The organism is Streptomyces xingningensis, from assembly GCF_054957865.1.
In genome coordinates this window covers 55,344-104,920 of the sequence record NZ_JBDJPF010000018.1, presented here as the reverse complement: position 1 = coordinate 104,920, position 49,577 = coordinate 55,344, and the positions used below count along the sequence as shown (strand labels likewise).

General features: G+C 69.9%; 45 protein-coding genes and 2 pseudogenes (1 of these 47 only partly in view). 15 read left to right on the top strand and 32 right to left on the bottom strand.

Features of this window, described 5'->3' with window-relative positions; translation table 11 throughout:
• Positions 1–36: 36 nt before the first annotated feature.
• The 5 genes and pseudogenes from ABCR83_RS12485 to ABCR83_RS12465 form a co-directional block, all read right to left on the bottom strand.
• A complete protein-coding gene (locus tag ABCR83_RS12485; protein WP_462694991.1) occupies positions 37–843 on the bottom strand; it encodes a cupin domain-containing protein in 807 nt (268 codons plus the stop codon).
• Positions 844–1,287: 444 nt separating this feature from the next.
• Positions 1,288–2,030, bottom strand: a pseudogene (locus tag ABCR83_RS12480) (winged helix-turn-helix domain-containing protein).
• Between the two features lie 148 nt (positions 2,031–2,178).
• Entirely contained in the window at positions 2,179–2,370 is a 192-nt protein-coding gene (locus tag ABCR83_RS12475; protein ID WP_462694990.1) for a hypothetical protein, read from the bottom strand.
• Between the two features lie 354 nt (positions 2,371–2,724).
• Positions 2,725–2,889, bottom strand: coding sequence for a hypothetical protein (locus tag ABCR83_RS12470; RefSeq protein WP_462694989.1), 165 nt, complete (start codon positions 2,887–2,889; stop codon positions 2,725–2,727).
• Between the two features lie 259 nt (positions 2,890–3,148).
• The gene (locus tag ABCR83_RS12465) at positions 3,149–6,082 is read right to left on the bottom strand and encodes an AfsR/SARP family transcriptional regulator (protein WP_462694988.1); all 2,934 of its coding nucleotides are present in this window, start codon (positions 6,080–6,082) and stop codon (positions 3,149–3,151) included.
• Between the two features lie 155 nt (positions 6,083–6,237).
• Here ABCR83_RS12465 and ABCR83_RS12460 point away from each other — a divergent pair, with 155 nt between their 5' ends.
• From ABCR83_RS12460 to ABCR83_RS12450, 3 genes are all read left to right on the top strand, one after another.
• On the top strand, positions 6,238–7,464 hold the full coding sequence (locus ABCR83_RS12460) for an amidohydrolase family protein (RefSeq protein ID WP_462694987.1): 1,227 nt from the start codon (positions 6,238–6,240) through the stop codon (positions 7,462–7,464).
• A gap of 74 nt (positions 7,465–7,538) precedes the next feature.
• Complete coding sequence (locus ABCR83_RS12455) at positions 7,539–8,666, top strand: LLM class flavin-dependent oxidoreductase (protein WP_462694986.1); 1,128 nt, start codon at positions 7,539–7,541, stop codon at positions 8,664–8,666.
• Positions 8,667–8,765: 99 nt separating this feature from the next.
• Positions 8,766–10,511 carry an N-acyl-D-amino-acid deacylase family protein gene (locus tag ABCR83_RS12450; protein ID WP_462694985.1) on the top strand — a complete coding sequence of 582 codons (1,746 nt, stop codon included), beginning with the start codon at positions 8,766–8,768 and terminating at the stop codon, positions 10,509–10,511.
• A 213-nt stretch (positions 10,512–10,724) separates the two neighbouring features.
• On the opposite strand, the gene ABCR83_RS12445 is transcribed toward ABCR83_RS12450, so the two are convergent.
• From ABCR83_RS12445 to ABCR83_RS12435, 3 genes are all read right to left on the bottom strand, one after another.
• Entirely contained in the window at positions 10,725–10,862 is a 138-nt protein-coding gene (locus ABCR83_RS12445) for a hypothetical protein (RefSeq protein WP_462694984.1), read from the bottom strand.
• Between the two features lie 291 nt (positions 10,863–11,153).
• A complete protein-coding gene (locus tag ABCR83_RS12440; protein WP_462694983.1) occupies positions 11,154–11,984 on the bottom strand; it encodes a hypothetical protein in 831 nt (276 codons plus the stop codon).
• 37 nt (positions 11,985–12,021) lie between these two features.
• Complete coding sequence (locus ABCR83_RS12435; protein WP_462694982.1) at positions 12,022–13,065, bottom strand: hypothetical protein; 1,044 nt, start codon at positions 13,063–13,065, stop codon at positions 12,022–12,024.
• Between the two features lie 141 nt (positions 13,066–13,206).
• On the opposite strand from ABCR83_RS12435, the gene ABCR83_RS12430 reads away from it, so the two are divergent.
• Positions 13,207–13,614 carry a nuclear transport factor 2 family protein gene (locus ABCR83_RS12430; protein ID WP_462694981.1) on the top strand — a complete coding sequence of 136 codons (408 nt, stop codon included), beginning with the start codon at positions 13,207–13,209 and terminating at the stop codon, positions 13,612–13,614.
• Positions 13,615–13,655: 41 nt separating this feature from the next.
• On the top strand, positions 13,656–14,825 hold the full coding sequence (locus ABCR83_RS12425) for a multicopper oxidase domain-containing protein (RefSeq protein WP_462694980.1): 1,170 nt from the start codon (positions 13,656–13,658) through the stop codon (positions 14,823–14,825).
• Between the two features lie 56 nt (positions 14,826–14,881).
• Here the strand turns inward: ABCR83_RS12425 and ABCR83_RS12420 are convergent, their stop codons facing one another.
• From ABCR83_RS12420 to ABCR83_RS12390, 7 genes and pseudogenes are all read right to left on the bottom strand, one after another.
• A complete protein-coding gene (locus ABCR83_RS12420; RefSeq protein WP_462694979.1) occupies positions 14,882–15,349 on the bottom strand; it encodes a MarR family winged helix-turn-helix transcriptional regulator in 468 nt (155 codons plus the stop codon).
• Positions 15,350–15,414: 65 nt separating this feature from the next.
• Entirely contained in the window at positions 15,415–16,521 is a 1,107-nt protein-coding gene (locus tag ABCR83_RS12415) for a methyltransferase domain-containing protein (RefSeq protein WP_462694978.1), read from the bottom strand.
• 161 nt (positions 16,522–16,682) lie between these two features.
• Positions 16,683–17,078, bottom strand: coding sequence for a DUF6415 family natural product biosynthesis protein (locus ABCR83_RS12410; protein ID WP_462694977.1), 396 nt, complete (start codon positions 17,076–17,078; stop codon positions 16,683–16,685).
• Between the two features lie 110 nt (positions 17,079–17,188).
• Positions 17,189–17,821 (bottom strand): Scr1 family TA system antitoxin-like transcriptional regulator, encoded by a 633-nt coding sequence (locus ABCR83_RS12405; RefSeq protein WP_462694998.1) that lies wholly within the window; start codon positions 17,819–17,821, stop codon positions 17,189–17,191.
• Between the two features lie 12 nt (positions 17,822–17,833).
• Positions 17,834–18,037: pseudogene (locus tag ABCR83_RS12400) on the bottom strand (helix-turn-helix domain-containing protein); the annotation flags it as partial.
• 27 nt (positions 18,038–18,064) lie between these two features.
• Complete coding sequence (locus ABCR83_RS12395; protein WP_462694976.1) at positions 18,065–18,592, bottom strand: DUF6879 family protein; 528 nt, start codon at positions 18,590–18,592, stop codon at positions 18,065–18,067.
• Complete coding sequence (locus ABCR83_RS12390) at positions 18,561–18,806, bottom strand: hypothetical protein (protein WP_462694975.1); 246 nt, start codon at positions 18,804–18,806, stop codon at positions 18,561–18,563. Before ABCR83_RS12390 ends, ABCR83_RS12395 begins: the two co-directional genes overlap by 32 nt.
• 371 nt (positions 18,807–19,177) lie before the next feature.
• On the opposite strand from ABCR83_RS12390, the gene ABCR83_RS12385 reads away from it, so the two are divergent.
• Complete coding sequence (locus ABCR83_RS12385) at positions 19,178–20,035, top strand: helix-turn-helix domain-containing protein (protein WP_462694974.1); 858 nt, start codon at positions 19,178–19,180, stop codon at positions 20,033–20,035.
• A gap of 62 nt (positions 20,036–20,097) precedes the next feature.
• On the opposite strand, the gene ABCR83_RS12380 is transcribed toward ABCR83_RS12385, so the two are convergent.
• Both ABCR83_RS12380 and ABCR83_RS12375 read right to left on the bottom strand, forming a co-directional pair.
• Positions 20,098–21,243 (bottom strand): epoxide hydrolase family protein, encoded by a 1,146-nt coding sequence (locus tag ABCR83_RS12380; RefSeq protein ID WP_462694973.1) that lies wholly within the window; start codon positions 21,241–21,243, stop codon positions 20,098–20,100.
• 137 nt (positions 21,244–21,380) lie between these two features.
• A complete protein-coding gene (locus ABCR83_RS12375; protein WP_462694972.1) occupies positions 21,381–22,874 on the bottom strand; it encodes a CehA/McbA family metallohydrolase in 1,494 nt (497 codons plus the stop codon).
• Positions 22,875–23,045: 171 nt separating this feature from the next.
• Between ABCR83_RS12375 and ABCR83_RS12370 the strand changes: the two genes are divergently transcribed.
• From ABCR83_RS12370 to ABCR83_RS12360, 3 genes are all read left to right on the top strand, one after another.
• Positions 23,046–23,903 carry a TIGR03619 family F420-dependent LLM class oxidoreductase gene (locus tag ABCR83_RS12370; protein WP_462694971.1) on the top strand — a complete coding sequence of 286 codons (858 nt, stop codon included), beginning with the start codon at positions 23,046–23,048 and terminating at the stop codon, positions 23,901–23,903.
• 88 nt (positions 23,904–23,991) lie between these two features.
• Positions 23,992–26,589, top strand: a complete 2,598-nt coding sequence (locus tag ABCR83_RS12365) for a bifunctional FO biosynthesis protein CofGH (protein WP_462694970.1) — start codon at positions 23,992–23,994, stop codon at positions 26,587–26,589.
• A gap of 109 nt (positions 26,590–26,698) precedes the next feature.
• A complete protein-coding gene (locus ABCR83_RS12360; protein ID WP_462694969.1) occupies positions 26,699–27,823 on the top strand; it encodes an ADP-ribosylglycohydrolase family protein in 1,125 nt (374 codons plus the stop codon).
• Positions 27,824–28,078: 255 nt separating this feature from the next.
• Here the strand turns inward: ABCR83_RS12360 and ABCR83_RS12355 are convergent, their stop codons facing one another.
• The 3 genes from ABCR83_RS12355 to ABCR83_RS12345 all read right to left on the bottom strand — a co-directional run bounded on the left by ABCR83_RS12355 (position 28,079) and on the right by ABCR83_RS12345 (position 30,418).
• Complete coding sequence (locus ABCR83_RS12355) at positions 28,079–28,267, bottom strand: DUF397 domain-containing protein (protein WP_462694968.1); 189 nt, start codon at positions 28,265–28,267, stop codon at positions 28,079–28,081.
• Between the two features lie 265 nt (positions 28,268–28,532).
• Positions 28,533–29,390: a helix-turn-helix domain-containing protein gene (locus tag ABCR83_RS12350; RefSeq protein WP_462694997.1), complete on the bottom strand. Its 858-nt coding sequence runs from the start codon at positions 29,388–29,390 to the stop codon at positions 28,533–28,535.
• Positions 29,391–29,638: 248 nt separating this feature from the next.
• Entirely contained in the window at positions 29,639–30,418 is a 780-nt protein-coding gene (locus ABCR83_RS12345; RefSeq protein WP_462694967.1) for a GOLPH3/VPS74 family protein, read from the bottom strand.
• Positions 30,419–30,672: 254 nt separating this feature from the next.
• On the opposite strand from ABCR83_RS12345, the gene ABCR83_RS12340 reads away from it, so the two are divergent.
• From ABCR83_RS12340 to ABCR83_RS12325, 4 genes are all read left to right on the top strand, one after another.
• Positions 30,673–32,940 (top strand): D-alanyl-D-alanine carboxypeptidase family protein, encoded by a 2,268-nt coding sequence (locus ABCR83_RS12340; RefSeq protein WP_462694966.1) that lies wholly within the window; start codon positions 30,673–30,675, stop codon positions 32,938–32,940.
• Positions 32,941–33,125: 185 nt separating this feature from the next.
• Entirely contained in the window at positions 33,126–34,985 is a 1,860-nt protein-coding gene (locus ABCR83_RS12335) for an MFS transporter (protein WP_462694965.1), read from the top strand.
• A gap of 159 nt (positions 34,986–35,144) precedes the next feature.
• The gene (locus tag ABCR83_RS12330; protein ID WP_462694964.1) at positions 35,145–35,723 is read left to right on the top strand and encodes a hypothetical protein; all 579 of its coding nucleotides are present in this window, start codon (positions 35,145–35,147) and stop codon (positions 35,721–35,723) included.
• A 106-nt stretch (positions 35,724–35,829) separates the two neighbouring features.
• Positions 35,830–36,603: a class F sortase gene (locus ABCR83_RS12325; protein ID WP_462694963.1), complete on the top strand. Its 774-nt coding sequence runs from the start codon at positions 35,830–35,832 to the stop codon at positions 36,601–36,603.
• On the opposite strand, the gene ABCR83_RS12320 is transcribed toward ABCR83_RS12325, so the two are convergent.
• A complete protein-coding gene (locus tag ABCR83_RS12320; RefSeq protein ID WP_462694962.1) occupies positions 36,488–37,015 on the bottom strand; it encodes a MarR family winged helix-turn-helix transcriptional regulator in 528 nt (175 codons plus the stop codon). The two genes, ABCR83_RS12325 and ABCR83_RS12320, sit on opposite strands and share 116 nt — an antisense overlap.
• A 63-nt stretch (positions 37,016–37,078) precedes the next feature.
• Here ABCR83_RS12320 and ABCR83_RS12315 point away from each other — a divergent pair, with 63 nt between their 5' ends.
• Positions 37,079–38,182, top strand: coding sequence for a questin oxidase family protein (locus tag ABCR83_RS12315; RefSeq protein ID WP_462694961.1), 1,104 nt, complete (start codon positions 37,079–37,081; stop codon positions 38,180–38,182).
• Here the strand turns inward: ABCR83_RS12315 and recQ are convergent.
• Entirely contained in the window at positions 38,154–40,025 is a 1,872-nt protein-coding gene (gene recQ / locus ABCR83_RS12310) for a DNA helicase RecQ (RefSeq protein WP_462694960.1), read from the bottom strand. The genes ABCR83_RS12315 and recQ overlap by 29 nt on opposite strands.
• Positions 40,026–40,083: 58 nt before the next feature.
• Entirely contained in the window at positions 40,084–40,470 is a 387-nt protein-coding gene (locus ABCR83_RS12305; protein ID WP_462694959.1) for a YybH family protein, read from the bottom strand.
• Positions 40,471–40,558: 88 nt separating this feature from the next.
• Here ABCR83_RS12305 and ABCR83_RS12300 point away from each other — a divergent pair, with 88 nt between their 5' ends.
• The gene (locus ABCR83_RS12300) at positions 40,559–40,927 is read left to right on the top strand and encodes a winged helix-turn-helix transcriptional regulator (RefSeq protein ID WP_462694958.1); all 369 of its coding nucleotides are present in this window, start codon (positions 40,559–40,561) and stop codon (positions 40,925–40,927) included.
• Positions 40,928–40,941: 14 nt separating this feature from the next.
• Here the strand turns inward: ABCR83_RS12300 and ABCR83_RS12295 are convergent, their stop codons facing one another.
• From ABCR83_RS12295 to ABCR83_RS12255, 9 genes are all read right to left on the bottom strand, one after another.
• On the bottom strand, positions 40,942–42,975 hold the full coding sequence (locus ABCR83_RS12295) for a restriction endonuclease (RefSeq protein ID WP_462694957.1): 2,034 nt from the start codon (positions 42,973–42,975) through the stop codon (positions 40,942–40,944).
• Positions 42,976–43,180: 205 nt separating this feature from the next.
• Positions 43,181–44,401, bottom strand: coding sequence for a cytochrome P450 family protein (locus ABCR83_RS12290; protein WP_462694956.1), 1,221 nt, complete (start codon positions 44,399–44,401; stop codon positions 43,181–43,183).
• Entirely contained in the window at positions 44,359–45,657 is a 1,299-nt protein-coding gene (locus ABCR83_RS12285) for a cytochrome P450 (RefSeq protein WP_462694955.1), read from the bottom strand. Before ABCR83_RS12285 ends, ABCR83_RS12290 begins: the two co-directional genes overlap by 43 nt.
• A complete protein-coding gene (locus ABCR83_RS12280) occupies positions 45,654–46,265 on the bottom strand; it encodes a GTP-binding protein (RefSeq protein ID WP_462694954.1) in 612 nt (203 codons plus the stop codon). Before ABCR83_RS12280 ends, ABCR83_RS12285 begins: the two co-directional genes overlap by 4 nt.
• Positions 46,246–46,608, bottom strand: coding sequence for a DUF742 domain-containing protein (locus ABCR83_RS12275; protein WP_462694953.1), 363 nt, complete (start codon positions 46,606–46,608; stop codon positions 46,246–46,248). Before ABCR83_RS12275 ends, ABCR83_RS12280 begins: the two co-directional genes overlap by 20 nt.
• Positions 46,605–47,009 (bottom strand): roadblock/LC7 domain-containing protein, encoded by a 405-nt coding sequence (locus ABCR83_RS12270; protein ID WP_462694952.1) that lies wholly within the window; start codon positions 47,007–47,009, stop codon positions 46,605–46,607. Before ABCR83_RS12270 ends, ABCR83_RS12275 begins: the two co-directional genes overlap by 4 nt.
• Positions 47,006–48,364, bottom strand: coding sequence for a sensor histidine kinase (locus ABCR83_RS12265; protein WP_462694951.1), 1,359 nt, complete (start codon positions 48,362–48,364; stop codon positions 47,006–47,008). Before ABCR83_RS12265 ends, ABCR83_RS12270 begins: the two co-directional genes overlap by 4 nt.
• A gap of 343 nt (positions 48,365–48,707) precedes the next feature.
• Positions 48,708–49,463, bottom strand: coding sequence for an SDR family oxidoreductase (locus tag ABCR83_RS12260; RefSeq protein WP_462694950.1), 756 nt, complete (start codon positions 49,461–49,463; stop codon positions 48,708–48,710).
• A gap of 97 nt (positions 49,464–49,560) precedes the next feature.
• Positions 49,561–49,577: the final stretch of an LCP family protein gene (locus tag ABCR83_RS12255; protein ID WP_462694949.1), read on the bottom strand. Its footprint extends 1,564 nt past the window's final position; 17 of the gene's 1,581 nt are visible here — the last part of the coding sequence; its start codon lies beyond the right edge, outside the window; it ends in the stop codon at positions 49,561–49,563.

Here is a 49,577-nt window from a genome sequence, read left to right as displayed (position 1 = left end):
GTCGCCGCCGTTCACGCCCTCGAGATCGCCTGGCGATCAGGATGAGAAACCCTCAGTGAACGCTGCTTCGGCTCGCCTTTGATGTTCCTCCCCGTGGAGAAAACCGACGGGCAGGCTACGGCGGAAACGGACGTCATCGATGAACAGGTCGCGTAGCGCGCTCTCGATCACGGTCCGGTACAACACAGGGTGGGCCCTAATGGTCAAGTGGACCGAAGTCGTGTGGTTGGCAGTTGCCGAGTGAATGGTTCCACGTGGCAGGTAAAGCAGATCGCCGCACTGCAGATCGACTTCCTGTACCGGATCGGGAAGTGGCTTGGACTTGTCCCAGTACTGGTGCTGCAACGGCAGTTGGGTCTCCGAACCGTACAGCCTCCATCGCTTGCTGCCATGGACCTGGGCGACAAACACATCGTAGATGTCGTGGTGGGCGAGGAAACCCTGGTTTCCAGCTGGCGTTACATAGACGTTGATGACGATCCGGGCGCTGAGTGAGTTTCCTAGGGTACGGGCCAGTTGCTTCAGTGGGGCCCAGCGTTCCTGCAGGTTGTTGATCGCCAGCGTCGCACCGTCGCGGTAGTGCTGGTACAGCGTCTCCAATGCGTTGGCGAGTCCGACCGCAGACCCGTCGGTGAGCTTACCGAGGGGAACTTCATTGCCGTTCTTGACTACCCGTATATCCTGGGCGCGGACGCTGGACAGAGAGAGGATACGGTCGACATCTCGCAGGCTGAGCAGACCGTCGAAGTGGCCGGAGTTAGCGCGGTGTACGTGGAGAGGCTGCTTTTCCCAGTATTCCTGGGTGAATGTGTCCAGCGCGATGGGTTGAATGAGGCGGGACACGTCGAATGAGGCCGGGTCCGTGGCATCCCGAACCTCCTGAACGGCACAGATGATCTTCTCTCCTCACAGGCGCTTGATATCTCTCTGCTGAGCAGTGAGTTTCTGGTCGACCTTGCGTGTGTCGCCCCTGGGCTCAGGCGCCTCCGGCGCGACGGGTTGGACACAGCCCCCGGCCTCGACCGAAGGCTGTGTCCGGGCGGGGCCAGGCCTAGACGTTGTCGCCGACGAAGGGAATAACGTCGTCCAAGACGTCGTCGCGGTGATCCTCGTTCACGAAAGTAGCGTTGTCGTCCAGAACATCATCCCTGAAGTCTTCCATCCTCAACTCCTCCTTCTGGATTGGGAGTTACGATGGTCTCATCAACCTCCCAACTATCAAGAGAGCTAACGGGAGTTCGTCAGGTTGGCTACTGGGCCTGAACCTCGTTTTGTCGCAGCGTGTTATCAGGGGTGGAGGATCAGTCTGGTCTCGGCGAGGCAACCGTTGAGGAGCTCGGGGCGGTACTGGATCTTGCGCAGGCCGTGCCGCGCGGTGCGGATGAGATGATCCGCGTTGGTGAAGGCGACGTTCGGGGTGAAGCCGCGTCGCAGGAGCGACCAGATCCCTTCGACCGGGTCGAAGTACAGCAGATGCGGCCGGTGCCCGGGACGGAAGCGCAGCGCGCCGACCATAGACACCCACCCCGGTTCGCACCCCGCACCCACACCACCGGAGTGCACCCACGTGGTGCCCAGGTGTGTCTCTTCGGCGGCCTCGGCCCCTGGCCTGCCTCGTCCTCGAAGCAGACGTAGGCGCCCAGGTCCGCCGCGGTCCTTTTAACCTCGGCCACACCTCGTCCTTCCACACCTCGACCGCCGCGTCGTCACGTTCGACGGCCCGGTGCGCGGGAACCTGCGCGGACCAGCCGTGCCGCAGTAGCAGCTTCCACACCCCTTGCACGGTGTACCCGACGTGGAACGTCCGGTCGATGAGCGTCTTGATCCGCACCAGGGTCCAGCCCTGGCCCTTGGTCCAGCCGTGTACCAAGGGGCCACGGGCGAGCCCCTGTAACTCCGCGGCGATGTCTGCGGTCTTCTCGCCCCGTGCGAACCGCGCATCCGCGTCCAACTGGACACGTTCTTTGACCAGTTGCTGCCTTGGTCGGCCCACCACCCTGCGCGTACCTCGTGTACCGGGCATACCGCAAGGATCAAGAACCGTCACGACCAGCCGCTATCACCAGTTCAACCTCAGTAACTTGGCTTGGTGGCCGCAGCGTAGAGAGCAAGTGAGGAGCGGCCTCCCCGGAAGAACTCTCAGGAAGACCGCTCCAAGCGGACGGAGCCGCCACTCAGTCAGCTCTCGGCGGTCCCGCCGTGCTCGTCCTGAGATATTGCGTTGCTGCCGGATACCTGGGAGATGGCGGGCTTGTGGCCGTTCCCGTGCTCATCGGCTGAAGCCGCCACGGTGCCGAGGGCCGTTGCCGCTCCGGCCAGGGTGAGTACGGCGAGTGTCTTCTTGGTGCGCAACAGTATGGAGCGGGTCATTGCGACTCCTATTGCTCGGGGGTGTAGTGCACATTTCGGTGTACGTATCCGGCGGGTGTTGCTGATCGCGATGCTCAGGCCGGGACTGAGCGGGTACCTTGGCCTGGACTGTGATGTAGCTCCAGGCCAAGGAGCGGACAGCCGGAAGGGCCGACTTCGACGGCTCCCCCTCCGTGCCGTCGATGTCGGCCCCATACCTGGCAGGGCGAGCCCCCGTGGTCTTCCCCTTGGCTCCCCCGTGCCCAAGGGTTTTCGCTGCCCTACGGCTTCAATCAGGTCGGGAGTTCGGCTTGGTCGATTGGAACTCCCGACCGACTGCATTTGACGAGTCTGTCTGAGGCCCGCCTAGTTCATTCAGGCCGGCTCGGAACCCGAGTGGTCGTCCTGTGGAACGAGAGGGGTGCCCTTCCCCTTGTCGGCCTTCGGCGGCAGCGGGGACGCGGCGAGCCCGGTGGTTCCGCCGGAGTGGTCGTCCGCGGGCGTGGGCACGATGGGCTTGAGGGTGTTTTCGTCGCTCATGTTCATCAACTCCGTTGGTCAGTGCGAGTCGTATGGTACGGCGGGGATTGCAGAGCCCATCCGGCGACTCCCCCGAAGATCGCCGGATGGGCATGTTTCAGGGCTGGTCCCCTGAAGTGAGGCTTCAATCGCCTCACCACGACCCGCCTGCCCCCCGACGCGACGGATCGCTGTACTTAAGAGTGGCGGTCGGCGATAAACGATCGATGAACGGGCACGTGACGGGGCTGATGCGGCGCTTTCGAGGTGCGGCGGTGGGTCAGACGGCAGCCATCTCGAGCAGGCCACGGACGTCCGTGGCCTCTTTCGAGTAGCCCAGCTGCTCGAAGACGGACAGGGCCTCCGACCAGCAGGCACGGGCTCGCCCTTGTTGTCCTAGTGCGTTCAGGCAGCGCCCGAGCACGGTGAGGACACTGCCTCGTCGCCAGTCCCCGCTGATGCCGCGCATCTGTGCCAGGGCATGCTCCGCATGGGCCGCTCCCTGGGCGTGGTCCTCGGCGGCGAGGTAGAGCCCTGCCATGCGGTGCAGAGTCCAGGCCTCCCACATGCGCTGGCGGTTGGCGCGGAATATCGGGAGTGCCTCGTTGAACTGAGCGAGGGCTTCCTCGTACCGTCCGGCTCCGGTGAGGGCCAGTCCATACGAGTACAGTCCGTTGGCCAGTCGCCAAGAGACCTTGACTTCCCGGTAGATGGCAACACTCTGCTCGGCCAGTCGTACTGCGGACCGAGGCCGTCCGGTGTCGGTGTGGACATTTGCGAGGTTACTCAAGGCGCTGGCCTCACCTGGGCGGTTGCCGTCCTTGCGGAACCAGCCGAGGGCTTGGTTGATGTATGTCTCGGCGTCGTCGTAGCGATGTTGATAGGTGGCGGTGATTCCCCGGATGTTCGAGGCATGGCAGCAGGGGATCGGATCCTGGCTTTCTTGACCGAGGCCAACTGCGTGTGTGGCGTGCTCGTCCGCTTTGACGAATCGCCCGGACAGCATGTATACGTGCGCCAGAACGGTGTGTGCACGCCCTTCGGCCCGGGCGTCGCCCGCTGCCTGGGTGGCGGTCAGGAGCGCCGTCGCAGCTTGCTCGTACAGCCTGGAGTAGGCACCCGACTCCGTCAGGTCCTTGGCCGCCCGAAGGAGATCTACCGCCCGCCGCAAAGTATCGCCCGATGCGCTGGCGTGCTGCAGTACGCACGCCAGCAGGCAGCCGGCTTCGGCGTAGAGCCAGTCGCCGGCGGCACCGCGGTCCGTGAAGACGAGTCCTGGGTGGGCCGTAGGCGTCAGGTGCTTGAGCAGTTGCTGCCCCGGCCGCTCCAGCACGTACACCCCGGCGGCGGTGGCGAGGTAGAAGTCCAGCAGCCGCGACATCGCGGCCTCCCGTTCGGCCGGCGGCTGTTCGTCGCGCTCCGCGCAGGAACGCGCGTAGAGCCGTAGGAGGTCGTGGTAGCGGTAGCGGCCCGGTGCGGCGGATTCCAGGAGGGAGGTGTCCACCAGGGACTCCAGGAGTTCCTCCGTGGCCTCCAGGTCCAGGTCGAGGACGGCGGCCGCGGCGGCCAGGGAGAAGTCGGGGCCGTCGGGCAGGCCCAGGAGGCGGAAGGCGCGGGCCTGGGCGGGTTCGAGTTGGCCGTAGCCGAGTTCGAAGGAGGCCTTGACGGCGAGGTCGCCGGCGCGGAGTTCGTCGAGGCGGCGGCGTTCGTCGCCGAGTTTGCGGGCCAGGACGGAGACGGTCCAGGTGCGGCGGGCGGCCAGCCGGGAGGCGGCGATGCGGATGGCCAGCGGGAGGAAGCCGCAGGCGGCGACCACGTCCATGGCCGCGTTGCGTTCCGCGCCGACGCGTTCGTCGCCGACGATGCGGGTGAAGAAGGCCAGGGCCTCGTCGGGGCTCATCACATCGAGGTCGACGAGGTGGGCGCCGGCCAGGTCGAGCATGCGGGTGCGGCTGGTGACCAGGGCGGCGCAGCCCTCGTTGCCGGGGAGGAGCGGGCGGACCTGGGCGGCGTCGCGGGCGTTGTCGAGTAGGGTCAGCACGCGGCGGCCGTCGAGGGTGGAGCGGAAGAGGGCGGAGCGTTCCTGGAGGCCCTCGGGGATGGCCGAGTCGGGGATGCCGAGGGCGCGCAGGAAGGCGCCCAGGACCGCTTCGGGTTCGGCGACGACGGGGCCGGTGCCCTGGAGGTCGACATAGAGCTGGCCGTCGGGGAAGTGCCGGCGGGCGGCGTGGGCGACGTGTACGGCGAGGGTGGTCTTGCCGACGCCGCCGATTCCGGCGACCGCGGAGACGGCCATGACGCGGCCCTCGGCGGTGGCGAGTTGGTGGCTCAGCTCGTCGACGAAGGACGCCCGGCCGGTGAAGTCGGAGACCGTGGCGGGGAGCTGGGCGGGGCGGATGAAGGCGGGTCCGGCCAGGGAGCGGTCGGTGCTGGTGAAGTGGACGGTGAGGTCGGCGTCGCCCTGGAGGATGCGCTGCTGGAGTTCGGAGAGTTCGGGGCAGGGGTCGACGCCCAGCTCGTCGGCCAGCAGGCGGCGGGTGTCGGTGTAGACGGCCAGGGCCTCGGCCTGGCGGCCGCTGCGGTAGAGGGCCAGCATTAACAGTTCGCGCAGTCGCTCTCGCAAAGGGTGGGCGGCGGTGAGCGCGGTGAGTTCGGAGACGGCCTCGGCGTGACAGCCGACCTCGAGGTCCAGGTCGAGACGGGTCTCCAGGAGGGTGAGGCGCCACTCCTCGAGGCGGGTGCGCTGGGTGTCGACGAACGGTCCGGACAGCCCGGCGAGGGGTTCGCCGTCCCAGACGTCCAGCGCCTCGTTGATCAGCTCGCGGGCGTGGTTGCGGTTGCCCGCGGCGCGGGCCTTGTCGGCCTCGGCGGCCAGCCGCTCGGCGGTGTCGGTGTCCAGGCGGTCCACGCCCACCCGCATCGCATAGCCGCCGGCCTCGCTGACCAGGGCGTCGGCGTCGGGGCCGAAGGCCTTGCGCAGCCGGGAGGCATAGGTGCGCAGTGCGGCGAGCGCGGCGTGCGGGGGTTCCTCGCCCCAGAGGGCGTCCACCAGCTCGGCCGCGGTGGCGGTGCGTCCGCCGCGCAGCAGCAGGGCGGCGAGCAGCGCCCGCTGCTGTGGTGAGCCGGTCTGGAGCGGCTCGTCGCCGCGCCAGGCACGGACGGGCCCGAGCACGGTGAAGCGCAGCAGCTGCCCGTGCCCTGTGTCGCCGGCCATGGTGACCCCCTGCTTGTCCTGCTCGGTGGCACCGGTCAGTCTGCCTTGTCCTGGGCCTCTGCGTCAGCACCGGTCCGGCCTCTCCACAAGGCCTCCCAAGGGCCGGCGCCCCCAAGTTGCTGACGGGTCATCAGCTCGGCAGTAACGTGTCCGGCATGGAGAGCTTCCCCAAGATAATCTCGGTGGACGACCATACGGTCGAGCCCCCCGGCGTCTGGCGGGACAGGCTACCGGCGAAATTTCGCGACATCGGACCGCGCACCGTACGGGCCCCGGTGCGGGAAATGACCTTTGTGGGCGGCAGGTTCGCGCCGGAGATGGGTGACCCCGGCGAGGACGGTCCGCCGGCGGACTGGTGGATCTATGAGGATTTGCGCCGTCCGCTCACTCGGCTGGATACCGCCGTCGGATTCTCCAGGGAAGAGGTGACGCTGACCGGGATCACCTATGAGGAGATGCGGCCGGGCTCCTACAGTGTGCCCGACCGGCTGGCCGACATGGACGTCAACCATGTTCAGTCGGCGCTCTGTTTCCCGACATTTCCGCGTTTCTGCGGACAGACCTTTACCGAAGCCACCGACCGTGAACTGGCGTTGCTGTGTGTACGTGCCTACAACGACTGGATGGTCGAGGAGTGGTGCGGCCGCGCGCACGGCCGTCTCATCCCGCTGACCCTCATCCCGCTGTGGGACGCCGAGCTCGCCGCCACGGAGGTGCGGCGCAACGCGGAGCGGGGCGTGCGGGCCGTCTGTTTCTCCGAGATCCCGCCGCATCTGGGCCTGCCGTCGGTGCACACCGACGCCTGGGACCCGTTCCTGCACGCCTGTGCCGAGACCGGGACCGTCATCGCCATGCACATCGGCTCCTCCTCCCGGATGCCCTCCACCTCGCCGGACGCGCCACCCGCGGTCGGTTCGGCCATCACCTTCGCAAATTGTTGCTTCTCGATGGCCGACTGGCTGCTGTCGGGGAAGTTCGACCGGTTCCCCCGGCTGAGGGTGATGTACGCGGAGGGGCAGATCGGCTGGATTCCCTACCTCCTGGAGCGCGCGGATGCGGTCTGGGCGGAGAACCGGGCCTGGGGCGGGGTGGCCGGGAAGGTGCTGCGCCCGCCGTCCGAGCTGTTCGCCGGGCATGTGTACGGCTGCTTCTTCGATGACGCCTTCGGGGTGCGCAGCCTCGATGCAATCGGTGCCGGGCAGGTCCTGTACGAGACGGACTACCCGCACTCCGACTCCACTTGGCCCAGGTCCCGGGAGGTGGCCGAGGAGCAGTTGGCGCACCTGGCCCCGGAGGTGATCGAGCGCGTGGTGCGCGGCAATGCGATCGAGCTGCTGGGGCTCACGCCGGACGGGCTCTGGGAGGGGGCCGCGGCTTCTTGACGCCTCTGGGCGGCGGTGCCACAGTCACAGCTGAATCTGACGGTTAGTCAGAACGCTGGGGACGGTGAACCACCGTGGAATTCGGGATCTTTGTGCAGGGCTATGTGCCGGCGAGCCGCTCGGCGGCCGACCCCCTGGCGGAACACCACGCACTGCTGGAGGAGGCCGAGTACGTCGTCGAGGCCGACAGGTCGGGGTTCAAATACGCCTGGGCGACCGAACATCACTTCCTGGACGAGTACTCACACCTCTCCGCCAACGATGTCTTCCTGGGCTACCTCGCCCGGGCCACCGAGCGCATCCACCTGGGCTCCGGCATCTTCAACCCCCTGCCACAGGTCAACCACCCCGCCAAGGTCGCCGAGAAGGCCGCCATGCTCGACCATCTGACCGGCGGCCGCTTCGAGTTCGGCACCGGGCGGGGCGCGGGAAGCCATGAGATCCTGGCATTCCTCCCGGATGTGGACGGGATGGACCGCACCCGGGGGATCTGGGAGGAGACCATCGCCGAGTTCCCCCGGATGTGGCTGCAGGACGAATACCGGGGCTTCCAGGGGAAGTACTGGTCGCTGCCCGCCCGCAAGGTGCTGCCCAAACCGTACGGCCCCGCCCACCCGGCCATGTGGTACGCCGCCGGATCGCCCTCCTCGTACGCCATGGCGGCGCGGAAGGGGCTCGGGGTCCTCGGATTCAGCGTGCAGAAGGTATCCGACATGGAATGGGTCGTCGACTCCTATAAGTCGGCCATCGGGGAGGCCGAGCCCATCGGCGCCTTCGTCAACGACAACATCATGGTCACCACCACCGCGATCTGCGCCGAGACCTCGCAGCAGGCGCGCCGGGTCGCGGCCGCCGGCGGGCTCAACCACCTCCAGTCGCTGCTCTTCCGCTACCACGACACCTTCCCCCGGCCCGAGGGCATCCCGCGCTGGCCCGAGCTGCTGCCCGAGTACACCGAGGAGGTCATCGAACTCCTGGTGTCCGAGGAGCTGTTGGTCTGCGGTGACCCCGACGAGGTGCTCGCCCAGTGCAAGCGATGGGAGCAGGCGGGGGCGGACCAGCTGGCGTTCGGGCTGCCGATCGGGGTGCCCTACGAGGACACCATGAAAACCATCCGGCTGATCGGGGAGCACGTGATTCCGAAGATCGACACGGATCCGGTGCACCGGACGACGCGGTTGCGGCGGGCCGCCGGTTCCTGACCCGGGATGCACGCTCCCTGACCCGGGATGCACGCTCCCTGACCCGGGATGCACGCTCCCTGATCCGGGACGCACGCTCCCTACGAGAGGACTCCCGCCATGCTCGACCACCTCATCCGCCGAGCCACCGTCGTCGACGGCACGGGAGCCCCCTCGTACGTCGCCGACGTCGGCATCCGCGAGGGCCGCATCGCCGTCATCGACACCCGCACGGTGAAGACCGGCCGGGTGGCCGAACGGGCGCGCACCGAGGAGAACGCACACGGCCTGGTCCTCGCCCCCGGCTTCATCGACCCGCACACCCACTACGACGCACAGCTCTTCTGGGACCCGTACGCCACCCCGTCCATGACCCATGGCGTCACCACCGTCGTCGGCGGCAACTGCGGCTTCACCCTGGCCCCGCTGCACCCGGCCGACGCCGACTACACCCGGCGCATGATGAGCAAGGTCGAGGGCATGTCGCTCGCCGCGCTGGAACAGGGCCCGCCCTGGGACTGGGCGTCCTTCGCCGACTACCTCGACGCGCTGGACGGGCGGATCGCCGTCAACGCCGGCTTTATGGTCGGCCATTGCGCACTGCGCCGCCGGGCGATGGGCCCGGCCGCCGTGGGCGGCACGCCCGACGAGCGGCAGACCCGGCGGATGCTCACCCTGCTGCACGAGGCGATGGACGCCGGTGCCTGGGGGCTCTCCACCACCCGGTCGACCACCCACACCGACGGCGACGGCAACCCGGTGGCCTCCCGCCACGCGCTCCCCGGCGAACTGCTGGCGCTCTCCCGGGCGGTGGGAGAACACCCGGGCACCCAGCTGGAGGCCATCGTGACCGGCTGCCTGGACCGGTTCACGGACGAGGAGATCGCCTTGCTGACGGCGCTGACCGCCGCCGCCGGACGCCCGCTGAACTGGAATGTGCTCACCATCGACGCCACCGTCCCCGACCGGGTGCCCCGCCAGCTCGCCGCGAGCGAACGGGCCCGCGCGGCCGGCGGCCGGATCGTCGCACTCACCATGCCGGTCCTCACCCCCATGAACATGTCGCTGGGCACCTTCTGCGCCCTGAACCTCATCCCCGGCTGGGGCGACACCCTCTCCCTGCCCGTGCCCCGGCGCATCGACCGGCTGCGGCAGGCGGACGTCCAGGCGGAGCTGCTGCGCCTTGCGCACGGTGAAGCGGCCGGTGTCTTCCGGCGGTTGACCGATTTCCCGCACTATGTCATCGGCGACACCTATGCCAAGGAGAACGAGGGCCTGACCGGCCGGGTGGTGGCCGACATCGCGGCCGAGCGCGGTCTGGACCCGTTCGCCTGCCTGGTGGAGATCTGCGCCGCCGACGAGCTGCGCACCGTCCTGTGGCCGATGCCCACCGACGACGACCCGGCCAGCTGGGCGCTGCGGCGGCGCACCTGGGACCACCCGGACGTACTGCTGGGCGGCTCGGACGCGGGGGCGCACCTGGACCGGATGTGCGGGGCCCCGTACCCCACCCGCTTCCTCGGGGACTGCCTGCGGGGACGGCGGCTGGTGCCGCTGGAGCGGGCGGTGCGGATGCTGACCGACGACCCCGCGCGGCTCTTCGGGCTGCGCGAGCGCGGGCGGATCGCCGAGGGCTGGCGCGCGGACCTGGTGCTCTTCGACCCGCGCCGGGTCGACGCGGGGGCGGCAACCCTGGTGCACGACCTGCCGGGCGCGGCCGCCCGGCTGGACTCCCGGGCGGTGGGGGTGGTGAGTGTACGGGTCAACGGTGTGGAGACGGTGCGGCACGATGTGGTGACGGGGACGCTGCCGGGGGCGGTGCTGCGGTCGGGGCGGGACACGGAGACGGTGGGGACGGAGGAATGACGGCAATGGGTCGATCGCGGGCGGCCGGGCCGGTACGGTAGTCCCGACCGCATGCTCACCCGGCAGGGCAGCTGGGCGCTTGCACCAGCCAGGTGCGAGAGGAGCATGGGGAAACCCACCGCCGAGGGCACGGCGGCGGGTTCCGTAAGAAGGTTCATGATGACCGGGTGTCCCCCCACCAAGTTTTCTGGTGGGGGTCCACCGGTTCGGACATCATGGGCGGTGCCGCGTCTCCAGCCACGACCGGACGGCCGCTACGATGACCGCCCCCAGCATGGGGGCGGTCCAGCGGTACAGCCGGTACGAGCGGGCCCTGAAACGGGACCAGTCCTTCTTCTTGCGATGGTGCACTTCCGCGCCTTTCTGCCGGGTGGGCAGTCGCCCGCCAGTGGTCAGACCCTCCGGACGGAGGGCCCGGCCATGGGCGCGGCCGTTCCCGGCGCAGCCGCGACAGCCGCGCCCCAGTCAGGCCCTCCCCCAGGGGAATGGCTGACCGGTGCGGGTGCCCCGGACAGGCGGACACATCAGTGCATCATCGAGTCGGAGCATAGCGCGCACATCCCAACACCCATGCGGGGAACGCGGGTTGCCGATCACAACTGATCGGAGGATTACGGGTCTGCCCGTTTGGGCGGCGCCGACTCAGGACTTGAGCTTGGGCATGCTCGTCTTGGCCGTCGCCTCCACCCACTTGGTGCCGTCCTCGACCGTGGGCGGTGTCCGGTCCTTGATCGTGGAGATGTATGAGTACCAACTCACCTGGTAGGTCAGCGCCCCGTCGCGCACCCCCAGGGTCACCGAACGCCAGCCACCGGTGGTGTTGAAGTTGTCCTCCGTGGTCAGATACGCCTCGTCGCCATAACCGTCGACCTTGGTCACCTTGATCTTGGAGTCGCGCTGTGCGGCCGTCTGCCAGGTCGCCGCGAACTCCGGTGCCGGGTCGGACTTCTTGTGGATGGAGGCCTGCACCGTCACCGTGGCATCGGCATAGTTCGAACCGGTGACCTCAAGGCCCTGACTGCAGTACATGACGTCCAGCGCGTCGCTCTTGGCCGTGTACTTGGTGGTGCCCGTCGGCCTGGAGTCGGTTTGCGGATAGTGCTCCTTGAACGAGGAGATATCGGTCGCGGCACAGGCGTCGGACTGCACCTGGTAGCCACGGGTGTCGACCTTGGCGTCGTCGTCCTTCTTGTCGAGCAGGAACGCCCAGCCGGCCCAGGCGGCGGACGCCACCACCGCACCGACCACCGCCCAGAGCGCGGCCTTGCCCGCGCGGCCCCCGCCTCCGCCGCCACCCCCGCCACCGGTCGGCGGGACCGTCGGTACCGGCGGCACGGGCCCGCCGAAGCCGGGCGTCGGCTGTGCATAGGGGTTGCCCTGGGGTGGCACGGGCTGGCCATAACCACCTACGGAACCGGGATGCGGGTACGCGTAGTTGGTGCTGGGCTGGTCGGAGGCAGGCGGCGTGGACATGTCGAGGAGGGTACTGGGCGGGTGGAAGATTGCGCATCTATTGGACGCAGTGCTGATGCGGATGGGCCGGGTCGGCGGGGCAGGCGAAGACGCACATGGTGCTCCACCGCCCGACGACCACCTCGGTGGGCGTACTGCAGCCATGGGTCCACCCGGCCGCCCGCTCCTCCATGGGCACCCAGCTGCAGTCGCGGCCCTTCCGCTCGCCGGAGTCGATGGTGAGGAGGGGCGCCATCTCCTGCCCGCATGCGCACACCAGGTGCGCGGGACCGGTCACGTTCCAGTGGGTGTAGCCGCCCACCTTCCAGCCGGGTGCGACCGAGAAGTCGCTGTCGTAGTCGAGCGGCTCGGCTCCCTCGCCCGATTCGCTCTCGGCCTGCTCGGCCAGGCGCTCTTCCCACTCCTCGATGCGCTCCTGGAGATCCTCGGGGAGCAGCTCGACATATTCGTGTTCCACGACCTGTTCGGGGTGGAGCACGCAGGGCTCGGCCACATAGCCGCGAAATCCGACGACGGGCGGCTCCGGCTGGTCCGCCAGGATCTCGGTGACCTCCTCGGAGCGGCGCCACCGCAGGTGGAGGGCCATCTCATAGCCGCTGCCATGGGCGTCGAACGGGCACCAGAGGATCTGCAGCAGATCGGTGTCCGCCGGGCCGGCCGGGAGGCCGGGTATGTCCCGTCGGTGGAGCTGGGCCAGGGCCAGCATCGGGATCGGGTCGGTGTCGGCCAGCCAGGGGGCATGGCGGCCCTCGCACAGTGACTGCAGGAGCTCGCGCTCCTCGTCCGTGGGCCCGGCGGTTTCGCCGGGTGCGGGGGTGCGCGTCCAGGCTTCGGCCAGGATCCGGCGTTCCCGGTGGACGTCCGCCATCCGGTGGCCGTGGGCCCGGTCGTGTGGTTCGGTACACATCGGCCAGGGCTCGTCACGGGGCCAGAGCAGGGGCCCGCCGATCGAGCTGTCCCGGGGGCCGGGGTTTCCGGGGCGTGGGTGCAGCCGGGTGGTGGTCCGCCGGTATGCGGCGAGTTCGGGGAAGATCCGCTCAATGTCCAGCGGGCGGGTGGGGGTTGTCCGGGTCCGGGGCATGGGCGGCCTTTCCTGTGAGGATTGATCGGGATTTGTGATGACCGGGTTCGCCGATCACATCTTGGTCGGGGTCGTGCGGACGGGTTGACTTGGGGTTGTCGGGCGGACGGGCCGCCCGGCAGGACGGAAGGGCGGCACCCCATGAACATCAGCACCGAGCCCAAGGACGTTGTGCGGCGCTACTTCGACGCGCTGGTGGGTGGCGACCAGCAGGTGATCTGGGACTCCTGGGCCGAGGACGGCAGCTGCTGGTACGCGGGCGAGCTGCCGATCTCGGGGACCTGGCAGGGCCGGGACCAGGTGATCAACGGGTTCCTGGCGACCGCCTTCGCCCACCTCGACCCGGAGCGGGAGGTGGGGGTGAAGGTCACCAATATCTTCGGCGAGGGCGAGCAGGTCTTTGTCGAGTGGGACTCCTGGGCGACCGGCAAGACCGGCCGGCCGTACGACCAGAAGAACAGCGGTGTCTTCACCGTCCGGGACGGGAAGATCGTCAGCATGCGCGAGTACGCCGACACCCAGCACTGGGAGCGGGCGCTGGTGGCGTAGTCCGCCGTGCGGGGCGCGGGGTGATGACCTACGGTCAATACATGATCGCTCATGGTGACCATTCCCGCCGTAGCTTCATAGGCTGGGCGGCCGCCCTCGGTGGTGGGGCGGTTGCGGCCGCTTCGCCCGCGTCCGCGCTGGAGCGGATCGGCCGGGGCCGGCCGGTCACCCGCGTGTACTACATCGCCGCGGATACCGTGACCTGGGACTACGCCCCGCAGGACCGTAACCTCGTCACCGGGAAGGCCTTCACGGAGGCCGAGAAGGACTTCACCCGGCCGGGACGCAATCGGCTGGGCGCGGTCTTCGAGAAGTCGGTCTATCGCGAGTACACCGACTCGACCTTCAAGAAATTGGTCCACCGTCCGCAGCGCGACGCATATATGGGACTCCTGGGTCCGGTGATCCGGGCCGAGGTCGGGGACACGATCAAGGTGGTGTTCAGGAACAACACCCCGTTCCCCACCTCCATGCATCCGCATGGCGTCTTCTACACCAAGGCGAATGAGGGGTCACCGGGCAACGACGGAAGCCCGGACGGTGACAAGACCGACCTCTATGTGTATCCCGGGGATACCTACACCTATATCTGGCAGGTCCCCGAGCGGGCGGGACCGGCGCCCGGCGACCCTTCGTCCATCGGGTGGCTCTATCACGATCACAGCGTCGACATGGGAGTGCCCGGCACGCATGCCGGGCTGGTCGGCCCGATCGTGGTGACCCGGCGAGGGAAGGGCGGTCGTGACGGTTCGCCGCTCGATGTCGACCGTGAAGTGTTCGCGGTATTCACCGAGTTCGACGAGAATCTCAGCTCCTACCGGAAGCGCAATATCGACCGCTTCGGTGACCGGGACACCGACTCGTCGTCCAGGGAATTCAGATTCGGCAACCGGAAGTCATGCGTCAATGGCTATGTGTTCGCCAATGGCCCGCGCGGCACGTCCAGCGCCCACCCCGCCCTGACCATCGACAGGGGCAGGCTGGTCCGCTGGTATGTCATCGGCCTCGGCGGACAGGAGGACGCCCACAGCCCGCACTGGCACGGCAATACCGTGGTGTGGCGCGGTCATCGCGCGGATGTGGTGAGCGTGTTCCCCGCGACGGTGGTGACCGCCGATATGCGTCCCGACAACCCGGGCACCTGGCTCTTCCACTGCCATGTGGACGAGCACATGATGAACGGCATGATCACCCGCTATCAGGTGCGGTAGCGGCTGATCCGGAGGCGTTGGCGATCCGTGAACGGGACCGCCTCCGGCCGCCGTTCTCACACCAGTTCGCTGCCCACGTTCCGCATCATGCGCTGCAGCACCCTGAGCGTCGTTGCGTAGTCCGCTTCGTCGATGCCCTCGTGGATCTGCTCGCGCCACTCGGGCGCGTGCGACTGGAGATCCGCGCGGGCCGCGTCGCCGGTCTCGGTGATCCACAGCTGTCCGTCGCCGTCCCGGGTGATCCAGCCCCGGGCCAGCAATGTCGCGGTCTCCGCGGCCAGATCGTCCTCGGGCCGCAGGAACGTCTCCATGGCGTCGGCCAGTTCCGGGACGGTCATGCCGTGCCCGTCCACCGAGATGTCGTTCTTCGACAGATGCCGGAGTATCCAGAACTGCGGCTGGGTGAACCCTTGCCCGGCCTGCTGCCGCCGGATGAAACCGATGACCTCTTCGTAGGCCAGCCTGGTCCAGTATGCGACCGGCTGGGCAATCAGCTCTTCCGGCGAGTATTCCTTGATTTCCACGGCAGCGCTCCCTCTTCGAACGATCACTTGTTGAGATCACGCTAGAACCTCAAGCGCGCTTGTGGTCAATGTCTGCCTCTGACGACATTGCGTGGGTCGTCCAGCCACACGCGTTGTCCGTTGCCATCCACGGTCAGGCCGAATCTGGATCGTTCCGGTTTCCCGAGTTCGTGCCAGCGGAGGAATACCGTTCGGACCTCTTCCCAGAGCGAGCGAGTGCCGTACTGCTCCACCTCGTATGTCTCCTGGCCGGGGGCGTAGCCGACAGTTGCCCAGGATTTGCCGTCGTCGGCGATGAACCACAGGGTGGCCTCCGCACCATTGTCGGCCTCGCACCAGCGGTACCACACATCGGTGAGGACGAGACCGGTGAAGAATGCGGGATCATCCTGGATGACGTTCTGCGGTTCGATGTCGGTCGTGCCCTTCACCCCCTCTTCTCCGGGGCGGAAGTTCCGGAGACTTCTGGTGCCGGGCCGCTGGGTGCGATCCCACATGAAGGCCGGGTCGCCGGAGAAGGAGCCCTGAGCCTTCCCGTCCACCACGTCCAGCGTGGCGAAAGAGCCGGTGAAGAAGCTGCTGCCCCAGGGGGTGACGATGCGGCCGTTGGGGCACTGTTCCAACCACGCTCGTGGCACCTCCCGCACGGTGCACGTACAGATGATGCGGTCGTAGGGTGCGCCGGGGTGATGTCCGTCTCTGCCGTTGCCGAGCACGGTGGTTGGGCGGTAGCCGGCTCTCTTGAGATTGTCCACGGCTATGGACAGAAGGCCTGCATCGATCTCCACGGTAGTCACGTTGGCGTCACCCAGCCGGTGGGAGAGCCAGGCGGCGTTGTAGCCGGTCCCGGTTCCGATTTCCAGCACTTTCTGTCCCTCGCGCACGGCGAGCAGGCCCAGCATCTCCAGCATGATCGACGGCATCGAGGATGATGAGGTGGCCAGCCTGAACTCTCGGTTCTCGATGGGATTTCCGTCGTTCACCTGCGTCACGAGTGGTACGTCGGAGTAGACGGACTCGAGCCAACGGGCGGGGTTGGCAGTGTGGTTGTGTCCGTCGGTGATCTCGGGGATGAACTGAGCGCGGTCCACGGACGCGACGGCGTCCCGCCAGGCCGGGGTGACGGCCCCGATGCCTTCCAGGTGCTGAAGAAGCTGTTCCCTCGTGCTCATTGGCCTCACTTCTTCGGGGGCTCGTATGGCTTGGTCGGACCCGGCGGCTTGTCGCGGTGGCCGTCGCTGTCGGATGTGTCCGGCCTGCCGGAGTGATCTCCGCCCTTCTTGGCCATGGATTTTCTCGCTTTCTGTGTCCGTGAGAGTCAGGCGATTGTCTGCTACTCGTCCAGGCAGTCCGCGAGGCGGCGGGCGGTGCGGCCGAGGTCGTTCATATGTTCTGCAGTCGCCTGTGTGGTGGGGTGGCTTACGCGGTGGATGTCGTCCTGGGCGCGGTTGATGAGCGCGGTCCACCGGATCCAGGGGTCGGTGCCGCGTTCGAGTTGATCGGTGCGGTTGCGCGCCTCGTGGAGCATGCGCTGGATGTGTCCGCGCAGCGTGTCGGTGATCTCGTGGATCTCCCTGATGCGGGGAGGGCGCAGGCGTTCCTGCAGGGCGCGGCGGATGGTGGCGCGGATCGTGACCAGATCGAGGGGATCGGTCTCGCCGGTCATCATCGGGGTGATTGAGGGATGTTGATGCGTGGTGGGGTAGTCGTTGTCGTTGGTCTGAGGCATGAGCGATCGGCAACTTCCGTTCTGGTGGCGCAGGTTTCCCCTGCCGTGCTGCCGAAGCTAGGGAAGGGACGCGTCTGTGCACCATGAGATTGCAGACGATTGCAGTCAGGTCACCCGAGCGAGTTGATCGCCGTGACGATCAGCGTCCGAGCATCGTTCCCGTACACTGCCATCTTGGACAGCGCGGCGAATGCGCGGGCATAGGTGGCTATTTCGCTGGGCTCTGTGACAGTAACTTTCGCTGTCAGCAGTTCCACGTGCACTCGCTGATCGTCGAACATCGTGAAGGTCTCCTGCCCCCACATGCGACGCAGCGACTCGCGTGGAATGACGCCGAGCGAGAGATTTGGTAGTGGCATGACAGCCAGCAGGTAGGCGAGTTGGGCCGCCAGGACATCGGCATTACCGAATTGGTAGTAGAGGACATCCTCCTCGACCAGCAGCGCAAAGCTGTGACCTCCCTGCCGGATGACCTGGGAGCGCGAGGCGCGAGCCGAGGCGGCTTCTGTTGTGTCGTCAGGCAATCGGCGGAACTCTGCGATGACTGTCAACAACGCCTTTGCGTAGCACTCAGTTTGCAGCACCCCGGGCATGACTCTTGATGAGTAGACGCGAAAGTGGCGTGTCCGCTCGTACAGCGGGATGTATGACTCCTGAAGCCTCCGGAGCCCTGTGCGCTGCAACCTCCGCCATTGGACGTACATGGATTCGGCTGTGCGGTTCGTCGCAATCAGGTCATCCATCTGATCCGAGGCACCACACGCCCGACACCAGGCTCGCAGGTCATCGTCCGAGGGTGCGGTCCGAGCGTTCTCCAGACGAGAGGACTTCGCAGGATGCCATCCGCATGCCGCAGCCACATCCCGACCAGTCAGCCCTGCATCGAGCCTCAACTCCCGTAAGCGCGCGGCGAGAAGCTCGCGGGCAGCTTGAGCGCTCGATGAGGGTGACGTGGACACGAGTTGCTGATCCTGTGGTGCTGCGGCTCAGACCTTGTACTGCTCATGCGGGACGGCTCGATCCCACACTGTTTCGAAGGCGGCGGTACATAGGGCCACCACCGCAGGATCAACTCTGATCTCCGGTCCGGCGGAGGCGCCGTTGCCGGTGAAGTGGTTGAACCTGATGACCTGGTTGTCGAAGAGCCAGAAGTCGTTTCCAGGCAGCGCGATGTCCGATGCGTGTTGCCGGGGAAGCCAACGAACTGATTCCCCAGCCTCGATATTCAGCGGAGTTCCGGCATGCTCGAATCGGATGTACTCGGACACCGGCTCGGAAATGATGCGGGCCCGACGTACGTTCACGCCACGGGCGACCGTCTCGGATACGAGGTCGAGCCAATCTCGCCTACGGCCCGTACGGTCGTGCCGACTGCTGTCATCCCCGGCTTTCCATGCCTCGAACTCTGCCGCCTCGGCTGCGATGCCGTAGGAGTCGCGCATCTCCAAGTGAACGGCTGACTGATGACAGTCGGCGATCATCTCAGAGAAGCTTGGCGTGCTGTTCTGCGGCATCGCATGCCTTCCTCACCAGGGGGACCATTCGGGCCGGAATCCTGACTACTGCCTCACTGTCAGGGATGTGGCCGGCCTCAAGACATTTCTTTTGAGTGCTCTCGTCCGCCTTCCACCCCTGAAAAACCATGTCAGCGTTTTCGTCATCGACCCAAACCGTTGGGCACTCATCGCCATCGGTGTTGGGATCTTTCCCGAAGAACTGTAGTGCCATGACCAACTCCTTCATGGGGGTCACGCTTGGCGTGACGAGCGTCACTTGGCCGAGGAGGTGAGTCAAGGGTGCATGGGAGCACGATGGCCGAGCGTTGCAGGTGGCTCGCTGGCTCTGCTGGCGAAGTGCCGGATCGAGGGTGGCAGGACCCGGCGTGCCGCGAACCGGCCCAGCTGGACGCCTAGTTAAAGAATGTGGGGAAAAACCAAACCCCACCAACCAGCCTGCGTCACTCCATCAGGTGACTTGGTGGCAGGCGCCGGGAACGGCGCGGTACGGTCGCGGCACAACCCCACACACGACGACGGCCCCCGACCGGGACGGGCATCCCAACCGAGGGCCTGATCATCGAGGAAGAGAGAAGCTTCCCTATGACTGACGCGCATTCTAGCGCCCGTCCCTCCGCGCGCACTGGGCAACCACCCGCCGGGGTGACCCATATCCGGCACCGCCATGACACGCACTTCACCGTCGTCGGCAACCACCTCGCCCAGCACCCCGACCTCTCGGCCGTCGCGATCGGTATCGGCGTGTACATCCAGTCGCTGCCCGATGGGGCCACCGTGGGCATCAAGGACCTCACCCGCCGCTTCGACGAGGGCGAGATCACCATCGCTCGCGCGCTCAAGCAGCTGGAGAAGGCCGGATATTTGGAGCGCAAGCGCGTCCGCACCGACGAGGGCCGCATGGTGACCGTCACACGCTGGTACGAGCGCCCGGGTGCCGTGCCGCGTGAGCGAGTCGACCTGGTGAAGCGGCGCCCCGCGCCCGTCGTGGCGCCCGTGCGGGAAGCCCCGCCGCTGCCCGGGCGGGAGCGTCCCGCCGAGCCCCCGCTGCCGCCCGTCGACGAGCCTGCCGCCGAGCTGCTGGCGGGGTTGCGCCGCCGTGATCCGAGGCTGCTGTTGTCGGAGAAGGACGTGCGGCGCCTTGCACCCGATGTCCGGGCCTGGCTCGACCGGCGGATCGGCCCCGCGCAGATCACCCGCACCCTGACCGCCGATCTGCCGGTCGGTGCCATCACCTGGCCCGCCCGGCTGCTGGCCTACCGGCTGGCGAACTGGCTGCCGCCCGCGCTCCCCGCCGGCCCGGTCGAGCCACGGCCGGAAGCGCCCGCCAGGCCGCTGCCGTTCCAGACCTGCGACGGCTGTGAGCGCGCCTTCCGGGCCGACCGGCCCGGCCTTTGCCGGGACTGCCGCCAGGGCGGGACAGCGGTGGACGAGGCGGCGTAGGGGGATCAAACCTCCTTGAGGCGACCGGAGTTGGCCATCGCTGCCATCGGCCCGGCCGGACCTCAGCGCAGCGCGCGGAAGAAGGCCCGGATGTCCTCGACGAGCAGCTCGGGCGCCTCCATGGCGGCGAAGTGGCCGCCCCGGTCGAATTCCGACCAGTGCACGACCTTGTGCTCGCGTTCGGCGATCCGCCGGACGCCCGGATCGCCGGGGAAGACGGCGACGCCGTGCGGCAGCGCCGAGTACTCGGCGGCGGCGCCCCATGCTTTCGCCGTCTCCTTGTACAGGCGGGCCGACGATGCGGCGGTCCCGGTGAACCAGTAGATGCTGATGTCGGTGAGCAACTGGTCGACGTCCACCGCGTCTTCGGGCAGTTCCCGCGCCGGGTCGGTCCACTCCTTGAACTTCTCGGCGATCCACGCCAGCTGCGCGGCGGGCGAGTCGTGCAGGCCGAACGCCAGGGTCTGCGGCCGGGTCGCCTGGATCATCGCATAGCCTGCGCGGTCCTGGTCCTGGTACTGGCCGAGTCGGGCGAGTTCGACTTCGGTGAGCCCCTCGAACTCGGCCGGGTCGCCGGTGGGGAAGCCGAGGGCGCCGTTGACATGCACGCCCACGACATGCGCGGTGTCGGCGCGGCCGAGCATCGGTGAGATGACCGCGCCGCTGTCGCCGCCCTGCGCGCCGTAGCGCTGGTAGCCGAGGCGACGCATCAGCTCGGCCCACGTCCGGGCGACCCGGTTCAGATCCCAGCCGGGCTCGGTGGTCGGCCCGGAGAAGCCGAATCCGGGGATCGACGGGGCGATGACATGGAACGCGTCGGCCGGATCGCCGCCGTGCGCGGCCGGGTCGGTGAGCGGCCCGATGACCTTCATGAACTCCGCGACCGAGCCGGGCCAGCCGTGCGTAATGATCAGCGGGAGCGCATCCGGCTCGGGCGAGCGGACGTGCAGGAAGTGGATGTTCTGCCCGTCGATACGGGTCGTGAACTGCGGGAAGGCGTTCAACCGTGCCTCGGCGGCGCGCCAGTCGAATTCGGTGCGCCAGTACTCGGCCAGCCGTTGCGCATAGCCGGTCGGCACGCCGTAGGACCAGTCCACCCCGGGCAGTTCGTCCGGCCAGCGGGTCGCGGCGAGCCGGTCGCCCAGGTCGTCAAGCTGCGCCTGGGGGATGTCGATACGGAACGGGCGGATCTGCGGGTCGTCGTTCATGTTTCTCATGATAGGAGTCGATTAGGACGGAGGCGGTCCTAGATGGCCGCCACGTCGGAGACGTCGGCACTGCTGCTGCGGCTGCTGTCGCCACGGCAGACGCCGGGGTACTGGCCGGGCACGGAGCTTGCCGTAGGTCAATCCCCGCCCAGGAACACCGGGTTGGTCATCGCCGCCATCGCCCCCGGCAGGGCGTCCGACGCGGCCGGGTGGCGGACCTCGGCGCGTACGTATGCCGCATACGACGGAGTGGTGCGCCACTCGATCGTCCCGGCTCCGTTCGCCGGGACGGGCGCGGTGTGGAGCGTTCCCTGGTCGGTGACGAAGGAGGCCGTGCAGCCGGGTGCGCCCGACACCTCCAGCCGGACCGCGACCTCCACATCGTGCGCGACTCGCAGCCGTTCGCCGATGCCCGCGCGTGCGCCATGGCCGTCCATGGCTGCGAAGGACAGGTCGATCTTCGAGGACTCGGCGATCCAACTGCGGCCCGCGCGAAGGGCGTCCAGCAGGGCCGGGCGGGAGAGGTCGTCGGCCAGGACGACGGTCTGCGGGAGGCCGACGACCTGGGGCTCGCGGTGGGCGTCGCTGTTGCCCATGGCGGGGAGCCAGCGGTGGTCGCCGCGGACCGCGGCGACCAGGGTGTTGTCCCATTCGGCGAGGGTGATTTCGTCGTCCGGGGTGTAGGGGCCGTTCCAGACCTCGACGACGTCGGCCTCGGCCAGGCCGAACTTCCAGTTGCAGCCGATGCAGGTGGCGTGCGGATGGGCGGGGACGACCAGGCCGCCCGCGCGGTGGATGGCTCGGGCGAAGCGGCCGAAGACGTGGTCGCGGGCGCGGTAGCGCCAGTCGGTGAAGGCGCCGGGGCCGGTGCCCAGGGCGAGGACATGGCCGTTGCGGGTGGTCACCTCCTCGCCGGTGAGGATGAGCAGGTCGTCTCCCCACAGGCCCTGCCAGGCGCCGTGCGAGGAGGTGGTGTTGTGCTCGGTGGTGGTGATCCAGTCCAGCCCGGCCGCCCGGGCCGCCGCCGCGATCTCGGCAGGGGTGCGCTTGCCGTCGGAGTGGACGCTGTGCAGGTGATTGTCGCCCCGGTACCAGGCCCGGCCCCGGCCCCTGGCCCGTTGCGGCGGGTACGCCGGGCGCGGGGTGGCGCCCTGGCGGCCGTACCGCAGGGTGATCCGCACCTGGTAGGCCAGGCCCTGCGGGGCCACCGTGTACGGGCCGAGGACGACATGCCAGGTGCCGGGGCGGACCGGGCCGGCCAGGTAGCCGGGGGTGGCCTGCTCGGCGCTGATCGAGAACTCCGTGCGGGCGCCGCCCGACCAGCCGCGAAACCCGGCGCCGCCCAGGGCGGTGCCGCGCTCGTCGAAGATGCCGATGTCACAGGCGTTGCCCTGGGTGCCGGGTGGTACGGACGGTCTGTCGTAGCCGTAGGAGACGGCGATCTCGCGGACGCCGCGCGGCACTTCAACGGGGAGGTAGACGTAGTCGGGCGCACCGGCCGGGAGCCGGCCGGTCACGACCCGGGTCTCGTCGGCGGATCCGCCGGCGTGGGCGAACGTCACGCCGTCGAGCGTAAGCGCACTCGCCGCCCCGGCGACAGCCGTCAGTTTCAGGACATTGCGTCGGTCCATCGGGCCCTCCCCGCCCCGGAAGCCTGGTGCCGACTCCGTTGTACGCCCGGGTGGCGGGCAGCGGAACGGTATGGCGGTTGACTGTTGTGTGTCGGCTGTCCGACATCGGGGCTCCGGCAGCCCGCCAGGGCTTACCGTGGGTGACCCCGCGACAGACGGAGGTGCCGAAGCATGCGGATCGCCACCACGATCTTCCTCACCGAAGAGACGATCACCCCGGTCCGGCTCGCGCGCGAGCTCGAGCAGCGCGGCTTCGCCGGGCTCTATCTGCCCCAGCACACCCACATCCCGGTCAGCCGGGACACCCCGGCGCCGATGGGCGGGCCGCTGCCGCCCGAGTACGGGCGGGCCCTCGACCCCTTTGTCGCGCTTGCCCAGGCCGCCGCCGTCACCCACCGGGTGGAAATCGGGACCGGGGTGGCGCTGGTCGCCCAGCACGACCCGGTGACCCTCGCCAAGCAGGTGGCCACGCTCGATCACCTCAGCGGCGGCAGATTCACCCTGGGCATCGGCTTCGGCTGGAATGTGGAGGAGGCCGCCGACCACGGGGTGGAGTGGGCGACGCGGCGCCGTCTGGTGCGCGACCGGATGGCGCTGATGCGCGCGCTGTGGGCCGAGGAACCGACCGCCTACCGGGGCGAGTTCGGGTCGGTGCAGGCCAGCTGGGCACACCCCAAGCCGCTGCTGCCACCGCGCGAGCGCGCGGGAGCGGACCCGCTGACCGGGCCGCGCACGCTGATCGGCGGTGGGGCCGGGCCCCGGCTGTTCGCCCAGGTCGCCGAGTACGCGGACGGCTGGATGCCGGTGGGCGGCAGCGGGCTGCGGGAGTCGCTGCCCCGGCTGCGCGAGGTCTGGGCGAAGGCGGGACGGCCCGGAGAGCCGGAGGTCGTGCCGTATGCCGTGCGGCCCTCGACGGGCAAGCTCGCCCACTTCGCCGAGCTCGGCATCGAGGAGGTCGTGGTCGGGCTGCCGGCGGGGACGGAGGGCGAGGTGCTGCGGGCGCTGGATGCGCACGCCGAGTTCCTGTGACGGTGCCGGGGCGGCCGAGGCTGCTTCTGGCGGGGCCAGGAGCTCGGTCACCTCTGACGCCCCGGGACCTCGCTCGTATGCTCGGACAATGACCTCGAGCGCACCGCGATCCACCCCGGCAGCACCCACCTCGAACGCCATGCGCCGGGCCCTCAAACGCGCCCGGGACGGGGTCGCGCTGGACGTGGGTGAGGCGGCCGTGCTGCTGCAGGCCCGCGGCGCCGACCTCGAGGACCTCTGTGCGTCGGCCGCCCGGGTGCGGGACGCCGGGCTCGAGGCGGCGGGCCGGCCCGGGGTCATCACCTACTCGCGCAGCGTCTTTATCCCGCTCACCCGCCTTTGCCGCGACAAGTGCCACTACTGCACCTTTGCCACCGTGCCCGGCAAGCTGCGCCGCGCGGGCCACGGGATGTTCATGTCCCCGGACGAGGTGCTGGCCATCGCCCGGCGCGGGGCCGAACTGGGCTGCAAGGAGGCCCTGATCACGCTGGGGGACCGGCCCGAGGACCGCTGGCCGCAGGCCCGCGAGTGGCTGGCGGCCGAGGGCTACGACGACACCATCGCCTATGTCCGGGCGATGTCGATCCGCATCCTGGAGGAGACCGGGCTGCTGCCCCACCTCAACCCCGGCGCCCTGTCCTGGACGGATATCCAGCGGCTCAAGCCGGTGGCCCCGTCCATGGGCATGATGCTGGAGACCACGGCCGAGCGGCTGTGGAGCGAGCCCGGCGGCCCGCACCACGGCTCCCCGGACAAGGAACCGGCCGTGCGGCTGCGGGTCCTGGAGGACGCCGGGCGCAGCTCCGTCCCGTTCACCAGCGGGTTGCTGCTGGGGATCGGGGAGACGCCCGAGGAGCGTGCGGAGTCGGTCTTCGCGCTGCGCCGGATCTCCCGTGCGTATCACGGCATCCAGGAAGTCATCCTGCAGAACTTCCGCGCCAAGCCGGACACGGCGATGCGCGGCATGCCGGACGCGGAGCTGGACGACCTGGTCGCCACGGTCGCGGTCGCCCGGCACATCCTGGGCCCCGCCGCCTGTCTCCAGGCGCCGCCGAACCTGGTGGACGAGGAGTTCGGGCGGCTCATCCGGGCCGGCATCGACGACTGGGGCGGGGTCTCCCCGGTCACTCCGGACCATGTCAACCCCGAGCGCCCCTGGCCGCAGATCGAGGCGCTTGCCGAGCGGTCCGCCGCCGAGGGCTTTGCACTGCGCGAACGGCTGGCCGTCTACCCGGAGTTCGTCCAGCGCGGCGAGCCCTGGCTGGACCCGCGGCTGCTCCCGCACGTCAGGGCGCTCGCGGACCCCGGGACGGGCCTGGCGAACGAGGACGCCGTGGTGCAGGGCCACCCCTGGCAGGAGCCCGAGGAGGTGTTCGTCTCCGCCGGGCGCACGGATCTGCACCGCGCCATCGACACCGAGGGCCGTACCGCCGACCGGCGCACCGACTTCGACGAGGTGTACGGCGACTGGGAGGCGCTGCGCGAGGCCGCGGCGCCGGGGATGGTGCCGGAGCGGATCGACGGCGATGTGCGCCGGGCGCTGCGGCAGGCGGCCGACGACCCGACCCGGCTGACCGACTCCGAGGCGCTGGCCCTGCTGCACGCCGACGGCCCCGCGCTGGACGCACTGTGCCGGATCGCGGACGAGCTGCGGCGGGCCACGGTCGGCGACGAGGTCACCTACATCGTCACCCGGAACATCAACTTCACCAATGTCTGCTACACCGGCTGCCGGTTCTGCGCCTTCGCCCAGCGGCGGACCGATGCCGACGCGTACACCCTCTCGCTGTCCCAGGTCGCCGACCGGGCCCAACAGGCCTGGGAGGTAGGCGCGGTGGAGGTGTGCATGCAGGGCGGCATCCATCCGGATCTGCCGGGCACGGCCTACTTCGACATCGCGCGCGCGGTGAAGGAGCGGGTGCCGGGGATGCATGTGCACGCCTTCTCGCCGATGGAGGTCGTCAACGGCGCGACGCGCACCGGGCTTTCGATCCGGGAGTGGCTCGCCGCCGCCAAGGAGGCCGGGCTGGACTCCATCCCGGGCACCGCCGCCGAGATCCTGGACGACGAGGTCCGCTGGGTGCTCACCAAGGGCAAGCTGCCCACCGCGACCTGGGTGGAGGTCGTCAGGACCGCGCATTCGCTGGGCATCCGGTCGTCCTCGACGATGATGTACGGGCATGTGGACCAGCCCAGGCACTGGCTGGGGCACTTCCGGCAGCTGGTGGAGATCCAGCGGGAGACCGGCGGATTCACGGAATTCGTGACCCTGCCGTTCATCCACACCAACGCCCCCGTCTATCTGGCCGGGATCGCCCGCCCCGGTCCGACCATGCGGGACAACCGGGCGGTGACGGCCATGGCCCGGGTGCTGCTCCACCCGCACATCACCAACATCCAGACCAGCTGGGTGAAGCTGGGGGCGGAGGGCGCGGCCGAGATGCTGCGCTCGGGCGCCAATGACCTGGGCGGCACGCTGATGGAGGAGACCATCTCCCGGATGGCGGGCTCCTCCTATGGCTCCTACCGCTCGGTCCGGGACCTGGCCGCCATCGCGGAGGCGGCGGGACGGCTGGCCCGGGCGCGGACCACGCTCTACGGAGCGGTGCCCGAGGAGCGGCAGCGGGCGGCGTCGGAGTCCGACGGCCATCTGCCCCGGTTGCTGCCGGTGTTGGGGGAGGGCTAGGTGTCCTGGAGGAGCGCGCCCTGCCCCGCCTGGAAATGGTCGATTACAGTGCTGAGCCGAACGTAAGCCGACCGTTTCCATTTGCACAGTGACAGCAGGAGGCCGGAACGTGACCACGACCGCCGGTGGGGGCATCGCCCTCTGGGGCCGGGCCGAACAACAGGAGTTCCGCAGCCGCGTACGCGGCTGTCTGCTCGGCGGGGCGATCGGTGATGCGCTCGGCGCGGGCATCGAGTTCGACTCCCTCGACACCATCCGCGCCGCACACGGGCCGGAGGGCGTACGGGACTTCGTACGGGCCTATGGGCGGCGCGGCGCCGTCACCGACGACACCCAGCTCACGCTGTTCACCGCCGAGGGGCTGATAAGGGCCCTGGTACGCCGCGACAGCGGCGCCTGGCACCCGCCCACCGATGTGCACCGGGCGTATCTGCGCTGGGCCGCCACCCAGCGCGACTGGGGGCCGGACGAGCGGGAACCGGACGCCGGCTGGCTGGCCCATCAGGAGTGGCTGTATGCGCGCCGGGCGCCCGGCGAGGCCTGTCTGTCCGGCCTCGCCGACGACCGGATGGGCACCGTGGAGGCGCCCAAGAACCCCGGCTCCAAGGGGTGTGGCGCGGTGATGCGCTCCGCGCCCTTCGGGCTGCTGGTGGGCTGGGAACCGGCGCTGGTGTTCCAACTCGCCGTGGAATGCGCGGTGCAGACCCATGGGCACCCCACCGGCTCGCTGGCCTCCGGCGCGTTCGCCGTCATCGTGCACGCTCTGGCGCGCGGTGAGGCGCTGGAGGTGGCGGTCCAGGGGGCGTTGACCCTGCTGGCGACCCGCCCCGACCACCATGAGACCGCCGATGCACTGCGGCAGGCCCTCGGCGCGGTGCGCCAGGGACTGCCGACGCCGGAGCGGGTCGAATCGCTGGGCCAGGGGTGGGTGGCCGAGGAGGCGCTGGCCATCGGGCTGTACTGCGCACTGGTCGCCGAGGACATGCGGCATGGCCTGCTGCTCGCCGTCAACCACGGTGGTGACTCCGACTCGACCGGCTCCATCTGCGGCAATCTGCTGGGCGCGCTGCACGGGGAGACCGCGCTGCCCGCGGGCTGGCTGGCCGAGCTGGAGGGGCGGGCGACGATTCTGGAGCTGGCCGACGACTTCGCGATGGAGCTGACCCAGGGAACCGCCCTGCACGGCCCGGAGAGCTCCTCGGCCGCCTGGCTGACCCGCTATCCACGGGCCTGAAGCGCCGGGTGGCGAGGGAGCGTTGGACCGGCGGCCAGGGCCTGCGCTGATCCAGGCGTGCGCCGACCCATAAGGCACGCCCGCGCCCCCTCGGCCAGGACGACGGCCGGGCGAGGGGGCTCGGGGTGGGGGGCTGCCGGTATGAAGTTGGCTCCGGTGTGAAGTTGTCTGGCTATGCGTTCGGCTATGCCAATATCACGACAAGCTGGGGGACTTCACCTGCGCGCCGGGTTCTCGCTGCGCAGTTCGCGGCCCCTACCGCTTGACGGTCGCCACGAACGAGGTCCATGCCCCGGGGGTGAAGGCCAGGGACCGTCCCTGCGGGTCCTTGGAGTCACGGATCGCGATGGACCGCGGAAGCGGGGAAGCGATCTCCACGCAGTCGCCGTGCGCAAGCGAGTAGGAGGACTTCCGCCAAGCGGTCTTTCCCTGCTGAATCGCCATGATTGCTCCGATGCCTGTGAGTGCTGCCTGTGAGTGCTGCCTGTCGGATTCAGAACGCCGGTTTCCCGAGGCGAGATCGACGGTACGCGCCAACATCACCTGATGAACTGGCTGTTCACTCGACCGGATGGCGTAGTCCGCTCTCCTCTTCCCCAGCGGGCGGCGACAGGTGTACCGTTCCGCCCCCTTGGGGAATGGCATCGGGCAACTCTGATATCTCCGGCATCTCCGGCATCTCCCGGCCGCATGGAGCGGCCGGTCCCGCTCAGCCCCGGTATTCCTCGGCCACCCGCAGCATGAACTGCCGTGAGTGCTCGGCGTTGAGGGCCTGCATGCGCAGATGCTCGTACATCACGCTGTACGCCTGCACATCATTGGGTTTCTCCAGGTAGAGGTCGCTGGTGATCCCCTCCAGGTAGACCGTGCTCGCGTCCTGCGGATCCTGGAACTCCAGAATGCAGAACTTGCCGTACATCCCGGGGTGCGCGCCCACGTCATAGGGCAGCACCTGCACGGTGATGTGCGGCTGCAGGCTGAACTCGACCAGGTGCTCAAGCTGTTCGCACATGATCGAGCGGTTGCCGACGATCCTGCGCAGCGCCGACTCGTCGATGACCGCCCACAGCCGCAGCGGATTGTCCGGGTCGGTGATCCGCTCCTGGCGCCGCATCCGCACCTGTACGCGCCGCTCGACATCCGCGGCCGTGGCCTCCGGCCAGGAGCCCTCGGTCACGGCGCCGGCATAGCCCTGCGTCTGCAGCAGGCCGGGCACCAGCGAGGCCTCGTAGATGCGCAGCGAGGCGGCGTCGGTCTCCAGGCCGATGTAGACGCTGTAGGGGATGTCACCAAAGGCGTGCCACCAGCCTTGCTGGCGCGACTCCTTGGCCATCTGCATCAGTGAGTCGACCATCCGGTGGTCCTCGACCCCGTACACCCCGCACAGGTCGCGGACATCACGCTGGCTGATGCTGCGGCGGCCGTTCTCCAGCCTGCTGATCTTCGATTGCGACACCAGTAGCCGCTCTGCGACCTCCTCGGCCGTCATGCCTTTGAGCTCACGGAGCTTGCGTAGCTCCTGCCCCAATCGGCGCCGCCTTACGGTGGGGTTGACACTGGACGCCACGGGACGCACCTCCGGCTCCGTCATGCTGCTGTCTCCTGCTCCGCAGCCTGCCACCACCAGCCGGGGCGGCGCTGGAAAATGCCTACACAGAGTCCGCTCACGGTGACCGGAGCACGCGCCAACGCGCGCTTGTCGCAACGGATGTGGGGGACTGCGGTGCGGTCGGTGGAGCGGAACGGTGCTGCGAACCCGGGCAGGCGCGGGCCTGCCGCGCCCCGCCCGGGTCGGTCACCGGCAGCGGCCTCGGGTCACGAGGCGCCGGCGCGGGCCATCACACCCCCGCGGTGCGACACTGCCTGAGGAACGGTTTCGGCAGAGGCCACTGCGGTACGGACGGAGGTCGTCCGGCGCCCGGATCCACCACCTCCGCCGCCGGCCACGGCGGCGGCCCGCCGGGGCTGGGCGGCCACACCGTTCTGCACATCGAGCACGGCGTGCGCGACCAGCCCGCCCATCGGGTCGTGCCGGATCAAGTCCCGCAGCCGGGACCTCGAGGAGCGTCCTTCGTTGCCGGGGTAGAGGTGCTTGCCGAGCCCGACCGCATGCGCCAGCGCGGCGAGCGCCGCGGTCCGCGGGTCCGGCGGTACGCCGGTGCGGATCGCGGTGTCCAGCCGGGTCCTGATCTCCCGGCTGATGACCGTGTCCGTCGCCTGGTACCGGGTGGTCGGCAGCACCCCGCACATCGGTCCGGCCACGGCATGCACCATGCCGCACCGCTCCAGGTGTGTGAGGTAGGTCTGGCGCAGCCCCAGCCGGGGCCCGCCGATCCAGTGCACAGCACGGACCGGGCTGCCGCGGCGGCGCAGCAGTTCGAGCGCGCTGTCCAGGGTCGGATCTCCTGTGGGCCGTGGCATCACCACGGCGATACGATCCCCGTCTGGGGCTATCCGTCCGGCCAGAGCCAGCTCCACTAGCTGGGCTCCGGCGAGACCGAGGTCAAGCGACTGCGGCTGCGCCGTGGTACCCGTGGCCGGGTCCAGGGCGAGCAGCAGAAGCTCTTCCGGAATTGTTCTGCGGCTCCTGCCCATCCATGCCTCCCCGCGTGGATGAGTGACAGGGTGACCCCTCTCACATTGGTCTGTCGAGGGCGCCTGGTGGCTTCGGGTGGGAACCGGTAGGTATGTCGCATCGTCTTGCACATGGGTGAAGCCAGGCAAAGCCTCTTACCGTGCGCTTGCGCGTGGGCGGGTCGGCGACAGAGGACACTGGTAGACGTTGAGAACGTCGGGCAGCGGGGCGAAGTGCCCGGTCCGGCGTAGGCGCGGGAATCGAGGAGGCATCGGTGGCGGGCGAGTCCCCCGACAAGTCGGAGCAGCGGAAGGTGTCGGGGGAGGCGGCCGTCGGCGAGCGCGACCCCAGGCTCGGGGTCCTCGGGGAGTCCGGGGCGGGCGTGGCCGTGGTGCAGTCGGCCGACGATCGTGCGGAGGGCGCCGAGAGTTCGGGGGAGCCGGAGAGTTCGGGGGAGCCGGAGGGTTCCGCGCCCGAGCACGAGGTGGCTCCGGAGGAGCCGGGCGAGGTCCGGCCGGCGCCCAGGACGGAGCAGGGCGCCCCCGGCGAGGGCGATGCAGATGCAAAGACGGCGAAGCCGTCGGAGGGTTCGGGCGCTTCGGAGGACGGGGCCGAGGCGGAGGCGCCCACCGGTGGCGACGCCCGGCTGAAGGCCGCGGTCGCCGCATGGGTGGCCGATGCGGAGGGCGCGGACGGCGCGGACGGCGCCGAGGACAAGGGTGCGGAGGGTGCCGGGGGCAAGGGCGCGGACGAGGTGGCGCCGAAGGGCGCCGAGGCCGAAGCGGAGGACAAGGGCAAGGACGCGGAGGCGGCGAAGGCCGCCGTCGACCAGCCGACCGCTGTGTTCGGCGCGGTGCCCTCGAAGGACGCCGAGGCCGCCGGTACCGAGGGGAAGAAGGCCGAGGAGAAGAAGGCCGAGGAGAAGAAGGCCGAGGGGAAGAAGCCCGTCGACCAGCCGACCGCCGTGTTCGGCAAGGTGGCCGCGACGGACCCCGCTCCCGCCTCCGTCGACCAGCCCACCGAGCTGCTCAAGGCGCCGCCCGTCGCGCCGGGCGGCGGCGAGCGCAAGAGCCAGTTTGTGCCGTTGAAGACGGATGACGCCGCGCCGCCGGTGAAGCCCGCCGTGCCGGTCAAGGTCACCCCGCCCGCTCCGGCCGCCCACCCGGCGGCCCCCGCCGGGCCGGCGGAGTCGGAGCGTACGAAGCAGACGCCGCAGCCCGCCGGCCCGGACGGGCAGCAGCAGGCGCCGCTCGATCTGCTGGCCGAGCTGACCAACAGCCCGCCGCCGCCGGAGACTCCGGTGCGGACCGCGGTGCGGCGGGTGAAGATCTGGACGCCCATAGTGGTGCTCCTGGCCATCATCTTCTGTGTGGTGCAGATGTTCCGCCCGCTGCCGGACACCAAGCTCGGCGCCGACGGCGCCAAGACCTCGTACACCTTCGGGGGCAAGACCTTCGCCATGCCGTGGCCCACCCGGGGCCAGTCGGCCGCCAAGGTGCTGGGCACGGGCGATGTGGGTACCTCCGGCGAGCAGAAGCCAATGCCGACCGCGAGCGTCGCCAAGGTGATGACGGCCTATGTGGTCCTCAAGGACCACCCCCTCAAGAAGGGGGAGAAGAAGGGCCCGATGATCAATGTCGACGAGCAGGCCGAGAAGGACGGGGACATCGACGGCGAGTCCACGGCGAAGGTCAAGGCCGGCCAGAGCTACTCGGAGTACGACATGCTCCGGATGCTGCTCATCCCCTCGGGCAACAACATCGCCCGCCTGCTGGCTCGTTGGGACGCGCCCTCCAAGGAGGCGTTCGTCAAGAAGATGAACGACGCGGCCAAGGAGCTCGGCATGACCAACACGGTCTACACGGACCCGAGCGGTCTTGATGCGTCGACCAAGAGCACCGCCGTCGACCAGGTGAAGCTGGCCGAGGTGGTCATCAAGAACCCGGTCATCCGGGACATCGTGGGGCAGCCCGACGCACAGATCCCCGGCCTCCCCGGGAAGATCTACAACAACAATGGCGAGCTGGTGGTGAACGGCACCGGCGGGCTGGGCATCAAGACCGGTTCCAGCTCCCCGGCCGGCGGCACCCTGATGTGGGCGGCCCGGCGGATGATAGACGGCAAGGAGCATGTGATCGTCGGCGCCACCATGGACCAGCGCAACCCGCACAGCACCGACCCCAACGCCCACCTCGCGGTGGTGAAGGAGGTCAGCTACAAGGAGATCAAGGCCCTGCAGGACGCCCTCGCCTCGGCCGTCGTGGTGAAGAAGGGCGATGTCGTCGGCTATGTGGACAACGGTTTCGGCGACAAGACCGCGGTGGTCGCCACCAAGGACGTCACCGCCATCGGCTGGCCGGGCCTGAGCTCGAAGTTCCGGCTCGACACCGAGGGCAAGCAGGTCTCCCGCTCGGCCAAGGCCCATACGGTCATCGGCAAGCTGGTGATCGGCGACGGTGCCGACGCGGTCAAGGTGCCGGTGGCGCTGAAGACCGATCTGGCCAAGCCGTCCTTCGGCGAGAAGCTGACGCGCCTGGGCTGACCGGACGCCCCGGGATCCGGGCAGGCTCCTGGTCCGTACGAGTGGGTACGGACCGGGAGCCGTTTCACGATCCGGGGCGGGCGGCGGCGCCGTGCTAGCGTCGCGAGGGTTTTGAGTCCCGACCGGGACGCACGCACATGCGTGAAGATGGGGGAAGACCTCGGGGGAAGACGGGGAGAGTCGCAGTGACCACGGTGGGGCCGACACGGGCCGGGAAGCCGGAAGACCAGCCGGGCAGGGTGGGCAACGCCCGTTCCTCGTGGGCCGGGGGAGCCGGGACGGGTGCCGTCCGGGCGCCGGACGGATGGTGGCCCAGGGCCCGTCGGCTGCTCGCCGGACCGGTTCCCGTCACCCTGTTCGTGGCCGCCGTGCTGCATGTGTTGTGGTTGATCCTGTTCGCCAACAGCGGCGGCGACCTCGCGGCGCAGGACGCCTGGGCGGAGTTCGCGCTCCAGCATCCGGCCTCGGCGTACAACCTGGCCTGGTACGGCGGCATGCACCCGGTCTCGTACAGTGCGATCTCGCCCTATCTGATGGCCCAGCTCGGGGTGCGCACCACCATGATGGTGGCGGGCACCCTGTCGGCCGGGCTGATCGCGCTGATCCTGGTGCGCAGCCGCGCCGTGCGGCGGCCGTTGTGGCCCTCGCTCTACGGTGCGCTCGCGCTGGCCTGCAATGCGATCTCGGGGCGGGTGACCTTCGGGCTGGGCATGATGTTCGGCCTGGCGGCGGTGGCGGTGATCTTCGCCTGGCCGGTCCGGTGGCGCGCCGAGGGCAGATACCGCTGGTCCCGGGCGGCGCTGGCGGCCGTGATGGCCGCGCTGGCGACGGCGTCGAGCCCGGTGGCGGGGCTGTATGTGGGCATAGTGGCGGCCGCGCTGTGGCTGGGCAAGCGCCGGATGGCGTCGTATGCGCTGGGCCTGACCCCGGTCGCGGTGGTGGCGTTGTCGGCGTGGCTGTTCCCGTTCTCCGGGCAGCAGCCGATGGAGTTCACCTCGGCGATCCTGCCGCTGCTCAGCGGGATCTTTGTGATGCTCTTCGTGCCCAGGTCCTGGCGGACGGTGCGGATGGTGGCGGGCATCTATGTGCTGGGCGTGCTGCTGGTCTGGGCCATTCCCTCGGAGATCGGGTCGAACATCTCGAGGCTCGGCATGGTCTTCGGCGGGGTGGTGCTGATCGCCGCGCTGCCGGAGCGGAAGATTCCGTCCCGGTCGGAGCTGCTGCGGACGGGCCGCGGCTGGATCGCGATGGTGCTCGCCGCGGTGACGATGACGATCTGGCAGGCGGGCAACTCGGCCGGTGACATCAGGCACACCACGCCCGCCGCGTCCTGGGCGCGTGAACTGGCACCGCTGGTGCACCAGTTGCAGCGGGTGGACGCCGGGCGAGGACGGGTCGAGGTGGTCCCGGCCCGCAGCCATCGCGAGGCATCGGCGCTGGCTCCCTATGTCAATCTGGCGCGCGGCTGGAACCGGCAGGCCGACCTCAAGCGGAACCCAGTCTTCTACAAGGACGGCCTGCTCACCCCGGACAGCTACCGGTCCTGGCTGCACCGCTGGGCGGTGCACTATGTGGTGCTGCCCACCGGCGAGCCGGACAACGCGGCCATCGACGAGGCCAAGCTGGTCGCCCAGGGCCAGCCCTATCTGCGCGAGGTGTGGGCCGACGCCAACTGGCGGCTGTACGAGGTGAAGCAGCCGACTCCGCTGGCGGCGCCCCCGGCGGTGGTGCTGCGCGCGGACGCGGACGAGCTGAGCATCACGGTGAGGACGGCGGGCCCGGTGCTGATCCGGATCCCCTACACCCCGTGGCTGGCTCTGCTCGACGAGTCGGGCAAGCCGGTGGAGCCGCCCAAGGCGGGTCCGGGCGGTGAGCCCCCGGTCAATGTGAACGGCTGCCTGGCCAAGGAGGTGCAGCAGTCGGAGGACGACCAGCCCGAGGACGACTGGACCGTGCTGCACGCTCCGCACGCCGGTACATACCGCATCGGTGCGCCGTACAAGCTGCCGCGCGGCACGGGCTGCCCGGACGATCTGGCGCCTTAGGGGTGTCCTGGAGGGTGTCCCATGGACAGCCCTTCTCACCCGTTCGTCCTCGCGTGACGTGCGGCGGAGCGGGCGGGCGGGTTCGCTCGTAGGGAGCGCGGAATCCCCACCTGCTGCGGTACATCGGTGTGCCGCGTCCGCGCGCACGGAGGAACGAGCATGCGTACTGCACGAGTGCTGACCGGGGCCGCTCTGGTCATAGCCGCCCTCGGGCCGCCGGTCGCCCCCGCGTTCGCCGGGGATTTCGAGAAGTTGGAGATCGAGCCCGGCAACGCCCAGCCCGGCGCCATGGTCACGGTGTCCACCGCGGCCTGCGGCAAGAGCGGAGTGGGCAACGGTGACGCCAGCGCGGTGGGCGGCCCCGCCTCGTTCGATCTCAAGCCCGGCAGTCACCAGGAGTCGGTGGTCGGCCAGTTCAGGGTGCCGGAGGGGACGAAGAACGGCACCTATGGCATCGGCGTCCGGTGCAAGAAGAACGGCAAGGAGGCCACCGGGGACCTGGTCGTCACCACCGGGACCCCCGCGCCCAGCGCACCGGCCGGGGCCGGCATGCCTTCCAAACCCATGAATCCCGCCAACCCCGCCAATCCCCCCAAGGGCGGGATGAAGACGGGCGTCGGCGGGACCAGCGATGACTCGGGCACCTCCGAGATCGTGGCCGGGGTGGCGGTGCTCGCCACCGCGGCGATCGGTGGCACCTGGTTCCTGCGCCGCCGGTCCGGCGGCGGCCGGGTCTGACCGGAGCCGTTCCGTCGGCCGGTCGCATCCCCCTGTTCCCCGGCATTCCGGCGGGGAACAGGGGGACGGCCCACGGCGTACGGCCGTACGCCGGTGGAGGACCCTGATGTCGCAGACGCCCCTGACCCGCAGGACCCTGGCGGCCGCGCTGTTCACGGCCGCACTGTTCACCGGGACCTGGCTGATGGACGAAGGCTCCCGGGCTCTCGCCCCGCCTCCGCAGCCCTCCAAGGCCGAGGCGTTTCCGCCGGCCGGTGCCGCCGCCGTGCGCCGCCGTGAGCCGCCGGTCAGGGTGCTGGCGCCCGCCGTGCCCACCCGGGTGCGCATACCCGACATCCAGGTCGACGCCCCGGTGACCCGGCTGGGGCTGCAGCCGGACGGCACCCTGGCCAGCCCGCCGGAGGACGACAAGAACCTGGCCGGCTGGTACGAGGCCGGCACCGCTCCGGGCGCGATCGGCACCGCCGTGATCGCCGGGCATGTGGACCTGGCCGGCGGGCCCGCCGTCTTCTACGGCCTGGGTGCCCTGAAGCGGGGCAACACCGTGGAGGTGCAGCGGGCGGACGGCCGCACCGCGGTCTTCACCATTGACGCGATCGAGGTGTACGACCGCAAGGACTTCCCCACCCGGAAGGTCTACGGGGCCTCCGGGCGGCCGGAGTTGCGGGTGGTCACCTGTGGTGGCGGCTTCTCCCAGGAGGCCAACGCCTATCTGGGCAATGTGGTGGTCTATGCCCATCTCACCGCGGTGCGCGAGGACTGGGTCAGCGAGCCTGAACTTCCCGTACCCATGCCGTCAGGCCGGCGACGAACCCCGCTCGGTCCCGTGCTGACAGACCGTCAAGTGCCCGCAACAGCGGTGCCGAGCGCTGGGCGATGAACTCCTCGACCGAGGGCCGGTGCCGACCGGCGATGGCCACCAGGGTGCGGCGCCGGTTCGCCGGATCGTCGCGGCGCTCCACCAGCCCGGCCCGGTCCAGCGCGCCCACCAGCTCGCTGGTGGTCGACAGCGACAGCCGCATCCTGTGCGCCAGTTCGCCCACGGCGAGGGGTTGTTCGGCGAGCAGTTGGGGGAGGACCGCGCCATGGCGGGCGGTGAGCCCATGGGCGTCGAAGACGGCGCGCAGCGGGCCGGGCATATCGCTCCAGGCCCGGGCCCGGTCGACATAGGGCGCGAGCAGGGGGACGAGGCCGATCGCCTCGGTCTCCTCCGGGGTGGGCACCCGGAGCTTTCCGGTCGTCTTCCCGGTCGTCTTCCCGGTGTTCTTCCCGGTGGGGGAGTGGTGCGGCATACTGCGAGTCTAGATGCTTCGTATATCCAAACTGTTCTGGAATCCGAACTCAGGGGACCCCGCATGCCCACCACCACATATTCGGACGCGCTCAACGACGCCCTTGAGCGCATGACGGACCTCGGCTATGAGCGCGGCGCCCAGGGCGACCTCGCCAACCACGGTCCGATGGGCGCCGAGGCGCTCGCCCTTCTCGGCCACGGCGACCGGGTGCCCGGCTGGGTCGAGAGCTACCGCGTCCTCATGCCCCACCACGAGATACCCGCCCGCGGCTGCCCGCTCGACCCCGCCGACGAATCCTCCTGGCGGCCCGCCCTCGGCGACTTCTCCCGGGCCGGGGACTGGGAGCAGCTCTTCGAGCGCGAACTCGCCGCCGCGCCCTGGCGCGAGGTGCTGGTCCGCTGGTGGCCCCGGCTGCTGCCCGGCCTGCTCGCCCAGCTCACCCACGGCCTGATCCGCACCGCGCACGCGGTGCGCTCGCTGGCCGCGGCCCCCGAGCCCACCCGGCTCCAACTGACCGAACTCTCCCGGGGCCTGGCCTACTGGGCCGCCCGCTTCGCGCACCTGCCCGGCGAGGTCCGGATGCGCGGCACCCAGAACCTGGCCGCCGCCATCGCCGCGCTGCCCCGCACTCCGCACCAAGGCCCGCGCGGCCGGGCCGTCGCCGCGGAACGGCTCGCCCACCCGGACCGGCTGGCCGGCTGGGACCAGGCGCTCGGCACGCTCGCCCCCACCCGCACCCAGTGGCTGCTCTCCGAGCTGACCACCGAGTTCGCCGGGGTCTATCTGGGCCACCCCAGGATCTTCCCCATCCCCCTCATCCACGGCGTCACCGCCCCCGCGGCCGTCCGCCTGGTGCTGCCGCACCTGCCCGATGAACTCCACGAACCGTCGGTGGCCGCGCTCTGGCACGTCAACACCGCGCTGCTGCTGGCCTTCACCGACGACCGCGGGGCCGAGGCCGACGCGGCCCGGCAGGCCGCGGAGACGGACCTGCCGCCCTTCGGGGAGCTCATCGCCCGGGCCGTCGAGCACGGCGACGAGCATGTCATCAAGTTCACCGAGGCCTGCGCACGGGAGCACACGCTGCGCCCCGACCCGCGCTACCCGGCGGCCGTGCTGGCCGCACAGCAGCGCATCAAGCCGATGCGTCCGGCCGGGCGTTGAGCACTTCGAGGATCTGCCGGCCGTACTTGGCCAGCTTGTTCTCGCCCACCCCGCCGACCGTGCCCAGGGCGTCCAGGGAGCCGGGCAGCGTCGTGGCGATCTCCCGCAGCGTTGCATCGTGGAAGATCACATACGCGGGAACGCCCTGCTCCTTCGCGGTGGCCGCGCGCCAGGCACGCAGCTCCTCGAACACCGGCAGCGCCGCCTCGGGCAGCTCGACCGGGGCGGCGCGCTTGGCGCCCTTGGGCGCCGATGCCGCAGATGACTTGGTGCGGGCCGGCTTCTCGGGTTCGCGGCGCAGCTGTACCTCGCGCCGCCCGCCCAGCACCTCGGCGCTGGCGTCGGTGAGCACCAGCGTGCCGTACTCCCCCTCCACCGCCAGCAGCCCCTCGGCCAGCAACTGCCGCACCACGCCGCGCCATTCCACGGCGCTGAGCTCGGTGCCGATGCCGAACACGGTCAGCGCGTCATGGTCGTGCTGGATGACCTTGGCGGTCTTCTTGCCGAGCAGGATGTCGATGATCTGCCCCGCCCCGAACTTCTGCCGCCGCTCGCGCGCCAGCCGGAACACCGCGGACAGGAACTTCTGCGCGGCGATGGTGCCGTCCCAGGTGCTGGGCGGGGTCAGGCAGGTGTCGCAGTTGCCGCAGGCGGTGGAGTGCTGCCCGAAATACGCCAGCAGCCGCACCCGGCGGCACTCGACCGTCTCGCACAGCGCCAGCATCGCCTCCAGATGGGAGGTCAGCCGGCGGCGGTGGGTGTCGTCGCCCTCCGAACCGTCGATCATCTTGCGCTGCTGCACCACATCCTGCAGGCCGTAGGCCAGCCAGGCGGTGGACGGCAGGCCGTCCCGGCCGGCCCGGCCGGTCTCCTGGTAGTAGCCCTCCACCGACTTCGGCAGATCGAGATGCGCCACAAACCGCACATCCGGCTTGTCGATGCCCATGCCGAACGCGATGGTGGCCACCATCACCACGCCGTCCTCGCGCAGAAAGCGCGCCTGGTTGGCGGCCCGGACGCCCGCGTCGAGCCCCGCGTGATACGGCAGTGCCTCGACCCCCTGCTGCACCAGGAACGCCGCGGTGTCCTCCACCCCCTTGCGGGACAGGCAGTAGACGACGCCCGCCTCTCCCGGGTGCTCGGTGCGCACCAGCTCCAGCAGCTGCCGCTTGGGCTCGTTCTTCGAGGCGATGCGGTACTGGATGTTGGGCCGGTCGAAGCTCGCCACGAAGTGCCGGGCGCCGGTGAGTTGAAGCCGCCCGGCGATCTCCGTCCGGGTCGCCTCGGTGGCCGTCGCGGTCAGCGCGATGCGCGGTACGTCCGGCCAGCGCTCGTGCAGCGCGGACAGCGCCAGGTAGTCGGGCCGGAAGTCATGGCCCCACTGGGCCACACAGTGCGCCTCGTCGATCGCGAAGACCGAGACCTTACCCCGGTCGAGCAGGCCCATCGTCGACTCCAGCCGCAGCCGCTCCGGCGCCAGATAGAGCAGATCCAGCTCGCCCGCCAGGAACTCGGCCTCCACCATGCGGCGCTCGTCGAAATCCTGCGTCGAATTGAGGAACCCCGCCCGCACCCCGAGCGCCCGCAGCGCGTCGACCTGGTCCTGCATCAGCGCGATCAGCGGCGACACCACCACGCCGACGCCGGGTCTGACCAACGCCGGAATCTGATAGCAGAGCGACTTGCCGCCACCGGTCGGCATCAGGACGAGCGCGTCGCCACCCGCGACGACATGCTCGATGATCTCCTCCTGCTCGCCCCGGAACGCGTCATAACCGAAGACGCGCCGCAGGACACCCAGGGACTCGCTGTGCTCGGTGGGGTTATCGGTGGGGTCGGCCATTCGGGCAGTGTACGAGGAATGGCTTACCCGAATGGGTGACTGTGGATAACCGGCGTCATCAGCCGGGGGCCCCGGTGCCGAAGGGGTTGTCGATGGCGTACCGCCACCGGCCGTCCGAGCCCCGTCGGGCGACGTCGGAGGTGGTGCCCTCGACATGCACCGGCCGTCCGTCGGGGCCGGTCCCGTCGATGGCCCAGTCGACTATCAGCAGCGCGAGGTCCCCGCTGCGGTACATGTGCCGCGGACGGACCGAGATGGGGACCCCGAGCCTTTGCAGGCGGCCGTTGGCGGAGTGCAGGTCCGGGCCGGTCACCGGCGTCCCCGGCTCCGGGACCAGCACCGCCGCGTCCTCGTAGAGCTCCGCCAGCGCGGTGGCGTCGCCGCTGTTGAACCGTTCGGCGAACACCGCGGGCACCTCTTCGGGCCGGTCGGCCAGTTCTCGCATGATCTGCAGACGTCTTTCCGGGCTGGGGGACGGGTTGGGAAAACGGCCTGGGAAAATGGCAGTCCCGCACACCCTAGGAGGCGCTTTCGTGGCTCACCGAATGGTTGGTCACCCGGCCGGGCTGCCCGATGACCCGCACGCGAAGGTCACGGTGCCCGCTCGCGCCTGCCCGGTGGAGATCACACTGGCGGCGCTGCACGGCCGCTGGACGACGCTGGTGGTCCGCGAGCTGCTGCGCGGTGACCGCTCCTACAGCGAGTTGCGCGAGGCCCTGCCCACGTTGTCGGACAAGGTGCTGTCCGACCGGCTGGCACAGCTCGGCGAGGCCGGGGTCGTCGAGCGCGACCGCCGCCCGGGCTGGCCGCCACGAGTGCGCTACGCGCTCACCCCGCGTGGGCACCGCCTCGGCCCGGTTCTTCAAGCACTGTGGGACTGGGGAGCGGAAGACACGCCCTGAGGGTGTGTGGGAACTCACGCCACCTCGATGCCGTACTCCTGCACCAGCGCCTCCAGGCCCCCCGGATACCCCTTGCCTCCCACCACAAAGTCCCAGTCGCCGTTGGCCCGCCTGCGGAAGGAGCCCAGCACCAGCGCCGTCTCGCCCGGGCGGCCGTCCGACACCTCCAGCTGCCCCAGCTCGGCCCCCGAGGCGTCCGACAACCGGATCCGGGCATCGGTGAACCGCGCCAGATCGGCCCCCGGATCGGCCTCCGGATCGATCGCCGCCACCAGCACCAGCCGGTCCGCGCCGGCGGGCAGCGCATCAAAGGCCACCCGGACCGCCGCCTTGTCCCCGGCGGACGGCTCCACCGTCCGCACCGTCCCGTCCGGCGTGCGCGGATTGTTGTAGAAGACAAAGTGGTCATCGCTCAGCACCCGTGACCCCGCGCACACCAGCGCACACACATCCAGCGCCACCCCGCCGGACCAGGACATGCCCAGCACGTTGTAGTCGGCGTGCTCGGCCACCGGCTCCGGAGGCACCGCAGGCCCCGTGTTCCCCGGGCCGAGCCGCCCCCGCAGCCCGTGCTGCGCCAGCAGGCCCACCAGCTCCTCACCCGGGACCAGCGTCAGCGGCTTGCCATTGGCGAACGCATACGAGCCCGGCCCGAACCCCGAGGTGGTGACCAGCACCCCCTTGTTCGCCCCGGCCCCCTGCACCGTCCCGAACAGATCGCGCACCGCGGTCGGCGGCACCGTCTTGCGGTACCGCTTCACCTGCACGATGATCCGGCCGCCGCTGATCGGGTCCGGATCCAGCGCCTCCACGTCCACTCCGCCGTCATTGGAGCGGGTGGTCATCACCGCCCGCATCCCCCGCGCCCGGAACAGCTCCGCGACCAGCGCCTCAAAGGCAATGGGATCCATCTCGAACAGGTCCGGGCCGTCATCGCAGTCGGCGCCGTGCGAGACCACCCCGCGCCCGACCTCCTCCGGCACCCGGCCCGGCCGCACCGTCGCCCCCATGTCGGGCCGCGCCGACAGCTGCCCGCCCAGCCCGTCGACCAGACAGTCCGGTGCGCTCACCTCCTCCAGGTGCAGCCGTTCGAAGACCGCACGGTCCGCCGTGACCGTCGCCAGGAAGAGCCGGGCTCGCTGCCCCGTCGCCGGGTCGCGGTCGTCGATGAAACCGTTGAGCGCCACCGACTCCAGTGCCCTGAACTCATCGGCGGCGTACAGCTCCCGCACCGCCAACAGCACACACTGGGCGAGCAGATCGCGGTAGAGCGAGCGCCGCTGGGTGATGGGCCGGGCGGTCTCCTTCTCCTGGTCCGCGGTCGGCATATAGCGCACCGCCTTGGCCTCCGGCACCACCTCAAAACCGGGCAGCTCCCAGTCCAGCACCAGTTGCCGGGCCCCCGGGTCGTAGGCCGCGCTCAACTGGTGCGGAAACTCCTCCGGCCACCCGGTGGAGGCGTACAGCGCCGCCGAGAAGTACTCCACCACCGCATCGGGATCACCCTCGCGCAGCGCCGCCACCAGCTCCCCGATGCCCGCGTTGTGCTGCCGGATCCGGTCCAGCCGGGCGGCCGCCCACTGGTCGTACTGCCGCCGGTACGCCGCCAGCTGCTGCTGCCGCCGTGCCTCCGCCTCCTGAGCCGCCCGCCGGTCGCGGTCGAACTGTGACCTGCTGCCGAAGCGGTACTGACCCGTCTGCGGCATGGGCACCGGCTGTCCCAGGTGCCCGGGGTCGAACGGCTCCAGCACCTCCGGCTGCGCCAGCCGCCCGGTATGGAAGGCGGGTGCCCGGCACCCGGCCTTCAGCAGCTCCTCCAGCACCGCGACCCGGTCGTCCAACTCCTCGGTCCGCCGCCGGGCCTCGGCCTCGCGCGCCTGCCGGTAGGCCGCCCGCTGCTGCCGGTCGAGCCGGGCCGCCTCCCGCTTGTACGCCCGCTGCTGCCGCTCCTGTTCGCGCCGCTGCTGCGTTTCGGCCCGCTGCCGCAGCTCCTGCTGCCGCTGGGCCTCGGCCCAGATGCCTATCAGTCCGTTGGCGCGACGAGTCATGGCGGATCGATGCCTCCCCCCGAGACCCTGGCGTCCCGGAACCGCGTGCTGCACTGGCTCCATGACCAGCGGTTACCTGGGCAACTTTACTGATGTTTCGCACCCGCTGACGGTTCGCTAGGCCACGGTGGCCTGGGGGTCCGGCGAGACGTATGGAGAGAGCGAGCGGGCGGGGGAGTGGCCACCCGGCCGAGCCCCCGCCTGATCAGCCTCGCCACACCGGCAGGGTCGTGGTGCTGTTGGCGATGAAGGACGGCAGCGGCTCCAGCTCCTCCACCGGGACCGCCGGCCGGAGCCCCGGGAACCGGGCGAACAGCGCGGGCAGCGCGATCTCCGCCTCCTGCCGGGACAAGGGGGCCCCGAGGCAGTAGTGCGGCCCATGGCCGAAGGCCAGGTGCCGGGCGGCGGGGCGGTCGATGTCGAACTCATCGGCCGTCTCGCCGTGTTGCTCCGGATCCCGCCCGGCGGCGGCGTAGGACGCCAGGATGGCGTCGCCCCGCCGGATGACCGCGCCGCCCAGCGGGATGTCCGCGGTGGCGTAGCGCAGCGGGAAGTGGGCGACGGGGGAGTCCCAGCGCAGGCTCTCCTCGATGACGTCCGTCCAGGGCCGCTCCCCGGCCAGGACCCGGGAGAGTTGGCCGGGGTGGGTGAGCAGGGCGCGCACGGAGTTGGTGATGAGGTTCATGGTGGTGCCATGGCCCGCGATCAGCATCAGGCGGAGGGTGCCGATGAGTTCGTCCTCCGACAGCCGGTCCTCGTCCTGGCGGGCCCTGATGAGGTCGGTGGTGAGGTCCTCGCCGGGGTGCTCGCGCTTGGCCGCGACCAGGTCGGCGAGCAGGGCGTGGAGGTCGCGCCGGGTGGTGAGGACCTCGTCGGCGGTGGTGGTGCTGCTCATGAGCGCCGCGGACAGGTCGTGGAACTCGTCGTGGTGCTCGGCCGCCACGCCGAGCAGGTCGCCGATCGTCGCCATGGGCAGCGGGTAGGCGAAGTGGCGGCGGAGGTCGACCGGGCCGGGCGGCTGGGCCGCGAGGCCGTCGAGGAGCCGGTGCACCCGCTCCTCGGTCCGGGGGCGCAGGGCGGCGATGCGCCGTGGGGTGAAGGCCTGGGAGACCAGGCCGCGCAGGCGGCGGTGGTCCGCTCCGTCGCTGGTCGTCATGCCCGCATTGGTGACGACGTCGAGGAGCGGCCAGCTCTTGGGCACCTGGCCCTCGGCCAGTGCGGCCCAGTGCCGGGCGTCCTTGGCGACCCGTGGATCGGTGAGGAGGTCCTGAAGGAGCCGGTGGCTGGTGATGACCCAGGCGGGTATGCCGTCCGGGAGCGCCACGCGCACCACCGGGCCGGTCTCGCGCAGCCGCCGGATCTCTCCGTGGATGTCCGCGGCGGTCACATCGAGGCGGATGAGTGGGGTCTGGTTCCGGGTGTCCATGCGGGTCCTCCGGCTGCGGTAGGGGTGGGTGGAGTGGAGGTGGGGCCATGGGGCCGGTCCGGGGTGAAGGTCACCGGCAGGGCCTCCAGGGCACGGGTCCAGGGCGAGGGACGGTAGGTCAACTCCCCGGGCAGGACGCCGAGTCGCAGGTCGGGCAGGCGGTGCAGCAGGGTGTCGACGGCGGTGTGGGTGATCACCCGGGCCGGGTCGCGGCCCGGGCAGGTGTGCGGTCCGGCGCTGAAGGCGAGGTGGGACCGGTTGCCGGGGATGATCTGTCCGTCCGGGGGCTGCACGGCGGGGTCGCGGTTGGCGGCGGCGAGGCCGAGGACGAGGGCGTCGCCGGCCCGGATGAACTGGCCGCCCAGCTGGAGGTCGCGAGTGGCGTAGCGGCCGGGGAAGTTGTGGGTGGGGGGATCGCGCCAGAGCACTTCGTCCAGGGCGGCGTCCACGGTCAGCCGGCCGCCGGTCACGCTGTTGCGGAACCGGGTGTCCGTCAGCAGCAACAGGGTGGTGTTGGCGATCCAGTTGGTGATGGGGCCGGTGCCCGCGAGGATGATGATCAGCAGGTGATGCATGATCTCTTCGGCGGTGAGCTCGGCGGGATGGGCCAGCAGGAACGAGGTGAGGTCGTCGCCGGGGTGCTCGGTCTTCTCCCGCAGCAGCTCGGTGAGGATCCGTTGCAGGGTCTGGTTGCCGGCGACGGCCTCGGGGCTGCTGTCCACCAGGGCGTCGATGGCCGCGAGCAGTTGGGGCGCCAGGTGATCGGGCAGGTCGAGCACCTGGCAGGCGACCCACAGCGGCAAGGGCTCGGCGTACTCGGCCATCAGGTCCACCTGTCCCCTCCGGGCCATCCGGTCGATCACCGAGTTGGCCAGCTGGGCGACGCCCCGGCGCAGCCGGTGCAGATCGTTCCGGCCGAGCCCGTCGGCGATGGCGCGGGAGAACCGGCGGTGGACCGGGCCGTCGGCGAACAGCATCGTGGGCCGGTAGCCCATGAAGGGCAGCAGGGCCGAGTCGGGGCGTACGAGTCCTTCGTGCAGGGCCCGCCAGCGGCGCGGGTCATGGGAGAAGCACTCCTCGTTGCGAGTGACCTCCAGCAGTTCGCGATAGCCGAGAACCAGCCAGGCCGGCACTCCGGGCTCCAGCTCGACGGGTGCGACCGGGCCGTGCTCCCTGCGCAGCCGTTCGTACAGCTCGCTGGTGTCGCCGGCCATCTGGGGCCCGTACAGCGCGGTCGGCCGGTTGGCGGGGGTCATGACGCGGGTGCCTCCAAGGCGGCGACGGAAGTGTAGAGATGGTCGACCAGGGTGACCAGCGCCCGGGCGCTGGACGCCCGGTCCCGGGCGTCGCACACCACCACCGGTGTCTCGGGCAGCAGGTCCAGCGCCTCGCGCAGTGCTTCGGGCGGGTGCTCCGGGGCGCCGGGGAAGGCGTTGGCGGCGACCGCGAACGGCACGCCCAGGTCCTCGAGATGGCCCAGGACGTCGAAGCCCGCCTCCAGCCGCCGGGTGTCGACCAGGGCCAGTGCCCCCAGCGCACCATGTGTCAGATGGCGCCACATGGGGAAGAAGCGGGGCTGCCCCGGGGTGCCGAAGAGATACAGCACCCGGCGCTGGTTGAGGGTGATCCGCCCGAAGTCCATCGCCACGGTGGTGGTGGCCTTGCCCGGCAGGACGTCGTCCACCCCCTGGCCCGCCTGGGTCATGGTCTCCTCGGTGCGCAGCGGGGGGATCTCGCTCAACGAGCCGATCAGGGTGGTCTTTCCCACGCCCAGCGGCCCCGCGATCACGATCTTGACGGAGGTGCGCACGGTGGACGGCAGGTAGCGGCCGTCGGGGTTGGCTTCAGAGTTGTCGAAGGCCATCGAGAACCTCTTTCAGCAATGCGGGGTCGTGCTGGTCGGCCGGGGTGATGGGCGGACGGGCCAGGATCAGCTGGGCGTCGAGCAGATCGGCGAGCAGTACCTTGATCACCGCGACCGGCTGCCGCAGATGGGCGGCGACCTCGGCGACCGACAGCAACTGCCTGCACAGGACCAGGATTTCGGCGCACTCCGGGGGCAGCCCGGTCTCGGGCGCCCCGCTGCCGGCGGCCACGATCAGCGTCTCCAGCGCGAGCGAGTCGCGGGACGGGGCCACCCGTCCGCCGGTGATGACATACGGGCGTACCGGACCCACGCCCCCCGCGCCCGCCCGGCGGCCGGTCACGGAGTGGTGGTATGGGCGCGGGGCGGGCTGCTGAGATGCTCGCCGATGCGCACCACCATGTGCTGCATCTCCCGGGCCACCAGCCCGGCGTCCACTTCCGCCACCGTGGCCACGGCCAGTGCGGCGCCGGGGCCCGCGGCCACCAGGAACAGGAAGCCGCCGTCGAACTCCACCATCACCTGCCGGGTGGTGCTGGGGCCGCCGGCCAGCTGGGCGGCGACCTCATGGCCGAGCGACAGCAGCCCGGAGCAGATCGCCGACAGCCGGTCGGCGTCATCGGCCGATATGTCGGGCGAGCAGGCCAGCCGGAGCCCGTCCCGGGACACCACCAGCGCGTGCCGCACCGAGGGCACCCGCAGGATGTCGGCCAGGAGCCACTCCAGATTCCCGTTCGTACTCAACGCGATTCCCTTTCGCTTGCGTTGTCGCCCGGGCCCGTGCGCATGGCCTCTCGGGACTCTTCGCGGCCCACTCGGGTGCCGGTCTGCAGGCTGCTCATAAAGGCGGCGGCGTGCTCCGGCGACCGGGTGGACGGCGCGGGTGCCGTCCCGGGCTCCGGGGCGGCCGGCGGCGCGGCCCGGTGACGGCGGCTGCGCCGCCTGGGCAGCCCGTTGGCCGTCGACCCGTATGCCACCGGCTCGTCCGCCACCGGGGCGTCGGCCGCGGGTGCCGGTTCGGGGTGCTGCCGGAGCCCGGGCGCCAGCGGCGGGGCGGGGGTGACGGGCGCCTGCGAGGCCCTGGCCAGCAGGGTGGACGGCACCAGTACCACCGCCCGTACCCCGCCGTAGGCGGACGGCGAGTCCAGCTTCACCGAGAATCCGTACCGCCGCGCCAGCCGTCCCACGGCGGCCAGTCCCAGCTGCGGGTTGGCCCCCATGCCCCGGCTCTCGGCCTCCTTGCTGCCCCGGATCCGCTCCTCGGCCTCGGCGAGGGCCTGTTCGGTCATCCCCAGGCCGCCGTCGTCGATCTCGATGACCGCACCGCTGTGCACCGGCCGGATGGCCACCAGCACCGCCACGGTGGGCGGTGAATACCGGGTGGCGTTGTCCAGCAGCTCCGCCACCGCGTGGATCAGCGGTTCCACCGCCCGGGCCTCCAGGGCGGGTTCACGGGAGCCCTGGACCTGCACCCGCAGGTATTCCAGGATCCTCGACTGGGCGCCCCGCACCACATCGAGCAGCGAGACCGCCTCCGGCCACTGCCGTCCCGGCCATGCCCCGCACAGCACCTTCATGGTCTGTGCCTGCCGGGCCAGTTGGGCCGCCGCGTGGTCGGCCCGCATCAATCCGGCCATCAGCACCGGGTCTTCGGCGCTCTGCTCCAGCACGTCCAGGCCCTGCTGCTGGGCGAGCGCCATCACCTGGATCCGGTCGGCCATGACCAGGAAGGCCGCGCGCGCCGAGTCCGCCCGGGAGTGTTCCCGTTCCACCGCCGCCGCCACATGGTCCAGCACCGCCTGCTGGTGCGCGGCGAAGGTGCTCGCGGCCAGCTCGGCATGGCGCAGTCCGGGTATCTCCCCGTGCGGGGCGCCGGCCAGCAGGGCGGGCAGCCGGGCCGAGGTCAGATGCTCCGACTCGCTTTCCAAGGCTCTATGACGTGCTGTCAGGCGTCCGCTCTCCTCGACGGCGGAGTCCCGTTCCCGGCGCAGCCGGGCCAATAGGCGCCGGGTGCGCAGGAACATCGGAGTGGCGGTTACGGCGGCGGCGGCCGCGCCCGCGAGCAGGCCCACGAGCACGGCCTCCGGTATCGGCATCATCAAGAGGTTCCCGAGAGGCGACTGTCAATTGGAGGGAGGTCGTCAGCGTAAGGGGCCGGATGTGGATGGCGGAATACCTTGCCTGTGTCGTGGTGGTAGGTCCGTTTTCGATGTTTGACGTTACGCAAGGTTTTGTGCGCAAGAGGTGAGCAGTGGGGCCAACTGCCGTGCTTGGCCGGGCGAAATGCCCGTTGTTGTGCGATGTTCCCTCTCCAGGGCGACGCCGTCCGCACGATGCGGCGTTGGCGGGGCGCCAGATCCTTGCGCAGGCGTCGGCCGGCACCCGTACTCATGTCAGGAACCTTACACATGGTGGCGTGTGAGGAACCTGACACAGGCGGGCTCAGCGGGTGGTGTAGCCGCCGTTGATGAACAGCGTCTGGCCGTTGAGCCACCAGCCGTCCGTCAGCAGGAATTTCACATAGGGCACGATGTCCTCGATCTTCGTCAACTCCCCGTTCATGGACGAGGACTTGTGGTACGAAATCGAGTCGTCGGACTCGGCCGGATAGAAGAACGAGGTGTCCATCGGCCCGGGAGCGATGTTGTTGACCGAGATGCCGCGGCCGTAAAGCTCCTTGGACAGCGCCCGGGTGAAGTGCTCGACCGGCGCCTTGCTGCCCGCGTATACCGAATACAGACCGGTGTAGGCGGCAAGCAGCGAGGTGACGATGGTGATGATTTTCCCGCCGTCGGACATGCGCCGGGCGGCCTCGCGCATCATGAAATACGCCGCCTTGGTATTGACGGCGAACATCTTGTCGAACTCTTCCTCGGAGGTCTCGGTCATCGGCTTTTTGATGACCATGCCGGCGGTGTTCACCATGCAGTCGACCCTGCCGAACGCGTCCACCGCGGCGTCGAAGAGCCGCTCGACCTCGGCGACCCGGGTCAGGTCTCCCTGGTGGGTGATGGCCTCCCCGCCCGTCTTGCGGACCTCGGCGGCGGTCTGCTCCGCCTGGTCGCGGGAGGAGCCGCTGTTGTAGTGGACGACCACCTTGGCGCCCACCGGGGCGATCTCCCTGGCGATCAGGCTGCCGAGGTTCTTCGACGCGCCGCCGATGACGACGACCTTGTCCTTGAGCGTGTGAGTCGGCATCGTCCCTCCTCGGCCTCTGCGGCCATGGGCGGTCACCCCGCTTCCACGCTAGGCGCCCCCGGTGCCCCCTGCCACCGGGGGCACCGCCAGTGCCGCGTCAGTTGACGCAGGGGA

Excerpts from the sequence above, each read along its gene's own strand:
- ABCR83_RS12365 (WP_462694970.1), top strand. The coding sequence starts at position 23,992 with ATGACCTCGAGCGCACCGCGATCCACCCCGGCAGCACCCACCTCGAAC.
- ABCR83_RS12390 (WP_462694975.1), bottom strand. The coding sequence starts at position 18,806 with ATGGCACTACAGTTCTTCGGGAAAGATCCCAACACCGATGGCGATGAG.
- ABCR83_RS12470 (WP_462694989.1), bottom strand. The coding sequence starts at position 2,889 with ATGAGCGACGAAAACACCCTCAAGCCCATCGTGCCCACGCCCGCGGAC.
- ABCR83_RS12450 (WP_462694985.1), top strand. The coding sequence starts at position 8,766 with ATGCTCGACCACCTCATCCGCCGAGCCACCGTCGTCGACGGCACGGGA.
- ABCR83_RS12355 (WP_462694968.1), bottom strand. The coding sequence starts at position 28,267 with ATGGCGATTCAGCAGGGAAAGACCGCTTGGCGGAAGTCCTCCTACTCG.
- ABCR83_RS12405 (WP_462694998.1), bottom strand. The coding sequence starts at position 17,821 with ATGGATGACCTGATTGCGACGAACCGCACAGCCGAATCCATGTACGTC.
- ABCR83_RS12460 (WP_462694987.1), top strand. The coding sequence starts at position 6,238 with ATGGAGAGCTTCCCCAAGATAATCTCGGTGGACGACCATACGGTCGAG.
- ABCR83_RS12475 (WP_462694990.1), bottom strand. The coding sequence starts at position 2,370 with ATGACCCGCTCCATACTGTTGCGCACCAAGAAGACACTCGCCGTACTC.
- ABCR83_RS12415 (WP_462694978.1), bottom strand. The coding sequence starts at position 16,521 with ATGAGCACGAGGGAACAGCTTCTTCAGCACCTGGAAGGCATCGGGGCC.
- ABCR83_RS12425 (WP_462694980.1), top strand. The coding sequence starts at position 13,656 with ATGATCGCTCATGGTGACCATTCCCGCCGTAGCTTCATAGGCTGGGCG.
- ABCR83_RS12295 (WP_462694957.1), bottom strand. The coding sequence starts at position 42,975 with ATGACTCGTCGCGCCAACGGACTGATAGGCATCTGGGCCGAGGCCCAG.
- ABCR83_RS12330 (WP_462694964.1), top strand. The coding sequence starts at position 35,145 with ATGCGTACTGCACGAGTGCTGACCGGGGCCGCTCTGGTCATAGCCGCC.
- ABCR83_RS12260 (WP_462694950.1), bottom strand. The coding sequence starts at position 49,463 with ATGCCGACTCACACGCTCAAGGACAAGGTCGTCGTCATCGGCGGCGCG.
- ABCR83_RS12465 (WP_462694988.1), bottom strand. The coding sequence starts at position 6,082 with ATGGCCGGCGACACAGGGCACGGGCAGCTGCTGCGCTTCACCGTGCTC.
- ABCR83_RS12285 (WP_462694955.1), bottom strand. The coding sequence starts at position 45,657 with ATGACCCCCGCCAACCGGCCGACCGCGCTGTACGGGCCCCAGATGGCC.
- ABCR83_RS12375 (WP_462694972.1), bottom strand. The coding sequence starts at position 22,874 with ATGGACCGACGCAATGTCCTGAAACTGACGGCTGTCGCCGGGGCGGCG.
- ABCR83_RS12320 (WP_462694962.1), bottom strand. The coding sequence starts at position 37,015 with ATGCCGCACCACTCCCCCACCGGGAAGAACACCGGGAAGACGACCGGG.
- recQ (WP_462694960.1), bottom strand. The coding sequence starts at position 40,025 with ATGGCCGACCCCACCGATAACCCCACCGAGCACAGCGAGTCCCTGGGT.
- ABCR83_RS12290 (WP_462694956.1), bottom strand. The coding sequence starts at position 44,401 with ATGGACACCCGGAACCAGACCCCACTCATCCGCCTCGATGTGACCGCC.
- ABCR83_RS12380 (WP_462694973.1), bottom strand. The coding sequence starts at position 21,243 with ATGAACGACGACCCGCAGATCCGCCCGTTCCGTATCGACATCCCCCAG.
- ABCR83_RS12265 (WP_462694951.1), bottom strand. The coding sequence starts at position 48,364 with ATGATGCCGATACCGGAGGCCGTGCTCGTGGGCCTGCTCGCGGGCGCG.
- ABCR83_RS12315 (WP_462694961.1), top strand. The coding sequence starts at position 37,079 with ATGCCCACCACCACATATTCGGACGCGCTCAACGACGCCCTTGAGCGC.
- ABCR83_RS12280 (WP_462694954.1), bottom strand. The coding sequence starts at position 46,265 with ATGGCCTTCGACAACTCTGAAGCCAACCCCGACGGCCGCTACCTGCCG.
- ABCR83_RS12385 (WP_462694974.1), top strand. The coding sequence starts at position 19,178 with ATGACTGACGCGCATTCTAGCGCCCGTCCCTCCGCGCGCACTGGGCAA.
- ABCR83_RS12325 (WP_462694963.1), top strand. The coding sequence starts at position 35,830 with ATGTCGCAGACGCCCCTGACCCGCAGGACCCTGGCGGCCGCGCTGTTC.
- ABCR83_RS12410 (WP_462694977.1), bottom strand. The coding sequence starts at position 17,078 with ATGCCTCAGACCAACGACAACGACTACCCCACCACGCATCAACATCCC.
- ABCR83_RS12435 (WP_462694982.1), bottom strand. The coding sequence starts at position 13,065 with ATGCCCCGGACCCGGACAACCCCCACCCGCCCGCTGGACATTGAGCGG.
- ABCR83_RS12440 (WP_462694983.1), bottom strand. The coding sequence starts at position 11,984 with ATGTCCACGCCGCCTGCCTCCGACCAGCCCAGCACCAACTACGCGTAC.
- ABCR83_RS12305 (WP_462694959.1), bottom strand. The coding sequence starts at position 40,470 with ATGCGAGAACTGGCCGACCGGCCCGAAGAGGTGCCCGCGGTGTTCGCC.
- ABCR83_RS12430 (WP_462694981.1), top strand. The coding sequence starts at position 13,207 with ATGAACATCAGCACCGAGCCCAAGGACGTTGTGCGGCGCTACTTCGAC.
- ABCR83_RS12345 (WP_462694967.1), bottom strand. The coding sequence starts at position 30,418 with ATGGGCAGGAGCCGCAGAACAATTCCGGAAGAGCTTCTGCTGCTCGCC.
- ABCR83_RS12395 (WP_462694976.1), bottom strand. The coding sequence starts at position 18,592 with ATGCCGCAGAACAGCACGCCAAGCTTCTCTGAGATGATCGCCGACTGT.
- ABCR83_RS12370 (WP_462694971.1), top strand. The coding sequence starts at position 23,046 with ATGCGGATCGCCACCACGATCTTCCTCACCGAAGAGACGATCACCCCG.